At 58.4% G+C, this 57671-nt stretch carries 53 protein-coding genes and 1 riboswitch (2 of these 54 cut by a window edge); of the genes, 19 read left to right on the top strand and 34 right to left on the bottom strand.

The features are described from left to right. Both F4036_09545 and F4036_09550 read left to right on the top strand, forming a co-directional pair. On the top strand, nucleotides 1–334 hold the end of the coding sequence (locus tag F4036_09545; GenBank protein ID MYK37983.1) for a M28 family peptidase. 1379 nt of this gene lie to the left of the window's left edge; 334 of the gene's 1713 nt are visible here — the last part of the coding sequence; its start codon lies off the left edge, out of view; its stop codon occupies nucleotides 332–334. 283 nt (nucleotides 335–617) lie between these two features. Beyond that, nucleotides 618–2918 (top strand): TonB-dependent receptor, encoded by a 2301-nt coding sequence (locus F4036_09550; protein ID MYK37984.1) that lies wholly within the window; start codon nucleotides 618–620, stop codon nucleotides 2916–2918. Between the two features lie 114 nt (nucleotides 2919–3032). On the opposite strand, the gene F4036_09555 is transcribed toward F4036_09550, so the two are convergent. Continuing rightward, nucleotides 3033–4652 (bottom strand): AMP-binding protein, encoded by a 1620-nt coding sequence (locus F4036_09555; protein ID MYK37985.1) that lies wholly within the window; start codon nucleotides 4650–4652, stop codon nucleotides 3033–3035. A 333-nt stretch (nucleotides 4653–4985) separates the two neighbouring features. Here F4036_09555 and F4036_09560 point away from each other — a divergent pair, with 333 nt between their 5' ends. Next, entirely contained in the window at nucleotides 4986–5645 is a 660-nt protein-coding gene (locus F4036_09560) for an RraA family protein (protein ID MYK37986.1), read from the top strand. 106 nt (nucleotides 5646–5751) lie between these two features. Here the strand turns inward: F4036_09560 and F4036_09565 are convergent, their stop codons facing one another. From F4036_09565 to F4036_09600, 8 genes are all read right to left on the bottom strand, one after another. Then, entirely contained in the window at nucleotides 5752–6408 is a 657-nt protein-coding gene (locus tag F4036_09565; protein ID MYK37987.1) for an RraA family protein, read from the bottom strand. A 50-nt stretch (nucleotides 6409–6458) separates the two neighbouring features. Beyond that, a complete protein-coding gene (locus tag F4036_09570) occupies nucleotides 6459–6935 on the bottom strand; it encodes a hypothetical protein (GenBank protein ID MYK37988.1) in 477 nt (158 codons plus the stop codon). Nucleotides 6936–6961: 26 nt separating this feature from the next. Further along, nucleotides 6962–7453, bottom strand: a complete 492-nt coding sequence (locus F4036_09575; protein ID MYK37989.1) for a hypothetical protein — start codon at nucleotides 7451–7453, stop codon at nucleotides 6962–6964. 32 nt (nucleotides 7454–7485) lie between these two features. Next, nucleotides 7486–8079 (bottom strand): hypothetical protein, encoded by a 594-nt coding sequence (locus tag F4036_09580; protein ID MYK37990.1) that lies wholly within the window; start codon nucleotides 8077–8079, stop codon nucleotides 7486–7488. Nucleotides 8080–8100: 21 nt separating this feature from the next. Then, nucleotides 8101–8793 (bottom strand): HupE/UreJ family protein, encoded by a 693-nt coding sequence (locus tag F4036_09585; protein ID MYK37991.1) that lies wholly within the window; start codon nucleotides 8791–8793, stop codon nucleotides 8101–8103. An 89-nt stretch (nucleotides 8794–8882) separates the two neighbouring features. Continuing rightward, on the bottom strand, nucleotides 8883–9200 hold the full coding sequence (locus tag F4036_09590) for a 2Fe-2S iron-sulfur cluster binding domain-containing protein (protein ID MYK37992.1): 318 nt from the start codon (nucleotides 9198–9200) through the stop codon (nucleotides 8883–8885). Continuing rightward, complete coding sequence (locus F4036_09595) at nucleotides 9158–9598, bottom strand: c-type cytochrome (protein MYK37993.1); 441 nt, start codon at nucleotides 9596–9598, stop codon at nucleotides 9158–9160. The genes F4036_09590 and F4036_09595 overlap by 43 nt, the downstream gene beginning before the upstream one ends. Next, nucleotides 9599–11392 carry a hypothetical protein gene (locus F4036_09600; protein ID MYK37994.1) on the bottom strand — a complete coding sequence of 598 codons (1794 nt, stop codon included), beginning with the start codon at nucleotides 11390–11392 and terminating at the stop codon, nucleotides 9599–9601. Between the two features lie 178 nt (nucleotides 11393–11570). Between F4036_09600 and F4036_09605 the strand changes: the two genes are divergently transcribed. Together F4036_09605 and F4036_09610 are read left to right on the top strand one after the other, a co-directional pair. Beyond that, a complete protein-coding gene (locus F4036_09605; protein ID MYK37995.1) occupies nucleotides 11571–13256 on the top strand; it encodes an amidohydrolase in 1686 nt (561 codons plus the stop codon). Between the two features lie 149 nt (nucleotides 13257–13405). Then, nucleotides 13406–13873 carry a hypothetical protein gene (locus tag F4036_09610; GenBank protein ID MYK37996.1) on the top strand — a complete coding sequence of 156 codons (468 nt, stop codon included), beginning with the start codon at nucleotides 13406–13408 and terminating at the stop codon, nucleotides 13871–13873. A gap of 116 nt (nucleotides 13874–13989) precedes the next feature. Here F4036_09610 and F4036_09615 read toward each other — a convergent pair whose 3' ends face one another. From F4036_09615 to F4036_09635, 5 genes are all read right to left on the bottom strand, one after another. Further along, the gene (locus F4036_09615; GenBank protein MYK37997.1) at nucleotides 13990–15069 is read right to left on the bottom strand and encodes an alpha/beta hydrolase; all 1080 of its coding nucleotides are present in this window, start codon (nucleotides 15067–15069) and stop codon (nucleotides 13990–13992) included. Between the two features lie 29 nt (nucleotides 15070–15098). Next, a complete protein-coding gene (locus F4036_09620; protein ID MYK37998.1) occupies nucleotides 15099–16106 on the bottom strand; it encodes a protocatechuate 3,4-dioxygenase in 1008 nt (335 codons plus the stop codon). Between the two features lie 9 nt (nucleotides 16107–16115). Further along, a complete protein-coding gene (locus tag F4036_09625) occupies nucleotides 16116–17150 on the bottom strand; it encodes an amidohydrolase (protein ID MYK37999.1) in 1035 nt (344 codons plus the stop codon). A gap of 54 nt (nucleotides 17151–17204) precedes the next feature. Beyond that, nucleotides 17205–17690: a DUF2165 domain-containing protein gene (locus tag F4036_09630; GenBank protein ID MYK38000.1), complete on the bottom strand. Its 486-nt coding sequence runs from the start codon at nucleotides 17688–17690 to the stop codon at nucleotides 17205–17207. A 68-nt stretch (nucleotides 17691–17758) separates the two neighbouring features. After that, nucleotides 17759–19612 carry an FAD-dependent oxidoreductase gene (locus F4036_09635; GenBank protein ID MYK38001.1) on the bottom strand — a complete coding sequence of 618 codons (1854 nt, stop codon included), beginning with the start codon at nucleotides 19610–19612 and terminating at the stop codon, nucleotides 17759–17761. Between the two features lie 30 nt (nucleotides 19613–19642). Here F4036_09635 and F4036_09640 point away from each other — a divergent pair, with 30 nt between their 5' ends. From F4036_09640 to F4036_09650, 3 genes are all read left to right on the top strand, one after another. Further along, nucleotides 19643–20374, top strand: a complete 732-nt coding sequence (locus tag F4036_09640) for a hypothetical protein (GenBank protein MYK38002.1) — start codon at nucleotides 19643–19645, stop codon at nucleotides 20372–20374. Between the two features lie 99 nt (nucleotides 20375–20473). Beyond that, nucleotides 20474–21181 (top strand): hypothetical protein, encoded by a 708-nt coding sequence (locus F4036_09645; GenBank protein ID MYK38003.1) that lies wholly within the window; start codon nucleotides 20474–20476, stop codon nucleotides 21179–21181. Between the two features lie 39 nt (nucleotides 21182–21220). Next, complete coding sequence (locus F4036_09650; GenBank protein MYK38004.1) at nucleotides 21221–22528, top strand: M20/M25/M40 family metallo-hydrolase; 1308 nt, start codon at nucleotides 21221–21223, stop codon at nucleotides 22526–22528. A gap of 86 nt (nucleotides 22529–22614) precedes the next feature. Here the strand turns inward: F4036_09650 and F4036_09655 are convergent, their stop codons facing one another. From F4036_09655 to F4036_09675, 5 genes are all read right to left on the bottom strand, one after another. Continuing rightward, complete coding sequence (locus F4036_09655) at nucleotides 22615–22842, bottom strand: DUF2798 domain-containing protein (GenBank protein ID MYK38005.1); 228 nt, start codon at nucleotides 22840–22842, stop codon at nucleotides 22615–22617. A gap of 16 nt (nucleotides 22843–22858) precedes the next feature. After that, complete coding sequence (locus F4036_09660) at nucleotides 22859–23785, bottom strand: hypothetical protein (GenBank protein MYK38006.1); 927 nt, start codon at nucleotides 23783–23785, stop codon at nucleotides 22859–22861. A gap of 94 nt (nucleotides 23786–23879) precedes the next feature. After that, the gene (locus F4036_09665) at nucleotides 23880–25787 is read right to left on the bottom strand and encodes a TRAP transporter fused permease subunit (protein MYK38007.1); all 1908 of its coding nucleotides are present in this window, start codon (nucleotides 25785–25787) and stop codon (nucleotides 23880–23882) included. Between the two features lie 82 nt (nucleotides 25788–25869). Further along, complete coding sequence (locus tag F4036_09670) at nucleotides 25870–26838, bottom strand: TAXI family TRAP transporter solute-binding subunit (protein MYK38008.1); 969 nt, start codon at nucleotides 26836–26838, stop codon at nucleotides 25870–25872. Between the two features lie 26 nt (nucleotides 26839–26864). Then, the gene (locus F4036_09675) at nucleotides 26865–28115 is read right to left on the bottom strand and encodes an aromatic ring-hydroxylating dioxygenase subunit alpha (GenBank protein MYK38009.1); all 1251 of its coding nucleotides are present in this window, start codon (nucleotides 28113–28115) and stop codon (nucleotides 26865–26867) included. Nucleotides 28116–28322: 207 nt separating this feature from the next. On the opposite strand from F4036_09675, the gene F4036_09680 reads away from it, so the two are divergent. After that, complete coding sequence (locus tag F4036_09680; GenBank protein MYK38010.1) at nucleotides 28323–29957, top strand: arylsulfatase; 1635 nt, start codon at nucleotides 28323–28325, stop codon at nucleotides 29955–29957. Between the two features lie 31 nt (nucleotides 29958–29988). Here the strand turns inward: F4036_09680 and F4036_09685 are convergent, their stop codons facing one another. From F4036_09685 to F4036_09695, 3 genes are all read right to left on the bottom strand, one after another. Next, nucleotides 29989–30399, bottom strand: coding sequence for a hypothetical protein (locus tag F4036_09685; protein MYK38011.1), 411 nt, complete (start codon nucleotides 30397–30399; stop codon nucleotides 29989–29991). An 18-nt stretch (nucleotides 30400–30417) separates the two neighbouring features. Further along, nucleotides 30418–31728, bottom strand: a complete 1311-nt coding sequence (locus F4036_09690) for an MFS transporter (protein MYK38012.1) — start codon at nucleotides 31726–31728, stop codon at nucleotides 30418–30420. Between the two features lie 121 nt (nucleotides 31729–31849). Beyond that, entirely contained in the window at nucleotides 31850–32320 is a 471-nt protein-coding gene (locus tag F4036_09695; GenBank protein MYK38013.1) for a MarR family transcriptional regulator, read from the bottom strand. A gap of 227 nt (nucleotides 32321–32547) precedes the next feature. Between F4036_09695 and F4036_09700 the strand changes: the two genes are divergently transcribed. The 3 genes from F4036_09700 (at nucleotide 32548) to F4036_09710 (ending at nucleotide 37289) form a co-directional block, all read left to right on the top strand. Further along, nucleotides 32548–34023, top strand: a complete 1476-nt coding sequence (locus F4036_09700; protein MYK38014.1) for an NADH:flavin oxidoreductase — start codon at nucleotides 32548–32550, stop codon at nucleotides 34021–34023. Between the two features lie 84 nt (nucleotides 34024–34107). Further along, a complete protein-coding gene (locus F4036_09705) occupies nucleotides 34108–36504 on the top strand; it encodes a bifunctional salicylyl-CoA 5-hydroxylase/oxidoreductase (GenBank protein MYK38015.1) in 2397 nt (798 codons plus the stop codon). Between the two features lie 29 nt (nucleotides 36505–36533). After that, nucleotides 36534–37289 carry an SDR family oxidoreductase gene (locus F4036_09710; GenBank protein ID MYK38016.1) on the top strand — a complete coding sequence of 252 codons (756 nt, stop codon included), beginning with the start codon at nucleotides 36534–36536 and terminating at the stop codon, nucleotides 37287–37289. A gap of 85 nt (nucleotides 37290–37374) precedes the next feature. Here F4036_09710 and F4036_09715 read toward each other — a convergent pair whose 3' ends face one another. Next, nucleotides 37375–37566 (bottom strand): hypothetical protein, encoded by a 192-nt coding sequence (locus tag F4036_09715; protein MYK38017.1) that lies wholly within the window; start codon nucleotides 37564–37566, stop codon nucleotides 37375–37377. Between the two features lie 102 nt (nucleotides 37567–37668). Between F4036_09715 and F4036_09720 the strand changes: the two genes are divergently transcribed. Further along, nucleotides 37669–37947: an Lrp/AsnC family transcriptional regulator gene (locus F4036_09720; GenBank protein ID MYK38018.1), complete on the top strand. Its 279-nt coding sequence runs from the start codon at nucleotides 37669–37671 to the stop codon at nucleotides 37945–37947. A 92-nt stretch (nucleotides 37948–38039) separates the two neighbouring features. Here F4036_09720 and F4036_09725 read toward each other — a convergent pair whose 3' ends face one another. Both F4036_09725 and F4036_09730 read right to left on the bottom strand, forming a co-directional pair. Beyond that, the gene (locus F4036_09725; GenBank protein ID MYK38019.1) at nucleotides 38040–38585 is read right to left on the bottom strand and encodes a cob(I)yrinic acid a,c-diamide adenosyltransferase; all 546 of its coding nucleotides are present in this window, start codon (nucleotides 38583–38585) and stop codon (nucleotides 38040–38042) included. Between the two features lie 5 nt (nucleotides 38586–38590). Then, entirely contained in the window at nucleotides 38591–40609 is a 2019-nt protein-coding gene (locus F4036_09730) for a TonB-dependent receptor (protein MYK38020.1), read from the bottom strand. Between the two features lie 70 nt (nucleotides 40610–40679). Continuing rightward, nucleotides 40680–40906, bottom strand: a riboswitch (cobalamin riboswitch). Nucleotides 40907–40960: 54 nt separating this feature from the next. On the opposite strand from F4036_09730, the gene F4036_09735 reads away from it, so the two are divergent. Continuing rightward, on the top strand, nucleotides 40961–41863 hold the full coding sequence (locus F4036_09735) for a lipid A biosynthesis acyltransferase (protein ID MYK38021.1): 903 nt from the start codon (nucleotides 40961–40963) through the stop codon (nucleotides 41861–41863). An 83-nt stretch (nucleotides 41864–41946) separates the two neighbouring features. Here F4036_09735 and F4036_09740 read toward each other — a convergent pair whose 3' ends face one another. Then, nucleotides 41947–42696 carry a 3-deoxy-D-manno-octulosonic acid kinase gene (locus F4036_09740; GenBank protein MYK38022.1) on the bottom strand — a complete coding sequence of 250 codons (750 nt, stop codon included), beginning with the start codon at nucleotides 42694–42696 and terminating at the stop codon, nucleotides 41947–41949. Here F4036_09740 and F4036_09745 point away from each other — a divergent pair. After that, nucleotides 42614–43693 carry a glycosyltransferase family 9 protein gene (locus F4036_09745; GenBank protein MYK38023.1) on the top strand — a complete coding sequence of 360 codons (1080 nt, stop codon included), beginning with the start codon at nucleotides 42614–42616 and terminating at the stop codon, nucleotides 43691–43693. The genes F4036_09740 and F4036_09745 overlap by 83 nt on opposite strands. Here the strand turns inward: F4036_09745 and F4036_09750 are convergent. The 4 genes from F4036_09750 to F4036_09765 all read right to left on the bottom strand — a co-directional run bounded on the left by F4036_09750 (nucleotide 43684) and on the right by F4036_09765 (nucleotide 48918). After that, on the bottom strand, nucleotides 43684–43905 hold the full coding sequence (locus tag F4036_09750; GenBank protein MYK38024.1) for a zinc-finger domain-containing protein: 222 nt from the start codon (nucleotides 43903–43905) through the stop codon (nucleotides 43684–43686). The genes F4036_09745 and F4036_09750 overlap by 10 nt on opposite strands. 18 nt (nucleotides 43906–43923) lie before the next feature. Then, nucleotides 43924–46833 carry a bifunctional [glutamate--ammonia ligase]-adenylyl-L-tyrosine phosphorylase/[glutamate--ammonia-ligase] adenylyltransferase gene (gene glnE / locus F4036_09755; GenBank protein MYK38025.1) on the bottom strand — a complete coding sequence of 970 codons (2910 nt, stop codon included), beginning with the start codon at nucleotides 46831–46833 and terminating at the stop codon, nucleotides 43924–43926. 109 nt (nucleotides 46834–46942) lie between these two features. After that, a complete protein-coding gene (groL, locus tag F4036_09760) occupies nucleotides 46943–48574 on the bottom strand; it encodes a chaperonin GroEL (protein ID MYK38026.1) in 1632 nt (543 codons plus the stop codon). A gap of 53 nt (nucleotides 48575–48627) precedes the next feature. Beyond that, nucleotides 48628–48918, bottom strand: coding sequence for a co-chaperone GroES (locus F4036_09765; GenBank protein MYK38027.1), 291 nt, complete (start codon nucleotides 48916–48918; stop codon nucleotides 48628–48630). Between the two features lie 367 nt (nucleotides 48919–49285). Between F4036_09765 and F4036_09770 the strand changes: the two genes are divergently transcribed. Then, nucleotides 49286–51733 (top strand): TonB-dependent receptor plug domain-containing protein, encoded by a 2448-nt coding sequence (locus tag F4036_09770; GenBank protein MYK38028.1) that lies wholly within the window; start codon nucleotides 49286–49288, stop codon nucleotides 51731–51733. Between the two features lie 62 nt (nucleotides 51734–51795). On the opposite strand, the gene F4036_09775 is transcribed toward F4036_09770, so the two are convergent. Genes F4036_09775 through F4036_09790 form a run of 4 tightly spaced genes read right to left on the bottom strand, consistent with a single transcriptional unit; the run spans nucleotide 51796 to nucleotide 56444 of the window. Then, on the bottom strand, nucleotides 51796–52464 hold the full coding sequence (locus F4036_09775) for a DUF2799 domain-containing protein (GenBank protein MYK38029.1): 669 nt from the start codon (nucleotides 52462–52464) through the stop codon (nucleotides 51796–51798). A 2-nt stretch (nucleotides 52465–52466) separates the two neighbouring features. Next, nucleotides 52467–53663 carry a hypothetical protein gene (locus F4036_09780; GenBank protein MYK38030.1) on the bottom strand — a complete coding sequence of 399 codons (1197 nt, stop codon included), beginning with the start codon at nucleotides 53661–53663 and terminating at the stop codon, nucleotides 52467–52469. Continuing rightward, complete coding sequence (locus F4036_09785; GenBank protein MYK38031.1) at nucleotides 53612–54973, bottom strand: hypothetical protein; 1362 nt, start codon at nucleotides 54971–54973, stop codon at nucleotides 53612–53614. Before F4036_09785 ends, F4036_09780 begins: the two co-directional genes overlap by 52 nt. Continuing rightward, entirely contained in the window at nucleotides 54663–56444 is a 1782-nt protein-coding gene (locus tag F4036_09790; GenBank protein ID MYK38032.1) for an alpha/beta hydrolase, read from the bottom strand. Before F4036_09790 ends, F4036_09785 begins: the two co-directional genes overlap by 311 nt. A 144-nt stretch (nucleotides 56445–56588) precedes the next feature. Between F4036_09790 and aroQ the strand changes: the two genes are divergently transcribed. The 3 genes in view from aroQ to accC are tightly spaced (at most 33 nt apart) and all read left to right on the top strand, a layout consistent with a single transcriptional unit that may run on beyond the window. Next, nucleotides 56589–57032, top strand: coding sequence for a type II 3-dehydroquinate dehydratase (gene aroQ, locus F4036_09795; protein ID MYK38033.1), 444 nt, complete (start codon nucleotides 56589–56591; stop codon nucleotides 57030–57032). Nucleotides 57033–57042: 10 nt separating this feature from the next. Further along, entirely contained in the window at nucleotides 57043–57495 is a 453-nt protein-coding gene (locus F4036_09800; GenBank protein MYK38034.1) for an acetyl-CoA carboxylase biotin carboxyl carrier protein, read from the top strand. A gap of 33 nt (nucleotides 57496–57528) precedes the next feature. Continuing rightward, nucleotides 57529–57671 carry the 5' end (the start) of an acetyl-CoA carboxylase biotin carboxylase subunit gene (gene accC / locus F4036_09805; protein ID MYK38035.1) on the top strand. It continues 1228 nt past the right edge of the window, so 143 of the gene's 1371 nt are visible here — the first part of the coding sequence; it begins with the start codon at nucleotides 57529–57531; its stop codon lies beyond the right edge, outside the window.

The following is a 57671-nucleotide window of genomic DNA, read 5'->3' on the forward strand; positions in this document are numbered from 1 at the left end:
CTACCGGTCGGATCAATTCAGCTTTGCGAAGATCGGCGTTCCCGGCATCTACCTGGACGGCGGCGTCGAGATCATCGACAAGCCGGACGGTTGGGGCCGGATGCGGATCAACGCCTACATCACCCGGGACTACCATCAACCCAGCGATGAACTGGCCGATGACTGGGTGTTTGACGGAATGGTCGCGGACACGCGCTTCGGATTGCTGACCACCTACCTGATCGCCCAGGCGGACGATATGCAGTCCTGGAACCCGGGAGACGAATTCGCCGCCGCGCGCGCACAAGCGCTGGCGGAGCTTGAATCGCTTCAGTCATCCGGATTCGCTCCCTGACCAGTCGGGACAGCCGCCGCCAGCCTGCTTGTTGGCGGCGCGCGAATCGACAATCACCTTATCGCAGGGTGAGGTGATCGTCTTGTTCATGATGTCCGCCTACGAGTTTCCGGCCAGTCGCTCGGCGCGCACAAGAACGTGTGTCCGCTGGCCTGAACCCGTCCAGATACTTGAATTATTTTACTTTATGCTTAAACTATATCGAATTGCCGTGATGAACTCGGTGAGAAGCAACCCGAAATCAGCCGCGCTTCCAAGAGAGCGTGAACAAGGGGGTTAGGAAATGAATACGCAGGCACTGGGAATTTGGGCTTGTTTGGCCTTTGCCGGGGGTACTCTAGTAACGACCGGCGACAACGAGGCTTTGGCACAAGAAGGTGCCATGGGAATCGAAGAGATCACCGTGACGGCCCGGCGGCGCGAAGAGAGCCTCATGGAAACACCGGTGTCTATTACTGCGTTTACCGGTGATGCGCTGAAAGCGCAGAACATTGATCAGCTTGATCAGATTGCTCAGGCAACACCTGGTCTGGTGTTCGACAGGACTACCGGCGTCAACAGCCACAGTTCGCGAATCCTCATCCGCGGCGTAGGGCAAGTCGAATGGGCGCCCACGAAGCAAACCGGCGTCGGTCTCTATGTCGACGGCGTGTATGTGGCCCAGAACGCGGGATCGTTGATCGATATGGCAGATATCGAAAGTGTTGAGGTGCTTCGGGGTCCACAGGGCACCCTGTTCGGTCGCAACACTATCGGTGGCGCGATACAAGTCAACACTATCAAGCCAAGCGATGAGTTCGACGGTGACGTGGAGCTTCTCGTAGGCCGGTTTGATCGTATGCGGGTGAAGGGTTCGGTCAACATTCCGTTCTCCGACACGTTCTACGGAAGAATTTCTGGTCTGTTCGATGAAAGGGAAGGCTACATTGACACCCCCAACATCCCCGATGACGACGGCTTGGGCGCCAATGACGTCAACGCGGCCCGTATCGCACTGCGCTGGCTTCCCAGCGACGAGCTGACGATCGACTTTGCCGCGGACTTCACCAATCAGCAGTCCAACGGTGCGCCCCGGGTTTTGGGATCAACGGTCAACAACAGCACGTTTCCAAGACCAACCAATGCTGCCGATTGGAACTTGAACGTTGCGCCGCTCCTCGGGGGGCCGCTGTTCGAGGATAGTGCTTACCTTGGGCCGGAAACCTACACCTCGCTGGCTGGGACCTTGAGCGAAGTCGACTCAGATATTATGGGCTTCAATCTGACGATTCAGTGGGATTTCGGCAATAACATCTCATTGAAGTCCATCTCGAGTTATCGTGACGTTGATATCCAGGCGTTTGGCGACCAGGACCAAAGTCCGGGGTTTGCTTTCCAAAGCGCCGACAACAACGTCGGTGATGTGCTCAGCCAGGAGTTCCAGCTTTCCGGCACCGCGTTGGACGATCGCATCAATTGGGTTGCCGGTTTCTACTATTACACTGAGGAGAATCTGAACCAGAACATTGTTGAGTTCCCCTCGTTTCACCTGCTCTCGGGATCGAAGATTGACAACAAGAGCCAGGCGGTTTTCGGCCAGTTCACTTATGATGCTACGGATAGGCTGAGCATTACCTTGGGTGGCCGCTACACCGACGAAGATCTCAACTCGATCGCCGACGATGAAACCTCGTTCCTCACCGCCTGGTTCTGCCCCGGCGGTCCTCCGCCGGTGTGCTTCCCTCAAGGTCCGGGATTCGTGGGCTACGTGCCCGTACCTGCGCCACCCGCTCCTGGCTCGCAGCGCATCATACCCAACGACACGGTGTTCTCCTCCGACCAGGAGAAGTTCGAGCCCTACTTGAACCTCGCCTATGATTTCACCGATAACCTGATGGGCTACGTCTCCTACTCCGAAGGCTTCAAGGGTGGCGGCTTTACCCAGCGCATTCCGCCGGGTGGGACGATTGCGGCTTTCGAGCCGGAATTTGCCTCGGTTTACGAGGTGGGCGCCAAGTGGTCTACCGACCGGATTGCTCTGTCGGGCTCATGGTTCTATAACGACTACACGGACCTGCAGGTGCTGACCGTTCGGCAGCTGGGCGGAACCACGGAAAACGCGGCCGACGCCGTGATCCAGGGTGGTGAGTTGGAGCTATTGGCGGGGGTCACAGATCGTTTCACGATCACGCTTGGCCTGTCGCTTCTGGATGGCGAGTACAAGAACGTGGATCCGGCCGTAGCTTTTTCCGAAAGCAACTTCATCCCTTTCCTTACCGACTGGCAGGTGAATGCATCGGCGAGCTATGTGTTTCCGCTCTCGACCGGTGATCTGGTTGGACGGCTGGATTACTTCCGCACCGCTGACTACTTCTCCGACGCGGACAATTTGCCCGAGTTTCATTTCGACGACTACGGCCTGTTGAATGTCAGCCTTACCTACATTCACGCCTCGGAAAAATGGGAACTGGCTCTTCAAGCCCGGAATGTTCTGGACGAGTACTACAAGACCAGTGGCAGCCAAACGTTTCTACGAAACGGTTGGACGCAGCATGTGGTGGGTCCGCCCGCCCAGTGGTCCTTGAGGTTTGGATACAATTTCTGATCTGGCGTAGAGCCAGATGCACGCATGAATTGGGGCGCCTTAGGCGCCCCATTTTTTTGCGTACGATCAGTTCAAACGGTTACGCGTTTTCGGCCGTCACGGCCTCAGCGCAATCTACGCGTCCGCAGCCGCCATTTCTCTCAGTTTGAATCGCTGAACTTTTCCAGTCTTGGTTTTCGGTAGCGCGGTCACGAACTCGATCGCTCGCGGGTACTTGTAGGGCGCAATGGACTGCTTGACGTAGTTCTGCAGCTCCTCGACGAGTTCGTCGCTGGCTTTCGCTTCTGCCGTTAGCACAATGTAAGCCTTGACACAATTTCCCCGGTCCGGATCGGGAGCAGCGACCGCAGCGCACTCCGCAACCGCGTTGTGGCTTAGCAGAGTCCCTTCGACTTCGGGGCCTGAAATGTTGTAGCCGGCTGAGAGAATCACATCGTCCCCGCGGGCCTGGAACCAGTAATACCCGTCCTCATCCAGATGATAGACATCGCCCGTTACGTTCCAACCATCCACGACGTACTCTTTTTGCCGCGCGTCGTTGAGGTACCGGCATCCCGTTGGGCCTTTGACGGCAAGTCGCCCGGTTGCACCCCTCGGTAGGGGGTTGTTCTGATCGTCGAGAATGCAGGCCTGATAGCCTGGCAACGGCTTTCCGGTGGCCCCTGGACGGATGTCCTCGCCGCGAGCACCGATAAACATGTGAATCATTTCCGTAGCGCCTATGCCATCGATAATACGAATGCCGGTCGCTTCGAACCAACCATCGGAGGTCGGTTTGGGCAGCATTTCCCCCGCCGAGACGCATTGTCTCAGGCTCGACAGATCATGCTTTCCCAGGTGTTGCAGCAAAACGCGATACATGGTGGGCGCCGTAAAGAGGCCGGTGGCTCGGTACTGCTGAATGCCCGCCAACAGGGCGTCCGGCGTCGGCTGTTCGATCAGCACCGTTGCGGCTCGAAAGTGCAGCGGAAATACCAAAGAGACACCTAGCCCGAAGGTAAACCCCAGCGGCGGGCTGCCCACATAGATGTCGTCCGCTTGGGTTTGACACAAGTGCCGGGATACGACATCAGACATTGCGAGAACGTCGCGATGAAAATGCATCGTAGCCTTCGGCTGCCCGGTGGTGCCTGAGGTGAACGCCAATAAAGCGACGTCATCTCGTGCGGTTGGAATATTGTCAAAGCTCGCTGGCTTTTTCGCTGCCTCCGCGCCCAGGTTCCCACCGTCTCCAAACGTCATGATGTTCTGAAAGTGACCGGCAGACGCCGCGGCGTCGCTCAGTTCGTCAATCAACCTGGCGTCGCAAAGTACGTGATCGATCTGCGCAATCCCTGCAATCGTGGCCAGTTCCTTGGCCCGCAACATCGACATGGTGGTCACCGCAATACCGCCCGCCTTCATGACCGCGAACCAGCACGCCGCAAGCATTGGATTGTTGGCGGATCGCAGGAGCACCCTGTTGCCGGGCACTACGCCGAGCTCATCGACGAGCACGTGGGCGATCCGGTTACTCTCCTGGAGCAGCTGTGCGTAAGACCAGTTGCCGCTCTCGCTGTATATCGCAACCCGGTCTCCGTGCCCTTCGTCGATGGCATCATCGAGCAATACTTGCGCGCAATTCAGTTGTTCAGGATATTGCAGCTCCGGAAGATCAAAATGAAACTCCGGCCACTGGTCCACGGGCGGGAGACTGTCCCGGGCGAAGGTGTCTTTATGGGCGGTATAGCTCATTCTCAACTACTCCCCGGTCTTGAATCTCACATCTCGCGCCGAGATTCGGGTATCACTTATATTAGTGCCGGACCAGTTTAGTTCTTGTCCATAAAATTGCAATTTGAGGACGGGGGGCGAGAGAACACGACTGTACAATATCTCGTAACAAGCGTACGGACGGGCAAATTATTGTTTCGGCGGGCCCGGATATCGACTGAGCAGCCGTTACCGCCTCCCCATGCTCCCCATTTCGACTCCGCAGATGTCTTTTCAATCGCACGGACATGGGCACCCCCGGTTCCCCCACCGGTTGGCGACAACGCAGCCAAGAAGCGACCATTCAGCTAAACGATGACTGACGAAAACGTAAATCGAGCCCTAAAACTCGACGTGGCATCCTTGAGTGATGCAATGGACAAGTTGCGCATCCTTGGCCAGTGCCTGGGAATCAAACCGCGAGATCACAGTTTCGTCATGGCCGGTCGTGCATTCACGCTGAACTATGACCCGATCGACGAATCTGACCCGGGCACGGTTGGCGACTTTATCGACGACATACCGCCGGGCGCCGTTTGTGTGATCGACAATGACGGCCGAGAGGATATGACCGTATGGGGCGACATCATGACCATGGTTGCCCACACCAAGGGAATCGCCGGGACGGTGATTGATGGGCCCTGCCGCGACGTGCATCTTTGTCTCGATCTCGGATACCCGATTTACTCCCGCAGTTTCTCGATGCGAACAGGCAAGGACAGAGTACAAATCCGTGATACCAACGTCCCCATTCGTATCGGCGGCGCTGTTGTCAAGCCCGGTGATATCGTCGTCGGCGGCGCCGACGGTGTGGTCGCATTACCGCAGGATCGTGAAGACGAGATTCTCTCGCTGGCGGAGGAAATCGAGCGCGTTGAAGAGCGCATCCGAGAGGCGGTACGTAGCGGCAAAACGCTTCGAGAAGCACGTAAAGAGCACGCCTATCATTCTTTGCAAACACCGACTGACGAATAGCTAAGCGATCCGTTCGTTCCAGATCCACTCTGCCGAAAGCGTCGATCAGATATCAGACTCCGAATCGACATAGCGCATCCCGCGTTGCGCGAGCCCTTAGAATGTCCTACTGCGTGCCGAGCATCTTCTCGTAATCAAGACCCATAACTTCTGTAATCGGCAGTCCCTTCTTCAGCTCTGCAACCATCAGTTTTTCCTTCCTGGCAATCTTTTCTGCCGTACCAATAACCTCTTCTGCCCTTGCCGCCGGTATGAACGCGACGCCGCTCGAGTCGGCAATCACATAGTCGCCCGGGTCCACATCGACCCCAACGATATCTATCTTCGTATTGAAAGAGGTTTCGTAGACGCGCCCTCGCGCGGTAACGGCAATCGCCTTGCGCCCGTAGATCGGAAAGTCGAGCTCAATGGCCTCATCGATATCCCGTGCAGCCCCGTCAATGACTACACCATCGATAGCCTTCAACTTGGCACCCGTCGACAGCACACCGCCCCAACCCGCACAATCGTCGCGGGACTGATGGGCTACGACGATGACGTCGCCGGGGCCGGCAGACTCTACGGCGTTGGTTCCGAGGTGGCGCTTCGATCCACCATCCGGGGGCTTGGAATCGAGCCTGACGGTCACTGCCCGGCCTGCCACGAGCCGACGCGCTGAAAGCGGCAGCAGCCCTTCAACAGCAGGTTTCAGGCCCAGCGCGTCAAGCGCGTCGGATACCGCACAACAGTCTAGCGATCTTAGTCTTTCGGTCAGGCTTTCCACATGAGCCTCAGCATTCGCAAGTACTGTAACGACTGGATTGTATCTACTGGTTAGCCGGTGCCGACGTAAGGAATGAGGCGGCCCAATAGGAGAACACCTGCCCAGGTTCCGATCGAGGCATACGCCACGGCTTTGGCTAGTGCCGGCGGGTCATCGTATATGTCCCACGTATGCATCACTGGGTAGATCTTCCACTTGTAGATGAGTGCATTGATGCCGGCGAGGACAACGAGCAACATCTTGATCTGAAACCCGATATTTATCGAGTAGCGCGTCGGGTCGCCGCAGAAAAAGAGGACGCCCGTCACAAGGTTGAGACCGAACCCGATTAGCACGAGTGGCAGCAGTTTGTGAACTGCACCCGGATTCAATGAGCGAAAGTGGCCGGCCATTCGCAGGTCAATAACGAGCAGCGACCCCAGCAAGAACGAAAGCCCGATGAAGTGGATAATCTCCATCAGCGGCCATAGCCATACAGTGCTTTCAATCCACAGGTTGAGGGGCGTCCCAACTATTGATTCGGCCATTGATTCCAGGAATGACACCTCCACGACTAAAACCCTGCGGCTGAACCTGAACCTAGGTAGGCAATGAGACGACCGTTAATGATCGCCAGCGCCCACAGCGACAGCGATACCGCGGCAATTCTCTTGGTCGATTGTGAGATCGCGGCATCGCTCCCTGCATCCGCAAGCTCGTCGCGAAGCCGGCGCTGAACTACAGTAGCCACGAAAAGACCAGCGGCGATGCAACTGATCTTGAGCAGAAACGGAATGCTCGTCACGAACATGGTGGCCTGAGAGATAAAGAGAAATACTCCAGATACGGCATTTACCGCGAACCCAATCCAGGCGAATTTGCTGAGTGGAAGAAAAGACCCCGGCGTCAATCCCGAAAAATACCCCAGAAGGCGCAGATCACGCGTTGCGAAAATTCCGACCAAAATCGCCAATCCGATCACGTGCAGGCTTAGCCACATCGGGTAGGCCCACAACGACTCGCCAACCCAGACCGCCACCGGGGTGTTCTCGAGCCATTCGAACATCCTATGCGCCCAGTCCTTGTCCTTAATTTCGGCTAGTACGAGTCTTCCACCTCGATCCTGATGATCTCCTTGAAGAAGCCGGCAACTCGGAGCGTAATCGTCGTCGGACCGTCTTCCAGGTTCAGCCAATACCAACCGTGCTCGCCCGAGAAGGCGGCAACAATCATTCCCGATTGGTCACGCCCTTCCCTCTCTTCGTAGCGCACGAAAAAGTCATCGCCGAAGTCCTCGTCGTGACCATGGAAGTCGGTGTACACCTGGCCGCCATTCGTAGTCCAGTCGAATACGATCGAAGCACCCTGCTCCAGGATCGCCTTGTATTCCACCTCGCCATCAACCGGAAGCTCGATGGTGACGGTCTCCGTTTTCCAAGCCTCGTCTTGGCCGACAAAGTTTTCACTTGTGGCAGAAGGTTGCGCTCTTCCGAATTCGTCCATCTCTACTTCGAGGTCGCCGGGGGCGATGAAGCGAAACCTGGGTGCACCACCCGTCGATCCCAGGCTCACGCTCTCCGTATTGCCTGCTGCGGGCGATTCGGCGGTATTTTTATCTACGAAGCTTGTTCCGATTAGCGTCCCTGCACCAAGAGCGGCGAGAGTAATCAGGACGATGGTCGCTTTTTTCACTTAGTTTCTCCTCAATCCGAATCAACCGCTCAAGTATTGAGCGAGTTGGTAGGTCATTAGCGCAAATCCGGCCACTACTAAGCCTCCATTCACGATGACCCTTGCGTATCTATTGTTGTGATCCCAGGCAAACAAACGCAGCAATAGGACGATCACGAGCAGAGCGGCGAACTGCCCCAGTTCCACACCCACATTAAAGGCAACGAGGTTACCGACCAGTCCGTCCGGACGTAGACCAAGGTCCTGTAGTTTTGTAGCCAACCCCAAGCCGTGGAACAAACCGAAAACAAATACAGCTACGTGCTCGTCAGGCGCTTCTCCAAACAGATTCTTGAAGCCCCCAAGATTGTCAAACCCCTTGTACGCAACCGACAATCCAATAATCGCGTCAACAAGATACGGATTGACATGCAGCCCGAGCAGCACACCACCGATTAAAGTGATGCTGTGTCCTAGCGCGAACAGGGTGACGAAGATCGCGATTTCACGGATGCGGCGTAGGTAGAAGACGACGCCAACGAGAAACAACAAGTGGTCATATCCGGTGACCATGTGCTTGGCGCCAAGCCAGAGATACAGCGTGGGCTGCAGGCCCAGCCTGCCGACAATTAGTGCCCTGTCCACGTCGGAAACGTCGTGCGCGATCGCCCGACCCGCGAATAGCGCCAGCGCTACCGCTACGAACACGAGCAACGGCAAGACCAGCTGAACGATCGATCGGGAAGATTCGTAAGAGATCTTCCTGCTACATGGTTGCGCCTCGATCACCGACACTTGTTGCAATGCCTCCAGGAGCTAGGCGTTCATTCCTCTGGAGCGACTATCAAGGTTAGGCCATCGAACTCGTCCGTATAAGGGATCTGACAGGTAAGGCGCGATCGCTCACTATCGAAGTTGTCGAGCCCTTCCAACAGCCAGGCTTCATCTTCTCCCCGAGCGGCAAGTTTACCGAGCCACTCAGGTTCAATGAAGCAATGGCAGGTGGCGCACAAGGCTAATCCGCCACAAACCCCTTCTACGCTGTTATCCAGATCACGAAGGATTTCCATGACGGATACGCCTTCCTGGCCATCCACCTCTACAGAGTTTCCTTCTCTATCAGTGACGAAGATCTTTCCCATGTCAGTTCAGCTCTTTTTTTGGCGTGCTCTTTGGCTCGAAGGGGCTCCAGGCTCAAAATCCACTCCGTCATTGCTCGTGCCTCGTCTTCCGTAACGTGGTCGTTCGGTACCATAGGCGCCATCCCCCAGTTTCCGCCGCCGCCGGAAATGATCTTTTCAATGAGCACCTCGAGCATGACTTCCTTGCGTGCAGAATGAAGGGCGGCAATTGCCGTGTACGGTGGCCCCAGCAGCACCACATCCATAGAGTGACACGCGTGGCAACCTTTCTCCCGCAACAACGGTAGCTCTTCGGTCCCCTCAGAGTGACCAGGGCCTGCAACGAGGATCAAACTTACGCAGGAAGCAGCAACAACGCGAAGTCTCTTTCCGAGTGGGGGTCTTTGTTCTCTCATCACCTAGTCCTCCACTCTGGATAGTTGCTGTTTCTTGTCATAGGCGCCGTCACCCGGGTCGATAATGAAGGCCATTCGTCGCCCATAGGCCATGATTGGAACGTTGCCGTAGGAGGACACGAGCACACCGGTGTCCGGATCCACCTGCAGCATTCTCAAATAGGCACGCTGTCGCGGAAGTGGCAACACCCCAAATTCCTTCGTGCTGGGATCGAAACGATAAATTACGTCGGCGTTGGAGGTGGCAATCCACACTACTTGTCGCACAGGGTCCCAGGTCACCGCATAGGGCGCGCTGCCGCGATCCGGCAGATCGTAGATACCGATCTGCTTTCTTGCCTGGGTGTCGTACTCCACCAGCTGACCACCGCCGAACATCGGCACATACAGGATGTCTTCTTCGCTAATCGTCAATCGGCGGGGGCCTGCGTTCATGGACGGCATTACCACCAACTCTTCAAATTCCAGAGTCTCCGTATTGAAGGAGCCGAACGCGCCGATACCGAGCTGGCTGTACCAGACATGCTTGCGGTCAGATTCCATCAGTGCGCCGTAGAGCTGGGCTCGAGCACTTGGCCGTCCGGGTATTTCCGGCGCGATATAGTTTCCGACTGCGCCGGTCTCCGGATGAAAATAGCCGACCGCATTGGCGGCAATATTGGAGTACCAAAGCCGCCCCTCAGTGTCAGTAAGCGCCTCGTGCTTGGGATCGAAGGTGACATCGTGGATACCGACGCCGCGGACTTTCTCGTCTCGTACGGGCCAGACCCGCCACTCTTCATTCTCGGGATCGACGAGCTGGGCCACGATTCCATTAAATAGTCCCGTGACCCACAGACTGCCGTCCGAGCCCTTGTTCAGAGTGTGCGGCCCCACGGGAACGTCGGACGGAACGGTGAAGACGCGCTGCTCGCCCGTAAATCTGTTGACTCTAATCAAGTCGTCGGAGTTGACGTCGGCAATCCAGAGGTCTGAGCCCATGAGCACCGCTTCGCGAATCGCATTCGGATCGGGCACTTCGTACTCGCTGATCACCGTATCCGGAGTGACGATCAGCGGCGCACCCCAATCGTAGTCCTCCACATAGTCCATGCGGCCAGGAAAAAGTTCGGTGATTTTCTTTGCCAGCGGCTCAACGGGAAACTGCCAGTACGACGCCTGGACGTCCACCTTGCGCTTCGGATTTCCTCGTGCGAACTCCTCTACATAGAGGTAGTTCATATACTTCACTGACATGCTCCAGCTCTGCTCCAGAGCGGGGCCAGAGTTTCCGTGCATGTCATGGATGGCATTCGCGAAATCGCGAATCTCTGGCGCCGGGAATTGATGACAGCTGACGCAATTCTGAACTATCACAGCCACATCTTCAGGGTCCTGGACCGAATCCAGCCACGCGGATGAGGGAGCAACCGCGGCTTGATTAGCTACACGCCGCATAACGATGGTGAGGTTGGCGATCTCATCGCTGCCGTTGAACGACGAGGCGGTACGCAGCTGCTCGAACCCGAGCGTGCGAACCGTGACGGGCAGCTTCTCGCTCGACGCATTGGCAAATGCCCGCGGAAACGAGAAGCGTCCCCTCTCATCCGTAAAGACGGTGACGGCAGTGGCACCGTGTGCGCCCGGGCCCCAGTCGAGTGTGACTTGCGCTTGACCCACGGGTCGACCGTTGATGTCCAGCACACTCCCCTCTACCGATACCGTCGCCTGAGCAGCGCCAGCCAAGCCCAGTGCCAGCGCAGCTGTTGCCAACGAGCGGCGAAAAAACACATGATTGGGCAACGAAATCGATCCCATGTACCGTCTCCGTGTTTCGTTAATTCGGTAGCTTACGTCGGCTACCGAGTATACACTTATTTTAAGTACAAAATATATTACTTGAAGTATAAACCAAATGGTAAGATCATCGCGTCTAGGCTGGCGCCGAAGATTTTCCTTGATTCGTCAGGCCATCCACCTTCGCGCAGGAGCGATTATGAAACGCCCCATCATCGGCCTTGCAGTTGCGTCAATGCTCGCTATGGCTGCACAAGGGCGCAGCGATCCCCCATCCGCTGCCCGCCCGCCCGACACGATTCTGTACAACGGCAACGTCATTACGGTGGATCAGGCGTTCTCCTACGCACAGGCCGTTGCCATCACCGACGGTCGATTCACTGCCGTTGGTTCCAACTCCGGCGTCCGTACACTCGCAGGACCGCAGACCCAGCAGATCGACCTCAGCGGGCGCACGGTAGTCCCAGGACTGATGGAAAATCATTTCCACGTCGCCGGCGGAGGACCCGGCGTCGATCTCTCCGAGACTCGAACGCTCGCCGAAGCGCTTGCGGCAATTCGCAAGCGGGTGGAATCCTCTCCGCCTGGCGCAGTGGTGATTACCAACGCCGATTGGCACGAAGCGCAGCTCCGTGAGCAGCGCCTGCCGCTGCGCAATGATCTCGATACGGTTGCTCCTGACAATCCCGTTGTGGTGGTGCGAGGGGGGCACCAGTATGTCCTGAATAGTGCCGCACTGGAGCGTTGGGGAATCGATGAGTCCACGGCTGAACGGCCGGGTGGACAAATCGGCCGTTATGCGGACGGATCCCTAAACGGGGAACTCATCGACAAAGCCAAAGACTTGGTTACGCTACCCCCGCGGCCACAACGCAGCCTAGAGCAACAGATCAAGGCGCAGATAGCGGAGTACCAGGAGTTACATGCCGCCGGCCTCACCAGTGTGCGCCACGCCAGCGGCCTAATCGACCAATACCGCGCTATTCAGGAGATGCAGCGGCGCGGTGACCTAACCATGCGCGTTACGTACCTACTCCGATTCAGGAGTCCCATGGCCATTGGCCAAGCGATTGAGGCAGCCGGCGTCAAACCCGATGAGGGCGACGAATGGGTCAAGCTCGGTGGCATTAAGCTCAGCGTGGACGGTGGGTTTGAAGGCGGATGGATGCGCGAGCCCTATGTGGAGCCCTGGGGAAGGAATGGAACTTACTATGGTGTCAACACCATGCTGCCCGAGGTCTTTACCGCAACAGTATTGAAGCTCAATGAGCTCGGCTGGCGAGTCTCTACGCACGCCATTGGCGATGCCGCCATCGACCTGGTGCTCGACGGATACGAGGCGGCCAACGCACAGGCTCCAATTACTGGGAAGCGCTGGGTTATCGAGCACGGCTTCATACCCGCGGGGGATCATTTCCCACGAATTCGAGCGCTGGGCTTGGTAGTGTCGGCGCAGCATCACCTGTATCTGGCGGGTCCGAGCTTGGAGAAGTACTGGGGTCGAGAACGCGCCAATCGGACCACGCCCATCAGAACGTACTTGGACGAAGGCATCCCGGTTTCCGGCGGTACGGATGCCCCGGTGGTTCCCTACCCACCTTTGGCAGTCATCTATCATTTCGTCACCCGCGACACGATCAGCGGTGGTGTCTATGGGGAAGATCAACGGGTATCGCGGGAAGAGGCGCTGCGTCTGGTCACGATCAACAACGCCTACTTGACCTTTGAGGAAGACCTGAAGGGCTCTATCGAGCCAGGGAAGCTTGCCGATCTCGTCGTGCTTTCCGATGACATCATGACTGTCCCCGAGGAACAGATCGACGATTTGACTGTACTCATGACCATGGTCGGCGGCAGCGTTGTGCACGAGCACCCAGACTTGTGACTACGTCGACGCCGCCGGCAAGGAAGCATTTGTTTTAAGCATAAACTATTTGCAACAATCCGAGCGCAGCGGTTAGAATTTTTGCGTTGGCGCATCCTGAACGGCACCAGAACCGGTACCGAAACCTACTGATAACGGGGAGAGAAAGAATGAGGACGATGATTCTAGTGTTGATGACAGCTTTGGCATCGACCGTTGCAGCGGACGATAGCGTCAAGGGTGCGAGAGCAACGCTCGACAACTACTTTGATGCGTTCAACAGCGGTGATCTTCAGCGCGTAGCCAATGAGATTTACTCCACGCCCTTGCACCAAGGCTTGGGAACAGAGCACAACGTTCTGGCAACGCCGGAAGACGCGCTCCAACAGCTCACCGGCTTCCACAAGGGAATCAGCGCTCAAGGTTGGGTGGAGTTTCGATTCGAGAACGTAGAATCCTGCGTGCTCACCGAAGACCTGGTCCTGCTCGATACGCAATACGCCAGTGTTTTCAAGAAGGGCCCCGAGTCCTTCGAAACAATGACGACGATGCTATACGTGCTGCAGCGGAGCGAAGGCTCCTGGAAAATCATCTCTTACTATCGTCATGACGGCGACACACGGCCAACTTGCGGTTAGCAATGATCTGCTCTTCGGTGAATCGCTTGCGCTTCATCTGAGGACCTCCCTCGGTTCAGGATAATGGGAAAATCCTCAGCCCGAATGGTCCGGTTTATGGGGGGAAGATCAGAAGGTTAGTGACTGCCCATGCGGTCCAATCCCTTCTCCGCCAGGTATCCGGACAGCAAGTCAGCGATCTTCTCGTTGTTGAGATCGGAGAAAGGAAAGTGGGTGTTGCCCGTGACTCCGATATCGGGAAGATACAAAAGCTCGGCTGTTCCGCCATGCGCATTCACTGTGTCTACAAACAGCTTGGCGGTAATGAAGATCTGCCGCCACGCCTCCAGTGGGGCGCTGGAGGCGGGGTCAGTTCCCTGTGGGATATTGTCGCCAAAAATGATTTGGATCGGGATTGTTGTGAGCTTCTTGAACTCCGCAAGCGGTACTTCAATTGGGGGGACCACTGCCGGAGGCGGGGCCTCTCCTTCAGGGAATACGTATTGCACCCCCTCGTAGTTCACGATGCCCTTCACCTTGTCGCTCTCAAGCCGGGTGAGCCAACCTCGTCCGCCGGAAGCTGAATGCGTAATGAGAGTTGCCTCACCAATTCTCTCAAGCAACTCTGCAACAACCGTCGCATCTCTATTCGGGTCTTCCGTGCGCATATCGTCCGGCGTCATCTGGCGGTAGTACTGATTGAGCGACTCTTTGTCCTGAGGAAACTGAACACCGGGGAAGTAGTCTGGCCACTCGCCCAGGCGGTAGAGGTTGAAGAAGAATTGATCCTGAGTCATGGGCGGAATCGTTACCATTTCGGTGCTCGTTCCGGCTCGGCCACGCCGCGGCTGATCGATAATGTAGGTAGAAAAGCCGCGACGCACAAAGATGTTCTTGAAGCCATCCCGTCCGTCAGCTGTGGATTCCCACGTCTTGCCAGACTGCCCCCCACCATGCCACATCACGAGCGGGTACTCTCGAGCCCGAATGGGAATCTGGTATTGAACGTAGGCATGATCTCCATGGAGCGTTTGCCCTCCTGGGGGCGCGGGGAATCCCGTGGGCTGGAACTCGCCAGGAGTCTCGATAACGGTTCCTCCGACCGCGAAGCTGCCCTGATCTTCCAGAATGATTGGCTGCTTCTGGCCGCTATCGGAAGCCGACGATAGGGGTGCGCCCAGAACAGCGACTGTTAACAGGGTCCCGACAAGGGTCACGCGACGGTTTTTCCTAGTGCAAATCAGGCTTACTCCCAAACCGTGAAAGCCATCGCGTTACCGGTCCCCGCAAGCGACCGATAGCAAGGCACATAGTCGATAAGGCTCATCGTTAGTCCTGCATCTCCCGCAGCCGCGGCCACCGGAATCCAATTCTTCACTTCCGAGGTCCCCGATTGATAAAACGTCTCCGGCCATTGCAGGAGATCCTCCCGACTATTGTTTTCCATCGCTTCCAAAATCGCGCGATCGAACTTTTCATCAACCACGAAGTGCGAGAGCCCCCCGGAGGCAATGATCGCGACCCGTGAATCGCTTTCCCAACTCTCGATAGCGCGCCGTAACGCGAGTCCAAATTCATAGACACGTTGCGCTGTAGGCGTATTGGGCGGATAGAACGTATTGACAAAAACCGGGACGTTCGGAATCACGTTCTTTTGCATGATCTTCTGATAAACGTAGCCAAACGCGTGCGGGACTCCGCTCATCCAATCACACGACTGGGGCATCGTCGACAGTTCAGTTACATCGAACCCGTCAATCATCATTCGCGCGATAATGTGCTGGCCGAGATCGGCCTGACCCGACCACTGCGCGCGTTCACTGCCCCAGTAGCCCGGAGCCGCCTTCGGAATCCCGGGCGGCATCTTGGCTAGCTGTTCAGGACTTGCAGGTATGTTCACGATCTCCTCGCCGGAGTAGACAGCAAGACAAGGCATGTTCTCTTTCGTAAAGGCCTCCATTTGATCGTTACCAACGATGACTGCCACGTCGGGCTGCACCCTATTGAATGTCTCCACCAAGCGATCAACGGCTCTGTGGCAAGCCTGAAGCCTCTCGTTCTGCACGTCCAGGGTGATCTGCTCGGCGAGGCCCTCGTCGCGCCTGAGTTTCACCAATTCGCCGAAAGAATGGGAAGCCCCCTGATATGAGTGAGTTTGAGTCTTGTCGAACTCTACCCTCTCATTCCAGTACTCCGGCTCCATCAGCATCATGGGCCCATGAGACGTGCCTATTCCCAGGACAATCTTAGCCATCGCTTTCTCCTAGCTAAACTTTGCGGTCAATTTAGCTGGATCCAGCTTGAACAGTTTGACCGTGTTCTTATACAGAACGTCCTCTTTCTCTTGCTCTGTGAGCCAATCAATGTCCTTAACGTATCTAGCGACATCATCCATGTTGTGCCCGAAATCCGGATGCTTTGTCGACCCTACTCCAGGGCACTCAGCGCCAAATAAACTCTGCTCGGGACCGATCACCTTAAGCAAGAATTCAACAGCTTCGGGTGTGTAGAGAACCGTATCGAAGTAGAGCTTCTTGATTCGCTCAGAAAACCACTCTGATCGCGGCCCGTACATTGAAGGCGCACTGAATCGACCTAACTGAAAGGGAATCGCACCGCCGCCATGAGACACTATTATCTTGAGATCAGGGAAGTCGACAAAAACATCGGAGTGAAGCAAACCGTATACCGCTGTGGTTTCTTCGTTAATGAATCTTAAGCTGTACGGCTCCCGCTCCGATTTGGACCCGGTGCCGTGAATATGGGCGGGAACGTCCAGTTCACAGAGTTTTTCATATAACGGGTACCAGTACCTATCCCCTAACGCCGGCGGTTCGACACCCGAATTCTCGTACGGATCCGGATTTAGCAAACAACCTTTGAAACCCAGTTCATTGACAGCTCTTTCAAGCTCGGCAATTGCCATGTCCAACGGCTCACCTGCCGCCTGGGGTAGACCTGCTACGCCTATGAACCGATCGTACATCTGGGTTTGACGATAAATCATGTTGTTGTTTTCTTCGACAAACCACTGCACCAACTTCGATGGTTTTTCACTGTGCATCATCTGAAAAGGTCGGGGAGATAGCAACTGCATATCGGTCTTCACCAAGTCGATATAGTCCATGTGGCTATGATCTGACTTGTGGAACTTTTCCTTCTCGACTGATTCTCTGATCTCATCATCAGTGACCGACACTCCCCCCCGACCATGCGCCCCTCGATGCGAAGTTATCAGCGCTTTATAGGCCCATAGTTCCGCGGGCGCGCTTACATGTGCGTGGCAGTCAATAATCATTGTTTTTCTCTCATTCGATTGATCTCAAAAGGGGGGTGATGAGGTCATTTCGCGCTATTCAGATTCCGGGAGAGCAAGAAATATCGTAATCAGTCCGAAAGATCCAGCGAGCCTGAAGGCAAAGGCGGCGGCTCCTTCCAAGCTCGGGCTGTAGTACATGAAATAGCCCCCTTCGGCAATAACCGTAAAACTGAGTATCAGAAGCCCGAAGGTTAGGCCACAACCCGCGACGGCCCACCGTTTCGCCCTTGCGAACTCCTCTTTGGATGCGTTGACATGCTTCAACATTATCGCGCCGCCAACGCATCCACCAAGCGCCGCGACGATCTTCCCCAGAATGATGAGCAACACTCCGGCCCATACAACGACTGGATTTGTTGTCTGCCACGGCTGACGCAATGGCTCTGGTACTTGCGCCATGCTGGCCACATTCTCTACTGATCCATAAATGGCGGGAATCTCCAGGAAGTTGCTTATTGCTCCGGCCACGCCAAAGAGACCGATAGAGAACACAAGGAATATTTTTACGTAGCGAACCATCACTCCTCCCAGAAGGCTCGATCAATCTCCATGCTCGCTCACGAAATGGCCCGAAGAAATCAGGCGCATCACCTGGCGGCATTGGTGCCGAATATTCTGCCGTTTACGAGAACATCTAGTATGGCATTTCCCCCTAGACGGTTTGTTCCGTGAATGACGCCGGTAATCTCGCCTACCGCGTAGAGTCCTTCAAGTGGCGTGCCGTCGGCTTTCAAAACCTGGCCTTCCAAATTGATGTTTACGCCGCCCATAGTGTGATGGGCAGCCGGTGCTCTCTCCTGAGCATAGAAGGGTGGGTTTTCGAGAGGCGCGGTATAAACCACACGCCCAAATTCATCTGGAGTTTGGGCGAGTGCGTGTGCATTGTAGTTCTCGACGGTCTCTGTCAAAGCCCTCGCAGGCACACCAATCATTTCCGCCAACGCCTCCAAGGTGTCTGCGACATAGGGCACCGGCCTGAAAGTTGGTAGCTCGTCCTTTTCTATAGCACCCGTTACGTCAGAGGACGAGACAACGAATATAGATCCACCAGTCTGTTCCAATATCGCTGCAGCCATCCGATCCCTACGTCCGTCCTCCCTGGTAAAACGTTGCCCTTCCCTGTTTACAAAAACGGAAAGGGTAGTTCCAGGAAGGTAGCCGCCGGTATACCCGGAAACAGGGTCAACAATGTGAGCAAGCTGGATCTGCCCCATGTTGACCAGAGTCGCTCCGGCATCACGCGCCATAAAGAGACCGTCGCCGGTGATAGTGGCTAGGTTGGTAGTTATCAAGGTGGGGCCGAGGTCAGACCACTGCCCGCCTTCGCCGTATTGTTGGCGTAGCTCTACATTGCCGGCGAAACCGCCCGTTGCAAGGATGACGTTCTTATTGGCGTATAACGTCACTTTGTTGCCGTTTTTACCCAGAGCATTGACGCCTACGACTCGATCGCCATCCATAATCAGGCTCTTGCCTGTGGTCTCCAGTAAAACGGTGGCGTCCTTGTCTTCAAGGAAGTTTTCGAAAGCTAGTAGATAGGCGGATCCTCTTGCTCGAACAGGCCGATGGGCTCTCGCATACATGGCGCCGGGACCTGACGTCACCCCATCATGAAATTCGACGCCCATGTTCTCCAGCCACTTGACGGTGTCGTAGCTGAATTCTGTCATCTGTCTAATATGGGGTATCGAGCCTAACTTATCTCCGCCATTCCAGGTTTGCAGCGCATGCCATGCGGGACTGTCAAACATCGTGTGATCTGTTTGCAGGTAAGCCTCATACTCTGCCCTGACTTCATCCTGCAGGGCTTTATGCTCAGCGCTAACTGGCGTTTCGCTCAAAGCATCGGTAATCAAAGACTCCACCCCAATTTGACGCTCGTCGAAGTGATAGTGCGTTTTCTCTTCAGGGGTAGAAGAATTGAATGCCCCACCGGATATTGCAGTATGACCGCCTGTAGAGCCGCCTTTCTCGACTACTATGACGCTGGCGCCGGCCTCGACTGCCGCCACTGCTGCCGACATACCTGAACCACCACCGCCTACTATGACGACATCTGTTGTCATCTCCAGATCTTCTGGAGTGGGTTTCTCTATAGGTGTGGCAAGCGCTGCGGCATCGCTGACCCAGCCTGCCTCAAACTGCTGCCCCTCGCCGCTGGCAGTGAGGGACAACGCCAGTACCGACGCTAGGGTCAATTGAGGTAGAAGTTGCTTCACAGTCGTCCTTTTCATAACTCGGTGAATGCAAGCAAGGCTGTCTTTCACAGGCTGCAGTCCCCGCGAAGAATGCTTGGAATCCCGCCGCGCTTTTGACTCACCTGCGGAATCTTGTCGGGACTCACCGCAATATCTGGGAGCCCAACTCCACTTGGGTGACCACCTGCAGGACCGTTGTTTACGTTTCTCCCACCTTCCAAGCGCCCTGGAGGAATTATACATCAAATTACTTTATACTTAAAATGAATCTGGATGGTGGACGAGATGTTCAAGACCCTTGGGCTCAAATGGGTGTTGGTGCCGACAACCCTAGTGTGCCTGGCCATCGGTATGGGCTCTCCCAGATCAGTCGCAGCGGAGGAAAGCGACGGCGAACCGGTGGTCATGACCCTGTGGTGGGTTATTTTCAACTACCCGGAAAACTGCTCGGATGGCTCATGTGGCGCAAACGACCTCGCAGATGAGCCGGGGCTCGCGGATGATAAGAAAGTCAAAGCTTCAGTGGTGTACGGCACTGGCCAGGTGACCGATGAGGAAGGAAAGGTGATGCTGGTCTCTTCCCTCTACCCCACAGACGCTGACCTTGGTGATTCCGGGCCGGCACCCTTCAGTGACGGGCTACTGAAGCCGTTCGGTAAAGGGCTACTGAACGTTACGGGTGCCAATATCCATCTGGTAATGCGCAGCCATGGACCGGTCATCGATGAGTATTTGGATAAGCAGCTCACAACCGTGGTCGACCCCGGCTGCCAGGCTAAAGGGGGACCCAACGAGTGCAGATACATCTACGGCGCTGTCCACCCTCCAGGCCAGGAGAGGGCCGATGTCATTGTCTTCGGCAAGCCTGGCCAGGTGATCGAGGGGGCCTCATCCACTATGTTCTGGGAGGACAACGGCCTTAAGGCCATAGTGCGCACGATTGTTGATTTAGAAGGCAGGGCCGACAATCAGAGTACCTCCCAACAACCGAACAGATACGAATGAGTGACCAACCCTGTGCGCCGCGTAATCCGCGTTGGCCTGGAGCGAGTCCATCAGTCGGGTAAGTGGGCTGCGTCACGATATGAAACTGGAGAAGCGTCTATGACCGTAGCGGCAATGACCAGATTGAGATTGAGACGAATAGTCGCACTTGCGATCCTCCTTATTACTCCGACCCTGCAAGCTCAAGATGGAAGCCCGGAATACGTCGACCTGAGGTTCGTCACCGTCGCGAGTGATCAGCAAACTGAATGGGCGCCTCTACTTCGTAAAAGACGCGATGTCGTCCAAGAGCAGGGAATGGCATTCTTTCATGTGTTTCAACGATTGCGAGGTCCATTGGGTGTCTATCTTATTGTGACTCCGCATACCCCGGTGGGCACCCCAGCGAGCGAACGGGCCAACACCTATTGGCTTGAAGACCTTCAGAAAACGGTTGCCAGCCAGTCTCTCATTACAGCCATAAACTACACGGGTCCGCCAACGAACAGCTGGTCGCATCCAGCCGAGCCGTTCATGCTTGCTCGGCGATTCACCGCTGCTGCGGACCAAAGCAATAGTTATGGCCAGTGGTTGGCGGGCGAGCTATCCCCGGCGTACAGGGATGCCGGCGTAGACGACGCCCGAACACTTCGAGCCGTGGTGGGCTGGGGCCCAGGGACCTGGATTCACCTCACTTTCATGGACAGCTGGCCAGGCAAGAGGCTAGGCCTGGACCAAAGCATGCTTAACAGGGGCGCTGCAATGGTTGTGGGCGAGGAATACTACCTGTATTCGTTTCGCGAAGATCTGAGCTACACGGCAGACTGACTCAACACCAGCCAGACTTCCGAACTCTCGGTAAAGACAATGTATCAATGTCCACGCGCCCCCCGAAGAGTGGCTTCTTGGATTGCTTTGCTGGCCGCGTTCTCAGTTGGCTCGGCGGTCGCGCAATCTCCTGACACTACTATCGAGTCAATCGTTTCGTCAGATAAGTTTGAAGAGGCGGTAGCCTACCTTCGTGCGGACCATGAACGCTTTGTAGAAGACATTATCTACATCAATGAAATCCCGGCGCCCTCATTCGGCGAGGGTCCGCGCGCCAAGGCATACCGCGATCTGCTCCAGTCCCATGGGCTTGAGGACGTAAGAATTGGTGCGGAAGGTAACGCGATGGGTGTCCGTCGCGGTTCTGGCAACGGTTCCGTGGTTGCTGTCCTCGCGCACCTGGACTCTTTTTTCCCGAAAGGCACTGCTGCAAAGGTCAGACGAGAAGGCAACAAGCTGTTTGCTCCGGGCGTCGGTGACCCTGCGCGTGGTTTGGCCGTGATTTTGACAATCATCCGCGCTCTCGACCATGCGGACATCGATACGGAGAGCGATATTCTGTTTGTTGGGAATGTTGGAGAGGAGGGCTTGGGGAATCTGAGAGGCTCGAAGCATCTGCTGCTGAAGGGGTCCTACCGCGACAAGATCAAACAGTTTGTCACGATCTGTGGGCCGGCGGGCGCTCCCGGACAATGGCCGATTACCAACGCTGGTATTGGGCAACTTAGATACCGAGTCGCCTTTAAGGGACAGGGTGGCCACAGCTTCAGGCATTTTGGTCGCGCGAATCCGGCTAACGCCATGGCAGAAGCGATCTCCCGCGTTGCGGCCATCCCCGTTCCCGGCAGCCCGAAGACCACCCACAACGTCGGCATCGTATCCGGCGGTAGCTCCGCGACTTCGATTCCCGTCGAAGTGACCATGGACGTGGACATGCGCTCCGAGTCCGGCGAGGAGCTAGCTCGACTCAATAGAGCGTTCCTGGCGGCGCTCGACGAAGCTGTAGCGGCCGAAAACGCAAGGGCGTCCCAAACGGAATCCTCGGTCGAGGTAAATACGGAGCTGGTAGTTGATCGTCCCGCCGGATCTACGGCGACCAGCTCGCGCATTTATCAAATCGCAGCAGCCTCCGCGGAGGCGTTTGGGCTCGAACCCGTAGCCAGAACCGCGCCTTCCGATGCAAATGTGCCGATGAGTTTGGGCATTCCGGCAATTGCGATTGGCCCAGGTCACGTATACAGCGGGCGATCGCTTGAGGCATGGACGGACGTTGATCCAGAACTAACGCTCGAGGCGAACGGCATTGTGCTGGCAACAGTGCTTGGGCTGGCGGGCGTTTCCAATTAGAAGACACTGATCTCTAGCTTCAGCACTTAATGGCTGCGCAGCGCCGCCTGATTGGGTCAGTCGGGCTGCGCGCACTCTGTGGAGCTTTAGGCCGCTACGGTTAGATGCTTTGTCAGTAATCGCTGAATTAGAGGGATCGAGATAGAGGCAACAGGAAAGGCGACGAGAAAACCGAGCCCGGCGCTCTTGATCCAAACGACCATAAAGTCCTCAACAAAACCGACATTCAGGATCACTAGCACAAAAGACATGGCAGTTGACATGACCACGCTGACTGAAAAGCCAAAGATAATGCCGTAGACCTTCTGACTCACTGTCCTCACTAACGCACTACTCCTGCTTTAGCGACTCCGTGAAGCGCGAAGCACTTTCAGTGTCGCATCCGTACGGGTGCATCGGCGTATCGTCGGAAATGCGGCCGAAGTCTCGGTATCCCTGGTACGGCTCTGAAAGGTAAACGGGGTCTTCGACCGTATACTCAACTCGAAGCGTCTGACCATCGTCCCGCGAGATATAGCGCTCCGTAACGCGCTTCTGGTCACTGGCAGGAATGTCGCTTCCCTTAATGGCCGCAATACCAAGCCCCCACAGCGATGCAGGATACTCGCTGCTTTCAACCACAAGCACGTCCCCATCGGTCCGGCCACGGACGGACCCGAATGCCCCCGTCGGCTCCGCCTGCTGCGCCTCTGAGCCCAGCGGAACCTTGCGGACCACCTGGTAGATCTCATGATAGAGAATCACTTCATCGTCGTTTATGCGAATATCAAACAGAAAGTTGGGCACATGTAGAATCGTCGGCAGGTTGACAGGCTCACAGGTGTTCGCTGGAGAGCGTGCATCGTCATAGTTGTCTCTCGCTTCCTGGCCCGCGGCGCTCAACGACATCGGGAACCTTTCGCCAAAACCCAAACCTTCCCAGCGACCCGCCAATCTCTGTACGCCCTGAATGTGGGCGTCCAGCTCAGCCGCTTCGTCAACTTCCCGGCGCTCACCCAGGACCGTGCCGTCCGCCTTCCTGTATGTGAGCCCGAACACCACGCGCTTTTCGGGGTCCCGGCTAGGCTCGGCCCGCACGTCAACGATGTCGCCGCGCGCAAAAGTCGTCCGGTCGAGCCCTTGCCGTTTCAGCGTCGGCACCGCGCTGCCCTCAACCAACCATCGCTCAGTCGAACCATCTTCGGCCGTTACCTCAAGAATGAGGGCGGCGTGGGGGCTTCGAAACCGCCATTGCACGACCTTGCCAGTAATCGCCACCGTTCTGCTCGTATCGTAGTGAGCGGTCTTTGAATGGTGGGCAGACGCAGCCGAGGCCAGCGCCAGGAGAACGACACAAGAAAGAAGCGATGGGTTACGCATAGCTGCGCTCCTTAGATCTTGATCTAAGATAAGAATAAACACACACAAATGACGCCAGCACGAAGCCCGCCATATTCACATAGGGTGCGGAAGGAACCAGTGAGTATGGAAGCAGCAGCGCTAGACCGCTACACAGCAAGAGCGCGCTCAGAGCAGTAGAAATCGAACCAAAGCAGTATTTGGCTAACGCGAGGCAAACTACCCAGACGCCAAGAATTGCCGACAGAAATACCAGCACTACATTACCAATGTCGCCCTCAAACAGCAGCTCCGGTGAGTAAACGAATAAGAATGGAATCACGAATGCGACCCAGCCTAACTTGCAAGCGGCCAACGATGTTTGAATCGGCTTGGCGTCGGCTATCGAAGCGGCAGTAAACGCTGCAACGGCGAGCGGCGGAGTGATCATAGACATACAGCCGCAGTATAGAACGAAGAAGTGTGCGGCTTTGGGTGATACCCCTGCGTTGATGAGAGCAGGAACCGCGAGTGCAGCCAGAAGCAGATATATCCCGGTCGTCGGCATTCCCATTCCCAGGACGATGCAAACCACTCCGGTCATAAGAAGAAGTAGAAACGTACTGTTGTCACCAAGCTGTAGCAGAGAGAAAGTGATCCCAAATCCCAAACCGCTTCCTTCGACAACGCCGAGAATAATTCCTGCCATTGCACCGATCATTATGATGTCGGCACTTGCCACACCAGCTCTGCCCAAAGTTCGGCCGATGTCTGCCAAGCGAACCCTGCTTCCCTTGTAACCCCGGACAAGTCCAACTATTGACACTGCTACGCAAGCGGCAAGCGCCGCCTCCTCAGCGCGTCGATTCAACATAAAAAGCCACAGCAGCAAGACAACGAACGGAAGAATAAAATGCCACCCCTGTCGGAAGACCTCTCCAGCGGGCAACAGTTCGCTCGATTCCAGCCCCAGAATTTTTGACTTTGCTGCTTCCAGATCGATCTGGACGAAAATTGCCAGATAGCACAATACCGCGGGGATGATCGCTGCCAGAAACACGTCCTGATAGGGCACCTCGAGGAACTCCGCCATCAGGAATCCAGCCGCCCCCATCACCGGTGGTGCAAACTGCCCCCCAGTAGAAACCACGGCCTCGATTCCACCTGCCATCGCCGGTCTGAACCCGGATCTCTTCATTAGCGGAATCGTAATGACGCCGGTGGCCGCCACATTCGCCACCGCGCTTCCTGAAATACTGCCGAATATACCGGAAGCAGCTGCGGCAGTCTTCGCAGATCCGCCGCGAAACCTGCCCATGACCGCGTTCGCAATGTCGGTAAACCACTGGGAGCCCCCAGTGACGGACAATAGTTGGCCCATCAGTATGAAAATCACGACAATCTTCACTACCACCGTAAGCGCCATGCCCGGAATGCCCACGCTGTCCAAAGCAAGAAATCCCAAGAGGCTGGATAGGTCTTTGGATTTGCCCGCCAGCGGGCCTGGGACCCAGTGCGCGACTAGTCCGTAGACCACAAAGACCAAGGTAAGGCTAAACAGCAGGGTTCCTGCGGATCGTCTTAGAGCCTCTAATGCGAGGGGGATCAGTACGGCTCCGATCACCGTTGTTTCAGTCGGCAGGTAAAAAAAGTCTGTGGAAATTACCGGGTACCTGATCGCCGCATACACGCAAACGATCACCGAGCACAGCGCAGCCGACAGGTCATACCAGCGAAGAGAGTGCGCCCTTTGACCGCGCGCAGAGATTTTCGTGAAAACCAACCACAGGCTCACCCCGAGAACGACTATCAGTAGCTGCTCGGGAAAAACGACGAGGCCGACACGACCAAATAGGTCGAAGGCAAGTGCGACGGCGGTGAGCACAATCACCACACCGGCAAACCGGTCGACCTTAGATTGTGTTTCGCTCTTCATGACCATCTTGAGTGGCGCGAGCCCTCCGACCCAATTGGTTGCGCTTCATTGACGAAAGGTTCGGGGGCCTGCGCGAAGCCGATCCCGGTCAGTTAATTCGGACTAGCGGCAGCCCTGCTTCTTTGAAGTAACTCAGCGCACCAGGGTGATAAGGGACGACCTGAGGCCTGGAGATTCCCTCCGCATCGTAGAGCCGCATCAACGGGCCTACCGATCGAAACTCGTCTGAATTTTGGTGCAGAGCCTTCACAACACGGTAGACCGTGTCATCGAGAACATCCGCTCCGGACCACAAGCCGTAGTCATAAGCCAGGGTTGCGAATTGCTTCGCGGCACCGTCCAGATTCGGGTTTGGGCCAATGGTGACGAAGTACGCGCCGGGCAAGGTGTCTCTCAGCTTTACCAAACTCTCCGCGCTATTGTCCATGGACAGATAGCGCAGCTCTTCGCCCAGGGTTGCCCGAATCTCCTTCACCACCCCAGAACCGACAACGACCATTACTCCGTCTATTCTGCCCTCCTTGAACAGCTCCCAATGGCTCCGCATGGTCGTGGACGGAACGGGAACAACGTCTTCGTAAGTCAATCCTCCATTGGCGAGGAACGCCCTGTGCACCCCCGATGCCAGCGGTTGACCGGGAAAGCCTGCAGCAACCCTGCGCCCCTTGAGATCCGCAAAGCTTCTGATATCGGAACTCTCCTTTACAAGAAAACCTCCGCGAAAGGGCATCAAACTTGCCACCAACCGCATATTGGGCTTTGGCCTGTCATTCGGGGTGAACTTTCCCTGCATCAAAAGTGCGAATTGCGACAGGTTGCCAACTCCGAACTCAACTTCTCCGATATCCATGAGTGGCGCGTATCGGGTGCCGCTGGAAAAGGCCTGCGTTCTCATTCGCATGTCTGTGTGTCTGGAGACAATGGAAGCGATAGTGGAACCTATTGCGGGATTTGCTCCGCCCTTGGTTATTCCAATGCCCAGTACCTGTGCCTCAGCTCCTGCGACAGCAAGAAGGGCGATGAGTAATGAAGCAGTGCCTGATCTAGGAAGAGACATTCGCTAACCTCGGCGGCCCATCGAAGTTAGTCAACCTGCATCATCGGGACTATCTTTTCCTTCCATTCCTCTGCCGCAGAAAAAGTCGATTCGGCTGGCCGTAGGTCCCAATACTCTGGCTGGAGCCCGGGCGGCTCTTCGCCGCGCTCGACTGCGTCAGTGGCAGCCAAGAGTAAACGCCGAGCGATAGAAATTGCCTTGTCGGCTGGGCCCAGGTGCTCCTTGGTTCGATCGACGATCGGCCCCATACTCTCCTGAACGGCTCTGTCCTGTTGGTTGATCCCTTTGATCCCGGTGAACGTGTCGGTTCTCTGTACGTTGCGATTAATCAGCCAGTCGTTGTGTGCTCTGCGAATCGATAAGAAGTTGTTTTCAGCGTCAATGTGCTCAGGATCGTTGCCCCCTCCGCCATCGACAGCTTCCGCTTCGCTTCCTATCGGTCCCTCATAGCTGCGGTAAAAGTTCCACACCATGCAGTGATGGTCGTCAACCGGCACCCAGAAATGCCCGTGCACATGGTCCTTACCCGGGCCAGGCGGTCTCAATTGTGTAAACGGCATGATGAAGTGGTAAGCCCTTACGTAAAGATCATTACCCTCCTGCTGCCTGATTCCGAAATATCGGTAGCCATAGGACGTTTTATCAAGCTCGAGCTTCGGTGCGCTCTTGATGGCAGGAGAGTCAACAGGAATACCTTCCTCGGATGGGTTCTTCTTGAGAGCCCGATGCAAGATCGAGAAATGGGAGGTGTCAATCCCACCCTCCAGAGCCTGTAACCAATTGGACTCTTGAAGCACCTTACTCACGTAACGCCGTTCCTCCGGCGCTTGGGTCCACTCAAACTTTGGCTCGGCGGGCACAAGCTCTGGGGGGCCCATGTAGGTCCAGATGATTCCTCCAAATTCGACGGTGAGGTAAGACGTTGTGCGAATCTTATGCGCGAACGATCTGGGTTCGTTCATTTGGTCTATGCACTGACCCTTCACATCGAACTTCCAGCCGTGATAAACGCAGCGTAGCCCGTTGCCCTCATTTCGGCCAAGCCACAATGAGGCGCGCCGATGCGGGCAGTATTCGTCAATCAGGCCGATGTCACCGTTCGTCGCCCGAAAGGCCACCAGATCTTCCCCAAGCAGCCTGACTCTCACGGGGGGACCATCGGGTTCCGGCAGCTCAGTAGAAAGCAGCGCCGGCATCCAGTACCGACGCATCAGATTACCCATGGGTGTTTCTGGGCCCACCCGCGTTAGCCGTTCATTTTCTTCGCGTGTAAGCATGTTTCTACCCCTCAACTGCCTCAGTGACAGCCTCCCAGAAGCACCCGCTGGAAGTCTAGTTTAGTTGCAATAATAGCATTTATTTTATACTTTAACTATTCTTTCAGTCTTGAAGCTCGGCGCGGCCGAAAGTGGCGGAATAGTCTCCGGATTCGCGAGGACTTAGACTAACGAGTGTTGACCATAGCGGTCATATCAGGAGCGTACGTGCGTAAGCCACCCAACGGATTAGTCCTGCTGGTAGCTATTGCCTTGAGCGGCTGCAGCGACCGGAACGAGGGGCCGCACGCATCCAGCGCGGTTGAACGGCCAAACATACTATTGATCGTGGCGGATGACCTCGGCTATGCGGACTTGGGTGTCCACGGGAGCGCTATCCAGACCCCTAACATTGACGGGCTCGCGGCCGTGGGTAGGTTGTTCACCCATTTTCATACAGCGCCAACTTGCGCGCCAACGCGGGCAATGTTATTGAGCGGCAACAATAATCACGTTGCCGGTATGGCTCGCCAGAATGCGCGAAGCCTGGCCGGGCACTCGGTGCCGGGGTATGAAGGAAGTCTGTCAGACCGCATCGCCCCATTGCCCCGGTTGTTGCGCGATGCTGGTTATCACACTTACACCGTCGGCAAATGGGATTTGGGGTTGACCGCTGATACGAGCCCGCACAGTGCTGGGTTTACACGCTCATTCAGTATGCTCGAAAGTGCGGGCTCTCACTTTGACGATGTCGGGTATCTCGAGGGCGGCTCCACCTATTGGGAGGACTCGGATTTCTCTGAATACCCGGTCGGTCGTTACTCGACAGAAGTCTATACGGACCGATTGATCGAGTTTATTGACTCGAACAAGGACGACGGAAACCCGTTCTTTGCCTATGCGGCCTTCACTTCGCCCCATTGGCCTCTGCAGGTACCCGACGAGTACCTGGATTCATATGCGGGTCGCTACGACGATGGCTACGATGCCCTGCGCGCAACGAACTTTGCAGCCCTAAAAGCGGCCGGCATTATTCCGCTGGAGTCGTCACTGCCACCGCGCAACGAAGCGGTTACGCCTTGGGAAAATCTCAGTTCTGACGAGCAACGCCACGAGTCACGCAAGATGGAACTGTATGCGGCTATGGTAGACAACCTCGACGATCACATCGGTCGACTGCTGAGCTATCTTAAGGAGCAAGGGCTTTACGAGAATACGTTGATTGTATTCATGTCAGATAATGGCGCTGCCGCTGAAGACTTCTACGATTTCGGCCCGTCTACTGAGTACCTCCGGGCAAACTTCAATAACGACTATGAAACGATGGGAACAGCTGTCTCGTTTGTTTCATACGGCGTGCCTTGGGCAGAAGCTGGCTCCGCACCGTTCATGCGGCATAAGGGTTCTACGCGCCAAGGTGGGATCGTTGCGCCTATGATCATCGCGGGGACTGGCGTTTCCAATGTTGGCACCGTGAATTCCGCCTACGTAACGGTGATGGATCTTGCCCCGACGTTTCTCGAGTTCGCGAAAGCGAACTATCCGGACGATGGCACTGTACAGTCAATGCTTGGCAAAAGCATTGCCAGACTGCTTGCCGGAGAAACAGACACCGTCCACTCGAAGGAATACGTAACGTCCCTGTATCACTTCGGTCGCGCCTACTTGCGGCAGGGTGATTGGAAGATCTCGAATCTGGGGCCGCCGTTCCAAGAGGCTGATTTCGAGCTTTTCAACATAGCGTCGGACCCGGGTGAGACTAACAACCTCGCTAAATCACACCCAGCCAAGTACGAGGAGCTGGTCGGACTCTGGAAAGTGAAGCGCAGAGATCTGGGGATCGTGCTGCCGCAGGATCTGTGAACAGCTGCTGTTTTCCGGGTGGTCGCAGCTCCTAGGTCGCCAGCATCGGCTTGTAGCGATCGGAATAACTGTAGATCAGGAAGCCATTGACGGCCAAGACGAACAGGCCGGGGGGGACATTGTCCAGCAGAAATACCGTCCACAAGAACATGTGCGCTGTGTAAGGCAAGAACATAATGACGCCGAGAGCTGCGGTCCTCGGTATCAATATCAAGATGGCGCAGCTTATCTTGAAGATGGCCATAAACTGGAACAGATAGTTCGTCTCTTGAATGGCGCGGAAAAACGTTACCGCTTCCGCAGGCGCATCGTTGGGCAAATTGTTGGCCATGCCCAGGAGCATCAGGGTGCCGGAGACCAGGCCATACAGCGCCAGAACAATGCGCAGCGCAATCGTCGTCTTCCTGAATTTGGGTTCGTTGGTCACCTGAGTAGAATTCATTTTGATCTCCGCGCCTGGCTAGGACGCTTCATACTTAATGGCTCGCTGCGCCGCAAAGCAAACCAGCATCGGCAAACCGAAGATCATGAACATGATTGACGGTTGGATGCCCGTATCGAGAAGTACCCCCGCGAGGATCGGAGCAAGCACTGCACCAATGCGGCCCACCCCAATAGCGATACCAATACCGGTTGCGCGCAGCTGCACGTCGAATATCTCCGGAGCCACCGCGTAGAGCCCGATTATTGACCCGAACAAAAAGAACCCGAGGCCAAGCGCGATGACGAAGGCGGTCACTAGTTCGCCGCTGAACAATCCGAACAAAGCCATGAAGATCGCCGTAGCAACCATGTAAAATCCGACGCCTCGCTTCAGTCCAAGTCGACCGGCATAGAACCCAAGAACCAATGCCCCGATCGCGCCGCCGATGTTGAGCAGGACTGAGCCAGAGATGGCCGCGCTCATGGCGTAGCCCGCGTCGGACAAGAGCTTCGGCGTCCAGCTCATCGTGTAGTAGAAGCTGAACATGACCAGGAAGAAAGACAGTGAGATCAGAACAGTTTTGGTCAGGTTTTCACCGGTAACTAGCTGTCTGTAGTTGCTGGCAAACCCGCCGCCGTCAGTTACCGTCGCCTCAACCGGGGGCAACGTTGTAGCGGGTTCGAGTTTCAGCTTGCCAAAGATGCTATTGATACGCTCCAAAGCGTTTTTTCTTCGGCTCGATGCCAGGAAGTCTATTGACTCAGGCAGCACAAAAATGACCACTGGCAGCATCGCCAGCGAGATCAACCCGCCCAACAAAAAAGTCTCGCGCCAACCAAAGTTGGCAATTAGGTAAACGGATAGCAACCCGCCAATCGTAGCGCCCACCGGATTACCGGTTTGCAGTATGGTTACGGCGAGACTGCGGCGTTTTCGGGAAGAAAACTCAGACACCAGCGTATTCAGGCTAGCAATCATGCCTCCGACGCCAATGCCGGTGATGAATCTAAAGACCGCAAGTGCATCTTGTGATGGCGACCAGTAGGAAGCGAGCATGCCGAATGTGATAAGGGTAAGAGACAGGATCACGATCGGCTTTCGCCCCACCTTGTCCGCAATTGGTCCCACAAAGAAGGCGCCGACCCCCATACCGAATAGCCCCGCGCTCAACAGGAGCCCGATCTCGCTGTTCGACAATCCCCATTCCGCTGCCACTGCCGGGGCGGTAAAAGACATCACGAGTATGTCAAAGCCATCAAGCATATTCAGGAAGGTACAGATCCCAATCGTCAGGATCTGAAACCCTGTCATCTCGCGGGTTTCTATTCGCTCTTGTAACGCCGCCATATTCTTATTCCCGTTATAGCTGGTCAGATCGCCAATATTCTCTTCTGCTGCCGCTCACGCTTTTTTGTCGAGTAGTCTTGAGATCCGCGGTCATGCGCGAAACCAGCCGCTCGCGGTCGTGCTACTTAGGATCAGCCGCAGCAGCAGAAGCGGACTGCCGCGCCTTCAGAAGTAGAGACTGCAGGCGCGACATCTCTTTCTCGTTGAGGCCGCCAAAGAGTTCCCCCAGCCAGCGTTCATGGTGCTTCGCCATCTTGTTGAATTGTCTACGACCCTCTTTGCTGAGCTGAATGTAGAGGACACGACGATCGTGCTTAGCTCGATTTCGCTCCACCAGACCACTCTTCTCGAGCCGGTCGATCACGCCCGTAACGTTGGCGTTGGAAACCATGAGCTCACGCGAAAGCTCTGACATCGCCAGCGGGCGGTCGGCACGTTCCAGTTCCGACAGGACGTCGAACTGAGGCAGCGTTCTTGAAAAGTAGGACCTGAATCGGGAGCGCAGGTTCTGCTCGACGACAATTTCGCATGAAAGGATGCGCAGCCAGGTTCTGACCGCCTCCTTATCTTTGCTATTTGCTGTATTGGACATGGGATTAGGACGTCTCGGCACCTGAAATGCCGGATAGCTTGCCACGCAACGCCCTATAGAGCAAAGAATATTTAATCTTTAATAGTTTAAGTATATAATAAACCAACAAGTCTATCAGTCCCCACTCGCCATGCGAACATGGTTTATTCGCCCCGACCGTCTCGGCGATCGGATTCAGAGCGTGGCCGTTCCTTGCGAGATGCGTGAAGCTCTGGAGGAGTTAGTGGATGTGGCGGCCTAAAGAGCGCATCAAGTATCAGCCGCAACAGGGCACGTCGCCTACGCGGGAAGAGGCGGCGTCTTCCATGCTGTTCAGCCCAGTCGATGCGGGCCCCTTGCAGTTAGCGCAGCGGACTTGGGTCCCGGCCATGGTTCCGTGGCGTGCATCGGACGACGGTTTTGTGACGCAGGATATCCTCGATTGGTATGAGCGTTATGCCCGCGGCAAGCCAGGGGCGATTGTCGTCGAGGCGACGGGAATTCGTGATATTCCAAGCGGGCCATTGCTGCGCATTGGGGACGATCGGTTCATACCAGGTTTACAGGAGCTTACCGACACCGTCAGGCAAGCAAGCGCCGGCGAGACAAAGGTCTTGATTCAGCTCATTGACTTCCTCCGCATAAACCGTCGTGCGCCTGCGGAAAAGTACTTCGAACGCTTCTTACAGGTTACGGATAGGCACCGCGCTTACTTCTACAATCAGTTGAGTGATGATGAAATTCGTTTGAAATTGCGCGAGTTGACGGACGATGCCCTTGTGGAAGTTCTCACAGATCGTGAATACGAGGCCTACGCGTTCGGTTACCGGGAGCGCGTCACAGACACTCACCTGCAGCACATAAGAGAACTGCCGGATGTGCTGCCCGGACTGTTTGCGGCGGCAGCCGAGCGGGCCAAGAAGGCTGGCTTCGACGGCGTCGAGCTCCACTATGCCCACGCCTACACGATGGCCTCATTCCTTTCCGCACTGAATACGCGCGACGACGGCTTTGGTGGTGAGCCTGAGGATCGAGTCAGGCTGCCACTAAACGTATACAACGAGGTGCGAGACAGGGTCGGGGACGGCTTCGCAGTGGGATGCCGGTTTCTGACCCGCGAGTGTATCGACGGCGGGAATCAGCCCGACGACGCGGCGTTCTTTGGGGTTGCGTTCGCGCGCGCCGGCATGGATTTCCTCTCTCTGTCGCGTGGGGGCAAGTTCGAAGACGCGAAGCAGCCAAAGGTCGGCGCGGCTGCGTATCCGTATACCGGCCGAAGCGGGTACGAGTGTATGCCTCAGTACATCTCCGATGAACGCGGGCCGTTCGGCCGTAACGTTCCAGCTACCGCCAAAGTCCGGGACGCTGTTCGGGCCGCGGGCTATGAGACACCAGTTGTTTTGGCGGGTGGAATTCATGGATTCGAGCAGGCGGAGGGCCTTCTACAGAGTGGTCAGGCCGATATCATTGCTTCAGCACGCCAATCGATTGCGGATCCGGATTGGTTTCTGAAAATGCGGCTCGGACACGGTGAAGATATTCGGCTTTGTATCTACTCAAACTACTGCGAAGCGCTCGATACGCGTCACAAGCAGGTGACTTGTGAACTGTGGGACCGCGAGGACAAGAATGCCCCAGGCGTGAAGCTGTCGAATGACGGCAAACGGCGCCTTCTGCCGCCCGAGTGGAAGGCGCCGCTATCCAATAATTTAAATAGGAACTAGGGTACTTCTGATGCGCCCATCGGCTCCTTTCCGCTTACCCGCCAAAGTTTGGCGCGGACAAGCGTAACCAAACTGGAAAACGGAATGGCTAACGGACTCAAGATCGTTTGCCTCGGTGGAGGACCAGCTTCGCTTTATTTTTCGCTTCTGATGAAAAAGGCGAACCCCGCGCACGACATAACAGTTATCGAAAGGGGTGATCGTGATTCAACCTGGGGGTTCGGCGTCGTCTTCTCCGACGAAACTCTCAAGGGCTTTATGGAGGCTGACGCGCCAACCTACAAACGAATCGTCGAGCAATTCTCCTATTGGGATGGAATCGATACGAAGATACACGGCAGGACGATCAACTCTCAGGGCCATGGTTTCTGTGGCATGTCCCGCCTCAAGCTTCTAAACATCTTTCACGATCGCTGTGACGAACTCGGGGTGAAGCTCGACTTCGGCAGAGACATTACCGATCTCGACCAGCTCCACATGGAGGATCATGACCTGGTCGTCGCAGGAGACGGTCTGACGTCGATGATTCGTGATGCCCACCAAGATGATTTCGGCACGTCCATAGACTGGCGCCAGAACAAGTTCTGCTGGCTAGCGACGACAAAGCCCGTTGACGATTTCGAGTTCATATTCAGGAAGAACCACCACGGCTGGTGGTGGGCGCATGTCTATCGGTACGAGGAAGGCACAACGACTTGGATCGTCGAGACGAGCGAGAAGACTTGGCGTGACGCAGGCATGGAAGATGCGAGCGAGGAAGACACCAAGGCCTATTGTGAGAAATTGTTTGAAGAGGATCGCGACGGCCATCCGATGATCAGCAATCGCTCTATCTGGCGGACCTTCCCGGTCGTGCGCAACGAGCGGCTGTATCACAAGAACATTGTGCTTATGGGCGACGCGGTCAGATCTGCGCACTTTAGCATCGGCTCGGGCACCAAGCTCGCGATGGAGGACGCAATCACTTTGGCGGGGTATTTCCAAGAGACGGGCGACGACGTATCCAAAGCGCTTGAGAAGTACCAGGACGTGCGCAAGGACGAGGCGGATCGGCTTCAGCGCACAGCCGTAGTATCGCTGAGCTGGTTCGAACGTATCGATCGGTATGCGGAGGTGCAGGAGCCCGAGCAGTTTACGTTCAACATGATATGTCGCTCCAAGCGAATCACGTATGAAAACCTCCGGCTTCGCGACCCAGCCTACGTCGCTGGCGTTGACAAGTGGTTTGCAAACCATGTCAGGGCCACGACAGGCTTTGAAGATATCGATACGGAAACTCCCGTCGTCCCCGTGTTCCAACCGTTCAAGATCGGTCGCATGCGCGTGGAGAATCGTTTTCAGCTCTCCGCCATGTGCCAGTACTGTGCGGTCGATGGCGTCCCGGCCGACTGGCACCTGGTGCACTATGGTCAACGGGCGATCGGCGGTGCGGGACTGCTAAATACCGAAATGATCTGCGTGTCGGAAGACGCGCGCATTACTCCGGGATGCGCCGGAATATGGTCCGACGAACAGACTGAAGCGTGGGAACGAATCGTTTGTTTCGTGCATGCCAATAGTAAGGCCAAGATTTGTGCCCAGATCGGTCACGCAGGGCGCAAGGGCGCGACCTGCGTGCCATGGGACGGCGGAATCGATGAGCCGCTGGAGGAAGGCGCATGGCCAATCATCGCTCCGTCGCCCTTGCCCTATCTGGGCCACAGCGCTATTCCCAGGGAGATGACGACTGCTGACATGGACTCCGTCGTCGCTGATTTCGTTCACGCGGTCGGCAACGCAGATCATGCCGGGTTCGACATGATCGAGGTTCACCTCGCCCACGGTTACCTGCTGTCGGGTTTCATCAGCCCGGTAACGAACAAGCGAATTGACGAATACGGCGGCGACATTGAGGCGCGGATGAGATTTCCGCTCCGCGTCGTTGCTGCTGCCAGAGACGCGTGGCCGGAGGATAGGCCCCTATCCGTGCGAATCTCGGCAACGGATTGGGTTGACAATGGCCTGACAGAGAAAGATCTGCTGAGCGCTGCTCGCATGCTCAAGAAAGCTGGAGTAGACATTATCAACGTATCGACCGGGCAGGTGACCAAAGACGAGGAGCCAATTTTCGGTCGCATGTTCCAGGCGCCGTTTGCGGATCAGATTCGTAACGAGGTAGGCATTCCGACGATTGTTGCTGGTAACGTCTCGACAGCCGATCAGGCGAATACGCTTATTGCCGCAGGGCGTACGGACATCGTGGCCTTTGGCCGCCAGATAATGAATCAGCCCCATTTCGTACTGATGGCTGCAGCGCACTATGGAAATAGGAGCCAATATTGGCCGCCTCAGTATCAGAGCGGCCAGTTCCTCGCTGGTGCACTCGCGGAAAAGGAAAACGAGGAGATGCTCGAACTACGAACTGCTGCTAAACCCCCAAATCCAAGCGAGGCGCTTGCCATAGCCGTCGGGCGGGGTGAGGTGCTGCAAGGCGGCGCATAGGCGGGTCGCTCGAAGGTAGAGTCAAGATCATGAGCTGGTACGAGGGCAAACACGCAGTTATCACAGGCGGTGGCTGCGGTATCGGGTTGGCGGTCGCCCGCGTGCTCGTGGACAAGGGCGCAAAAGCGACGATCACCGGACGCAACGCCGAACGGCTTGAGAAGGCCGCGAGCGAACTTGGTGCCTCATACCAGGTCGCGGACGTAACGGACCGCGACGCTGTGCGCGGCGCGGTTGCTGCGGCCGTGGAAGAGAGTGGCGCGGTCGATATTCTCATCAACAACGCAGGCGTTGCCGAAGCGGCGCCCTTCGCTCGGGCGAGCGACGATCACTGGGATCAGACCCTGGCCATCAACCTGACCGGTGTCTATAACTGCACGAAGTCTGTTGTCGAGGGCATGCTCCAGCGTGGCTCAGGCCGCATCGTCAATGTCGCGAGCACGGCGGGACAAGTAGGCTATGCTTACGTTTCCGCCTACTGTGCGGCCAAGCACGGCGTCATCGGGCTTACGCGCGCGCTGGCACTCGAGTACGCACGCAAAGGCATCACCGTCAACGCCGTCTGCCCCGGTTACACCGACACCGATATTGTGCAGCGATCGCTCGATAAGATCGTTGAGACGACGGGGCGCACACGGGAAGAGGCGCTTGCCGAACTGGTCAAATCCAATCCCCAGGGTCGGCTTATCCGACCCGATGAAGTAGCAGATGCGGTTGTTTGGCTTTGCCGGCAGGAATCTATGAACGGCCAGGCGATATCCGTTGCCGGTGGTGAAGTAATGTGAGACGACAATGACTGACATCAATCCTGAACACTTCCTCTGGGAGCTCGACGATAGCTATGTGATAAACGGAGAGAAGACCTGGATATCAAACGGCGGCACCAACAGATGCCGGTCGCAGAACACATACAACTGCACGGATCAGACCCAGCTGGCGGTCGACACTCGACAATAGCGTTATGCCGCCATTGCCGGTGATGTCGCTACCGCTGAAATCGGCTTCGACCTTGCGGCGTTTAACGGATGGAAATTGCAGCGAAGTACGGTACCATTCTGTCACGGTGCTTGGTCCCTTAAGGCTTGTGGAAAACCCTTATTTCCGTGGACTTTCCGCCGTTTCTCTATCCCCTACTCATGAAATATCCGGGTTAGGAGTACGATGATGGTGACAGCGATTGTCCTAATTAAGTCGGAACGAGACCAGATTTCATCTCTGGCTAAGGGGCTCATTGAGGTGAAAGGGGTCGCTGAAGTCTATTCAGTGGCCGGCAGATACGATCTCGTTGTAGTGGTCAAGGTACAGCAAATGGACGAGCTCGCCGAATGCATCAGTGACGATATGCGAAAGCAGCGAGGAATCGTCGAAACGGAGACCCTGATCGCGTTCAGAGCGTTCTCTGACCAAGAGCTGGCTATCGGATATGACTTGGGTCTGGACTAAGCTGAAGTCTGCTCCAATCCGCTAGTACGCCCCTGAGCCCGCCTAACGCCGGAGGTGGGCGAGATGCTGCTCAAGGCGCTGGAAGCCGGCTACTAGCGGCGGCGTCCGGTCCCGCGCCACTCGGTCTCGCTTTCGGCGAGGCGCCGGGCCAGGACGAACAGCAGGTCGGACAGGCGGTTCAGGTACTTCAGCGACTCGGGATTCAGCCCCCCTTCCTCGTCCTGCAGGGCCCAAAGCGAGCGCTCCGTGCGCCGGCACACGGCGCGGGCGAAGTGGCAGGCGGACGCGGTCGGTCCGCCGCCGGGCAGGATGAATTCCTTCAGCGGGGGCAGTTCGCGGTTGTGTTCGTCGATCGCGTCCTCCAGCGAGCGCACGTGTTCCGGCGACGTGGACTTCAGCTCGTCCACGCACAGCTCCGCGCCGGTGTCGAACAGGCGTTGCTGTACGTCGCGCAGCAGCTCAGGGATATCGCCCGGCTGAAGTTCGGCCAGTAACAGGCCCAGCGCCGCGTTCAGCTCGTCGAGGTCGCCGAAAGCGGCGATGCGCGGATGATGCTTGCGGTAACGGCGCTTCGCGTCGATGCCCGTTTCGCCGGCATCGCCGGTTCGCGTGTAGATTTTCGAAAGACGGTGTCCCACGTCGCTTATTTCCGGTCTGCTTCCTCGAAGAACGAGAACTGCACGCCCAAGTGTATGCTGCGGCCGGGTCCACGGAAACCATAGACCTCCTCGAAGCGGGTGTCGCCGAGGTTCTCCGCGCGGATGTGCCAGCGCACGCGGGAGTTGGCCTGCCAGGTCGCGGTCAGGCTCGCGAGCAGGAACGAATCCAGCGACACCCGGCGCGAGGGATTGGGCCACGGCGGGTAGAAGATGTCCGGTTGTTCGCCGGTATACGCCAGGTGCAGATTGATGCCGATCGCCGGGTCGGCAATCTCGTAATGTGCGTTCAGACTGCCGGAATGTCGCGGCCGGCGGAGCTCCTGAATCATCGTGTCGCCGGGAGCCGGTTCCCGCGAGCGAAGCCAGGTGTACGCGCCGGCGAGCGTCAGCCGGGGCAGGATACTCGCTTGCCCCTGTAATTCGATGCCGCTTCGGCGGCTGGTGCCGGGCCGGTTGCCGGCCGTGAAACCGCCGGAAGCCGGGTCGAACACGAAGCCGTTGATCTCGTCCTCCAGCCGTTCGCTGAACCAGGTGATGCTGCCGGTCAGCGTCCCGGCCCTGCTGCCGTAGCGAGCGCCCAGTTCCCATCCGCGCGAGGATTCCGGAAGCAGGTCGGGATTGCCGATGAAATTGGTGAAATAACCGAAGCGTTCGATGAACGTGGGGTTCTTGACGCCGATTCCGTACGCTGCGTGCAGGCCGACGCCCAGGCCCAGGTGCTTGAGCGCGCTGACGCGCCAGGAAAAGGCATCGTCGTAGTCGCTGTTGCGGTCGTAGCGCAATGCCGCCGCCGCCGCCCAGTCGCCCCTCGCGTCCAGGCGGAATTCCGCCAATGCGTCGGTTGACTGCGTGCTCAGGTCGCGGTTGGGATCGCCGAAGAAAGAGGCTTCTGCGCGCTGCAGATAGTCCTCGCGCTCATGTCCCAGCCCGATCGTGAGGGAAGGCGATACGCCCGCGTCCTCGTTGCGCCGCGGGAAAAGAAATGTGGATTGATAGCTGAGATTCAGCTTGTCTCCGCTGGTTTCGCCGATCTCGGATCCGGAAGCGAAGTTGCGGTTTTCCGATCCGGTATGCGTAAGGCTTGCACGGTGCGTCCAGCGCCCGCCGGATGTGGTCGCCAGGCCCTGCAGGCCCGCCACGGTATGGATCCGCTTCGTGGAACTGTCCGAGTCCGCCGGAACGCCCGTAAGGAACGAGGTCGCGTCGAACTGGCTTTCGGATTGGGATCGGCGCGCGATGAGGCGCAGCGAGATTTGGTCGGTAGGGTTAAACCGGGCGACCACGTGGCCGGTGTTGTTCCGGTAGCCGTCGTCCTCGTCGCCGGTGCGGGAAATGTTCTGTCCGTCGCTGCTCAGGTGGTCCAGCGAAACGCCGACCCCCCAGCCATCGCCACCGGCTGATCCGCTCAAGGCTCCGCTGCGCGTATTGAACTGCCCGGCCTCGACGGAGGTCGTGAGCGATCGCCCGAATGCCTCGGGGGCGCTGATCAGGTTGATTGCTCCGGCCACCGCGTCGCTGCCCCAAAGCGCGCTCAAGGGACCTCGAACGATTTCGATACGGCGCAGGTTTGCGGCCAGGAAATGCGAGAAATCGAGTTCTCCGCCCAGGGCCGGATCGGCGATCTCGATTCCGTCCAACAGGACCAGCGTGTGATTGGCTTCGGCGCCGCGCATGCGGACCTGCGAAAAAGTTCCCAGCACGCCGCTGCGGCTCACGGCCACTCCGGGAGTTCCACGCAGCAGTTCCTCCACGGTCAGCGCCTGACGCCGGTCGAGATACTCCTCGTCCAGCACCGTGAACGATGCCCCGGCCTGTTCCGAAGCAATCGGAATGCGCGATGCCGTGACCACAATGGTCTCCGGTGCATCGTCTCCGGATTCCTCCGGTGCGCCCTGTGGCTGGGCGTGCGCATATGCGGCAATAAGCAGCAGAAATAATGGGAATATCGGCAGTTGGCGTACCGCCGCGGATTTGATGCAGACCATGGGAACCTCCCGTTCCATTTCTTGCCCAAGGCAGGAACGGGTGTCGGGCCGAAGGGATATCCCTTACGCCGCTCGCGCCCGCCGCGCTGCCAACGTGGTTCGCTCGGGCCGGTCTCCGGGCTTTCGAGCGGATTACAGATGGTCCTGCAATCCACGCCGCTCGCCTTCCTGCCCTGAGACAGTGGCTGCCTTCACGCGTATTACGCTGGCGTGAGCGGCGTTTGACTCGATTACCGTTGCGGGGGCAGCGCCGGAATTGCACCGGCTTCCCGTTCACCCGACGAATCGCCCCGCACTATACCACCGTCGTTCCGGGGGCCGCCTGCGCGCCGGGCTGTATAGAATGCGCCCGCATAGAGCGGGCACACCGTGGCGCTTCCCCTGAACAATCCCTCCAACTGGCCGGCACTGCTGGTTCTGGCGCTGATACGCATGACGGCAGCCTTGCCCCACCGCCTGCGCCTTGCCATTGGCCGCGTGGCAGGCCGTCTGGCCATGCGGTTCATGAGGAATCGCCGGGCTATTGCACTGCGCAATCTTCAGTTGTGCTTTCCCGAGTGGTCGGATGCGCGGAGGAAGGCGGTGCTCAGGGCGCATTTCGAGTCGTTGGGAATGGGACTGGTGGAACTGGCCATGGCCGCCTGGTGTTCCGACCAACAGGTACGCGAACTGGTCGAGGTGAAGGGCGACGAGCATCTTGGCCACGCGCTCCGCGAGGGCCGGGGCGTCATCGCGATGAGCGGGCATTTCCCGGCGTTGGAATTCACCGCCCGGGCGCTGAACTTTCCGCCTTCGGGACTGGTGGCTGTCTACCGGCCGGGCGGCAACGCCGTATTCGCTTACCTGGTCAATCGCGCCCGGTTGAGGACCGCTTCCGACACGCTTTCCAAATACGACGTGCGCGGCATGGTAAAGGCGTTGCGTTCCGGGGCGGTGCTCTGGTACGCGGGCGACCAGATGACGGACGCCAAATCCGCCGAACTGGCGCCGTTCTTCGGAGAACCCGCGATGACCGGAACTGCGCTCGGCCGGTTGGCGCGGATCAGTGGCGCGCCCGTCGTGCCCTGGTTTACCCGCCGACTGCACGACGGCAGATACCAGGTGGAAATGTTCCCCGCTCTTGAAGGCCTGTCCGGAGATTCTCCGCAGGAAGAAGCGGAGCGCGTCAATGCGCTGGTCGAGCGGGAGGTGCGCAAGGCGCCCGAGCAGTACTATTGGATACACCGGCGCTTCAAGCGCCGCCCGGCGCCGCTGCCCGATCCCTACGAGTGATCCGGGAGAGAGGGCGTCCCGCCCTCGCGGGAGGTCGGGACGCTGCGAGGGTCATGCCCTCGCTCCCAGGAGATATTCCGCCTTCAAGTGCCCGCGAGGGTGCGGTCGTGGCGTTCGCACAAGAATTGAAAAGCCCGATGGTCGTAGAGCCCGAGTTTTTCCAGCGATCGCTTGAGCCGCCGCAGCCGGGCATTGGGCCAGCCCCCGGGCGAGCGGCGGCGCGCCCGATCAAAATCGACCAGCCAGACGCCACCGTCCGGGCCGATCAGGATGTTGTTTGCGTTCAGGTCGGCGTGACAGATTCCGGCGCGATGAAAGCGCGCCGCGATGGCGCCCACGCGCCCCATGATCTCCAGCGCATCTTTCCGCTCGCGCAACGCGCGGGACAGCGACCGCGCCCCTTCGATCCACTCGGTGATCAGGTTGGCCGAGTAGGTGATGCCGCGCCGCCTGAAATGCGCGGCGATCGGCCGCGGCACCGGCAGCCCGGCTTCGTGCATGCTGGCCAGCAACCGAAATTCCGCGAACGAGCGAACGCGCCGCGTTCCCAGGAAAAGATATCGGTCCCTGCTGAACAATGCGGCCTTGCCGCCCCGCAGGTAGTGACGCAGAAACCACTTCCCGTCCTCGCCGATTCGTCCGCCGGCGCCGCGTCCGCCGGAAACGGCCGTCCACTGCTGTCGTTGGTGCCAAAAGCCATGCTCGAACCACTCGGGCGTCACCGTTCCGGCGACTTGCGCTTCGTGTAGGATGCGATCCTTCCCCGCTGTCCGTATTTCTTCAAGCATGTCGAGCCCGCCGCGCAGCCTGTGCGTGATCCGCTTGTCCGCCATCGGGGATTGCTGTCACGCGCTGCCTGTCGTGCAGGCCATCCGAAGCGCCTGGCCGGAGACCCGCATTACCTGGATTATCGGGCAAGTCGAGCATTCCCTGCTGGAGGGGCTTGCCGGGGTGGACTTTCTGGTGCTGGACAAGCGGTCCGGGAGCCGCGGAATGCGCGAGCTGAGGAAGAAATTGAAGGCGCGCCGGTTCGACCTGGTGCTGCAGATGCAGGATTCGTTGCGGGCCAGCCGGGTTGCGCTGATGACCGGCTGCCGGCGGCGCGTCGGATTCGACCGGCGCCGGGCGCGGGACTTCCAGTGGCTGTTCACTACCGAACGGATCGCCCATCGGCCCCGGCAACACGTGATGGAAGCGCTGTTCGGGTTTGCCGAACACCTCGGGATCGAGCGACCGGCGGCGCCGCGCTGGGACTTTCCCTTGAGCGCCGAAGACCTGCAGGCGGCTGCAGAAATGGCGCCCGACCGTCCCTTCTGCGTCATGAGTCCGCTGAGCAGCCAGCGCCGCGGCGCGTTTCGGAACTGGCCGGCGGAGCGCTACGCGAGCGTGGCCAGGCATGTCGTGGACCAGCTCGGCGGCGAGGTCCTGCTGACGGGATCGGGGAGTCCGATGGAGCGGGACTACGCCGCGGTGATCGCCGCTCACCCGGGCGTCACCGACCTGAACGGACGCACGACGCTCAAGCAGCTCGCGGCGCTGATCGGACTTGCAAGGCTGGTCGTCTGCCCGGATTCCGGGCCCGCGCACATCGGCGCGGCATTGGGAACGCGCGTGGTGGGCCTGTATGCGGGTTCCAATCCGGACCGCTCGGGCCCCTGGGGAAACCGGGAATACACCGTGAACCGCTACCCGCAGGCTGTGCGCATGTCGCTGGACAAGGGAGTCGATGAGGTGCGCTTCGGCCGCCGCCTGCACGCCGCCGAAGCGATGAACGAAATCGCCGTGGGCAGCGTGATCGAAATGGTTGAGCGCGCCTGGGTTCAGCCCTGATCGCCGGGATCCGCCTGGGCCAGCGAGAAAACGGCCCCGCAGTAGGGGCAAGTGGCGTCGGTCCCGGGCTCAAGCGGCAGGTAAACCCGCGGATGAGAGTTCCAGCGAACGGTCCAGGGGAGCGGGCAGGATACCGGCAGGTCCTTCTCGGACACGGTATATCGCCGCTCCATGTTGGAAGTCACTCTCTGTCCGCTACTTTGTTGGGCCATAACGAGAGTATATTTCGGTTACTCGCCCAGATAGCGTCGCCACAGGCCGGAAACCGTTTCCGCACGCTCGGCGACTTCGCCGGCGGGAGTATGAGGCGGCCGTTCGGCCAACGCGCGATGGTGCAGGATCTCGCGGTACTCGAGATAGCATCGCGTAAGGACATCGGCGTCTTCCCGGGGCAGCACCTCGTGCCGCGCCAGAGCTTCCAGCTGGCGCACGTTGTCCGGCCAGGCGACCAGGTCGGGATGTTCGTGGGCGTGGTTCAGCACGAGGTATTGCACGATGAACTCGATGTCCTGCAATCCGCCGCGGGCATGCTTGATATCGAAGCGTCCCTTGCCCACAACGGGTGCTTCGCCCAGCATCCGCCGGCGCATTTCGATGACCTGGTCGCGCAGATCCTCGTGCCGCACCGACTCGCGCAGAACGCTCACGCGCAGCTCCTCGAACGCTTCGCGCACATGGGCGGCGCCGGCGATGGCCCGGCTCCTGAGCAGTGCCTGGTGCTCCCAGGTCCAGGCGGACTCGCGTTGGTATTTGTCGAGGGCCTGAAGCGAGGACACGAGCATTCCGGAGCGGCCGCTCGGACGCAAGCGCGTGTCCACTTCGTACATTCTTCCGGTGATGCTCCGCGTCGTGAGCACCGAAATCACCCTGCGCGCGACCCGGAAAAAGAAGTCCGAATTGGCGATGCTCGTGAGGCCATCGGTCACCTGGTCCTCGCCCTGCGCGTCGTAGACGAACACCAGGTCCAGGTCCGAGCCGTAGCCCATCTCCAGGCCGGCCAGCTTGCCGTAGGCGATGACTGCAAAACCGGCCGGCTTTCGCTCGCCGTCGACCGTGTAGCCGGGCGATCCGTGCTGCTCCGCGAGTTCTTCCCAGACGTGCTCCAGCGACCGGTCGATCACGAGTTCGGCGATTCCGGTAAGAAGGTCGCTCACCCGCATCAGCGGGAGGCCGCCCGCCAGGTCCAGCACCCCCACCCGAAAGGCGGCCGCCTGCTTGAACTCGCTGATCGCCGCCAGCCGCAGTTCTTCCGATTCGTTGGCGGTCCTGACCAGCCGGAAGTCCAGTTCCTCTTCAAGCTGTTCGAGATCCATTACCTGCTGCGTAATGCGGGCGTCGAGCAACTCGTCCACCAGCGCCGGGACCGTGCACAGTTGTTTGGCGAGCGTCTCGCCCAGGCCGCAGACATGCACGAGGCGGTCGCGGGCCGGTCCGTTTTCATACAACAGCGCCAGGTACGCGGAGCGCCTGGCGATGGCGGCGATAACCTTGAGCGTGCGGGCCAGCGTCAGGCCCGGTTCAGGCTCCTTGGCAGCGGCTTCGATCAGCCGCGGAATAAGCATGTCCAGCCGCTTCCTTCCGGTCTGGTCCAGTCGCGCGTAATCGGAGGCCTGGTGGACCGTCTGCATGGAATCCAGCGCAACCTGAGGATCCGCAAAACCGTAGGCTTTCAGCACTTCGTCGGCGTTTTCGGCATCTCCCGTCCACACGGCGGCCAGGTCCCCCGGCGGGCCGCTCTCGGCCTCCGGCAGGTCGTCCGGGCGAAACACGATGGTCGAGAAATGCCTGGCTACCGTCTCGCGGTGGGAATCGGTCTTCTCCGCCAGGCTTTCCCAATCCGAATGACCCATGGCGTAGGCCAGGCGGGCCCGGCCCTCGTCGTCGTCCGGCAATTCCTGAGTCTGCCGGTCGTCCATCCCCTGCAGCCGGTTCTCAAGCTGCCGCAGGAAGCAATAGGACCGGTCGAGTTCGCCGGACGTGCCGGGGCCCAGGAAGCCCCGCTCGCCCAGGCGCGCAAGCATTCCGCGCAGACTGCGGCCGCGCAGGTCGGGGTTGGCGCCGCCCCGCACCAGTTGCATCGATTGCGTGATGAACTCGATTTCACGGATTCCGCCCCGGCCCAGCTTGATGTCGTTGGCCTTGTCCTTGCGCAGCGCCTCCCGTTCGATCTTGCCCTTCATGTCGCGCAGGGACTCGAACACGCTGTAATCCAGGTAGCGACGGTAGACGAAAGGCCGCATGATTTCCTCGTAGAGCGCCTCGCTCATCCCGCAGGGATTGATCACGCGCGCCTTGACCCACGCGTAGCGCTCCCAGTCGCGGGCCGAGCGGGCAAGGTAGCTCTCCAGCGACGAGGTCTTGATTACCAGCGGTCCGCTGTTGCCGAAGGGACGAAGCCGGGTATCGACCCGGTACGCGAAGGAGTCCACCGTGCGCTGGTTGAGCGCCCGGATCAATTGCTGGCAGACCAGAGTGTGGAAACGCAGTGCGTCGATCGGGACGGATCCATTCGTTCGTCCGTCCTCGGAATAGACGAAGATGAGGTCGATGTCGGAAGAAAAATTGAGTTCGCCGCCACCGAGCTTGCCCATGCCGATAACGGCCATCTCGCTGGGCCCGTCCTCCGCCGTGAGCGGCAGGCCGTGCCGTTCCGCCACGTTGGCCCGCGCGAATTCCAGGGCGGCAAGGATGCAGGCCTCGGCGAGTTCGGACAGTTCCTCCAGGCTCTCTTCCAGGCTGCCGAGCCCGTTCACATCGCGCCACAGGATCCGGCACATCTCGCGGTGCCGAAACCAGCGGAGTTCGCGCATGAACGAGGACTCCTGACGGCACTCGACCAGCGCTTCGCCGGCCAGTCGGCCCAGTTCGCCCGCCTCCAGCGGCCGGCCGATCCGGTCGCCGGACAGCAGGTGGTCGAGGATCCCGGGCCTGCGGGAAAAGCTGCGAGCCGCGAACGGCGAACAGGCCAATACCCTTGTGAGCGGCGCGAGAAGTTCACTCTGCTCGAGCCTGGGCGCCAGCGCCTCGTCTTCCCGCAACACGGCGAGCGTCTTGTCGGCGCTTTCGCGCAAAAGATCGGGGACTGGAAGCTTGTCGGCGTTCACATCGGTTGGCGGCTGGTAATCGGAGGCGGCAAAGATTACATCACGTGGAAAGCAAAAAGCCCTGCCTTTCGTTGGAAAGGCAGGGCTTCGTGCGTCATGGCTTCAGCCGCCGCCGGGCTGCGGCGGCGGCGTCCACCGGGAGGAACTACATCATGCCGTCCATGCCGCCCGGAGCGGGCATGGGGGAGGGTTCGTCCTTCTTCGGCTTTTCGGTGACCATGGCTTCGGTCGTGAGCAACAGCCCCGCTACCGAGGCGGCGTTTTGCAACGCCAGCCGGGTGACTTTGGTGGGGTCGATGATGCCTCGGCCCACGAGTTGGCCGTATTCGCCGAGCGCGGCGTCGTAGCCGTAATCGCCTTCGCCGGATGCCACGTCGTTCAGTACCACGGAGGCGTCGGCGCCGGCGTTGGCGACGATCTGCCGCAGCGGCTCTTCAAGCGCGCGGCGCATGATCTTGATGCCGACGTCCTGGTCGTCGTTGTCGCCTTCCAGGCCGTCCAGCGCTGACTGACCGCGCAGCAGCGCCACGCCGCCGCCCGGAACGATTCCTTCCTCGACCGCTGCGCGCGTGGCGTGCAGGGCGTCTTCCACCCTTGCCTTCTTTTCCTTCATCTCGATCTCGGTGGCCGCGCCGACCTTGACCACGGCCACGCCGCCGGACAGTTTGGCGACGCGCTCCTGCAGTTTTTCCTTGTCGTAATCGGAGGTCGATTCCTCGATCTCGCGCTGGATCTGCACGACCCGCGCCTGGATCTGCTCGCTCGAGCCGGCGCCGTCGATGATCGTGGAGTGCTCCTTCGTGACCTGGACCTTTTTGGCGGTTCCCAGGTCGGTCAGCGAAGCTTTCTCAAGCGAAAGACCGACTTCCTCGGAGATCACCTGGCCGTTGGTGAGAATCGCCATGTCGGCCAGCATCGCCTTGCGGCGGTCGCCGAAGCCGGGCGCCTTGACCGCGGCCACCTTCACGATGCCGCGGATGTTGTTCACCACCAGCGTGGCCAGCGCTTCGCCTTCCACGTCCTCGGCCACGATCAAAAGCGGCTTGCCGGACTTGGCGACGGCCTCCAGCACGGGCAGGAGATCGCGGATATTGGAGACCTTCTTGTCGTGCAGGAGGATGTAGGGCGACTCCAGTTCCACGCTCTGCGAGTTGGCGTCGTTGATGAAGTACGGAGACAGATAACCGCGGTCGAACTGCATGCCTTCCACGACGTCCAGTTCGTTGTCCAGTCCGGAACCCTCTTCCACGGTGATCACGCCTTCCTTGCCGACCTTGTCCATCGCGTCGGCGATGATCCGGCCGATAGCTTCATCGGAGTTCGCGGAAATCGTTCCCACCTGCGCGATCGCAGTGTCTTCCTGGCAAGGCTTGGAAATGCCCTCCAAGCTGTCGATCACCGAGGCGCTGGCCTTGTCGATTCCGCGCTTGATGTCCATGGGATTGAACCCTGCGGCGACCGCCTTGAGGCCTTCGGTAAGGATCGACTGGGCGAGCACCGTGGCCGTCGTGGTTCCGTCGCCGGCCACGTCGGAGGTATGCGAAGCGACCTCCTTGACCATCTGTGCGCCCATGTTCTCGAACTTGTCCTCAAGCTCGATTTCCTTGGCCACCGACACACCGTCCTTGGTCATGGTGGGAGCGCCGAAACTCTTGTCGAGAATCACGTTGCGGCCCTTGGGCCCCAGCGTAACCTTGACGGCGTTTGCCAGCGTGTTGACGCCGGCCATCATCTTCTGCCGGGCGCCGTCGCTGAATTTCACATCTTTTGCAGCCATTGCTGTATTCCTCTGATTGGGTGTGAATTAAGAAAGGTGAAAGGTGAAGACGGCTAGTCTTCGATGACGGCCATGACGTCGTCTTCCTTCATGACCAGCAGTTCCTCGCCGTCCACCTTGACTTCGGTGCCGCTGTACTTTCCGAAGAGCACCTTGTCGCCGGCCTTCAGTTCCAGGGGCAGGACCTCGCCGTTCTCGAGCACCTTGCCCTTGCCGGCGGCTATGACCTCGCCCCGGATCGGCTTTTCGGTTGCCGAGTCGGGAATCACGATCCCGCCGGGGGACTTCCGTTCCTCCTCGGTACGGCGAATCAGCACCCTGTCTTGCAGCGGTCGAATTTTCATGTTGCGTTCTCCTCGTGGGAAATGCCGATAGCCGCGCCCCCTCGGCGCGGCGATTTCTGATCAAACGGCCCTCTAATCGAGAGGGCGGGTAAATGATAGGGACGGATGTTGCGATTTCAAGTGCCAAATGCGAAGTAATAGGCACACAAGGCCGTATTTGTCGGTAAATCGATGACCGAACCGGCCCTTTTTCGTTTTCCCGGCCCTTTTTCGCCAACATTCCGCCCCTATTCGCAGGGTGGCGCAACTGAATCAGCGAGCGGCATCCCGTTGGCGAGTGCCTGAACCGGCAACCGAATGTGTTTACGCGACACGCGCGCGGAGGGTATATGATGAGCGGCGGACCGGTTGATCACGGGGGGACGTGATGACTTTTACCCAAACGCGAGTCGGACTCCTGGCGGCATTCGTGCTGGCGAGTCCAGTTATCCCTGGAACAGTAAGCGCTCAGGAAGGCGCGATCGCCCTCGAAGAGATCGTCGTGACGGCGCGCAGGGTGGAGGAGCGGCTGCAGGACGTGCCGCTTGCAATTACCGCCTTCAGCGCCGGCGAAATCCAGGCGGCGGGCATCGAGAATCTCAACGACGTGGCGGACCTGACGCCCGGCATGACCTTCTCGAACCTGATCGGCGAGTTTCTGCCGGTACCGGTGATTCGCAGTATTGCGCCCACGGCGGTTCAGGACCGTGAGAACAACGCCGCGATCTTCGTTGACGGCGTATATGTCTCCGGGCGCCAGGGACTGAATTTCAGTCAGCTCGACCTCGAACGCATCGAGGTTGTCAAGGGTCCTCAGGCGGCAATGTACGGCCGCAACAGCTTTAGCGGAGCGGTCAATTTTGTCACCGCGCGGCCGACGGACGAGTTCCAGGGCAAGGCGGAGCTTACTCTAGGCGACCGGGGCCGGATCGTCGCGTCCGGCGCGATCAGCGGTCCGCTCGTGGAAGACAAGCTGCGCGCCCGCGTTGCGATCATCATGAACCAGTGGGACGGTTCCTACGAAAACCAGGTTCCCGACGGTCCGGACATCGGCGGGTTCGATTACCAGACCCTGCAGGGCAGTCTCTACTGGACGCCGACGGAGCGGTTCGAAGCGGGACTGTCCTACTACACGTCCAAGGACCAGGTCGACGTGTCGGCCCAGACTTCGTTGACGGCGACCTGCGAGAACGTCGCGGCCCGTGGCCAGCGGCTGGCGAATTTCTGCGGTGAACTGCCGGGCGTGGGCAAGAATGACCTGTACGTTCTCGCTGGCGCCAACGGAGAAGAGCGCGACGTGGACCATGCCTACCTTACGCTGAAGCTGGACAGCGAGCTCGGCGAGTTCACGGCCCTGTCCGGGTACTCCAAGGTCGAGCAGACATTCCTCTACGACGGTTCCCGCGGCAATCCGAGCACAACCTTCGCGTACCAGTCGTCCATCTCGCCGTTTCCCCGCGCCTTCGTTCTCGGTTCCTTCGAGGCCCAACTGCTTCAGCTCGGCGCACCCGATTCAACCGAGGAGTTCAGCCAGGAAATTCGTTTCACCAGCCCCGACGACCGGCCCTTGCGGTATTCGGTCGGCGCCTACTACTACACCGTAGACACGGAGGACAGCAACAGCGGCGTGGCCGCGCGGAGTCCGCTGCCGTTCATATTCGCGAATTTGTGCCCCTGCATCCAGTTCTTCCCGGGCGTGGGGTTCGCGCCACAGGTGTTTCCCGGGACTTCCGTGGGAGACCTGGTTTTCCGCAGCTGGTTTACCAATCCCGCCGGCGACACCACTGGCCTGGTCGAACAGGTGCTGGAAACGGATGCCTGGTCAGTGTTCGGTTCCGTTGACGCCAACTTCTCCGACCGTCTGAAGGGACGGGTGGAATTGCGCTGGACGGACGAGGAAAAGCACAGCCAGGATTTCGAATCCGGTTCGGACCTGATGAATTCCTGGGACTTCATCTCGTGGCGGGCAACGCTGGACTACAAGCCCAGCGAGAACACGATGTACTACGCGTCGATTGCAGGCGCGGCCAAGAGCGGCGCCTTCGATTTCGATACGGAGGAAAACATCAACGGAGTGAACGTGTCCCTCGTGAGTTTGATCGAACCGGAAGAGAACACCTCTTACGAGCTTGGCTTCAAGGGCACCTATCTCGGTGGCCGCATGAGCACGGACATTGCAGTCTTTTTCATCGATTGGACCGAGATCGTGATACCGCAGTACTACAGCGTCGGACCGGACGGCGTGCCGCTCACGTCCGTCCTTGCGCTGGATACGAATGCCGGAGACGCTTCGGTGCTCGGGCTGGAAGCGTCATTCGGTATGGCGCTAACCGACAATCTGACTGGCAACCTGGGCTTCTCGGTGACTGATCCCGAGTTCGACGATGCCCAGATCTCGTCGTTCGCCGAGTTTCCCAGCTATGCGCCGGACGGCGACGTGAGCGGCAACGAGTTGCTGCGCCAGTCCTCGGTTCAGGGCAACCTTACGCTGAATTACCGGCGCGCAATTCGCGCCGACATGGATTGGTACCTGCGCACCGACGTCCTTTATACGGGCAAGCAATGGGTCGGCGCGGCCAACCAGGCGGAAGTCCCCGCGCATACCTATGTCAACCTCAAGATAGGAATCGACGCCGAGCGCTACACGGTGGAACTGTGGTCGGACAATCTGCTGGATGACGACAAGCCGGTGGCCGCATTCCGCGACGTCTGGTTCGCGAATGCGCTGCCCGGCGGCGGGGCCGAGGGAGGCTTCAACGCCTTCTTCCCGTGGCGGTTGACGGTTTCGCATCCGCGCCGCCGCCAGGTGGGCGCGACGCTGCGCGTCAGGTTCTAGCAAGGCTGCATCCGCGCCGGTTCGGTTTCCGGCCGGCGCGGACCTGCCGTGGCGACCGCTATCTAGAGGATTTCTTCAAGCCGAAATTCCTCCGGATAGCCCAGGCTGTTTGCTCGTTCGATCGCGCGCAGGTATTCCGCCGCCGCCGCGGCCCGCAGGACTCGCAGCGATTCGAGTTGCCTGTCAAGAGTCCTGATTTCCGCGACTCTGTCCGAGATGTTTCCTGCTGGCTTCTCTTCCGTTGTGTCGCTCTCGTCGTCCGGGGACTCAAGCTTCCTGATCTCATCCTCCAGGGAGTCGATCCTGGCTTTTACCGAGTCCATTTGCCCGCGGACGGAGCGGATGTTTTCGATGGCGTCATACACGGATTGCCCGGCGCGGTAGCCGGCCAGGAACGCCGGTTCCGAACTCGCCGGACACACGCGCTCGTAGCCGCCCCCGTATCTTCCCTCCCAGTAGCCGCTGTCCTGCGTGCAATAGACGGTCAGGCCCGCCTCGCGGCCTGCCATGTATTCGTCGCGGTCCGGCGCAATTCCGTATCTGACGCAGGCGTCGTAGTGCCTGGCCAGTTGCGTCTGGCGCTTGCCTTCCAGTCCGTCGTTGCGTCCGACCTCGCGCCAGTCCGCGTTGATGCACTCCGACTCCGACATCGTCGCGCAGCCGCCGGCGATCGACACCGCCAGCAGCAGACAGCAGAAACGCCAGCCATCTCCGACGTTCGTCTCTGTCATCCTTACCAATTCGCCTTGTCCGCGAAATACGCTCTGGTGTCGGCCCACGATTCAGGAAGATATTTCAGAAACCAACCAGGAGAGAATCGTGGCTTGAATTGGCGAAACACGGGCTCGTAAAGTTCCCACTGCGGGCTCGGAACACGGTGTTCATCGCGAAATGCCTTGATCGGAATCGTAGCCCGGATATCGCCCTGCGCCGGTCCAGCCACGGCAATCGGCTCGCCCGACGGATCGATGATCGCGCTGCCACCGGTCCCCACGCCACCGGGATAATAGCGATGATCCGGGTACGCGCTGCTGTTTGCATAACCCGTATAGACGCGGTAACTCCGTGACATTGCCTGTGCATCTGCCATAGGAACGCTGCCGGTTGCAAAACGAAGGAACAATTCCGCGCCTTTCATCGCCATTGTCATGAACAATAACGGATCGTACTGAACGCCGGTCAAACAAATATTGCCGATGTCGGTGCGCGCAACCGGAACGACCTCGTCCCAACCGTACATCTCCACATAGCGCTCCAGACATTCATAGACTGTCGAAGTGAACAGCCCCAGGCCCCCAAGCGTCCCTCGAGCCTTCCAATGTCGGGCGACGACGGTGCCGTCGGGTCCGATCAAAACGCCCAACAGCAAGACGTGGTCCGGCCAGTCTTCGTCCTTCGCGTAGGTTCCAAAGCTGATGTAGCAGTTCATTTCCCTGGCTTTCCTGCCCAGCGCCTCGGTCTCTGCACCCGGAATCTCGGCTGCTACGCGCAGCATCTGCTTTCGATCCCATTCACCGAAGCCGTGCAACGGCATCTCATGAAAGCTGATCAGATCGGGCGTGCCCCCGAAGAACGTCGATGAACGATCCAACAGGGACAGCATCCGCTCAAGATTTTCCTTTCGGCCTTGCCCGGGATTTGCCGGATCGATTGCGATGTCCGGCGACTGGATGATCCTGTAGTCGATCGAATCGGACCGCAGTTCCCGGCGCCGATAATTCGGGTCGAATTGAATCGCATCGCCCTCCGCTTCCTCACTGCTCGCCGCAGCCAGCAGCGAGGCGCTCGCCAGCGGCAACGACGCTGCGATCCCAAAGGACGACTTGATTAACCGGCGTCTCGATGGGTCCTTTGTCATTTCATTTTTGACCACTTTATTCATCTCCGTGGCTGGCCCGGAAACGACCAGGGATCCTCGGGTATCTGACATTCCGCGAAAATTGAATCATCCTCAAATTTCAAGTTGCCCGAAGTCAGCGCCCGGGAGACCGCGCCGTCATCATCCAGCACTTCAAACGCGAGCACATTGTCCCCCGATTCGGGCGCCGGGCGCAGTCGAAGTCGCAGGTCGCCGACGCCCGCCTCTCCCCCCTGGTCATGGATTCGGATGCTCGCGTCGGTGCCTTCAACATTCACCGCACAGTGATAGACGCTAACGCGTGTCTTTGGACTGGGTATGTCGCTGCCGAAAAGCCAGGCGCCCTCCAGATCATGCGCACGCGTCGCGGTTGAGAACACCGTTGGAGACAAGATCAAATCGTCCGCCAGCATCATCCTGGTTTCGGTGTTCGGGAAGTTCATGACGCAGTCGCCCGGCTTCTGGTAGCCGACAAAATGATCTCCGTTCCGTTGCCAGAAAATCTCGCATCCCTCCGGCAACGTTGTCATGTTCTCGGGCGTGTAACCTGCAAGCCGACCCGGTTCGTATTGTGAATCCACGACGTTCGGTCCGTCGGCCGGGGGGAACGACCAGATCCTGGTAACGACTTCATCGCGACCGGCGTCCGCGTAACTTTCGTAAATTCGCTGTCGGAACACTGCTGCAGCGTTGTCGCCGGCGCCGAAATACTGCTGAACGTACACAACGTGCTCCCCAAACGCGGGCAGATTCAGCCGTCGATAAACGTAGTGCACCCGCGCTTCGGGCGTTGTGCCGTCCTCAGCATTCCCCGTCCCACGTTCGAAATTGTCGAATTCACCGTTGAGCAGTTCGGAAAAGTACTGCAGGTCTTCGTCCAGACTGGTGGCGCCCGGAGGGGCAACATTCGATCCGCCGGGCGCGCCGCAGCCCGAAAGCCAAACGGCAAATGGCACCGTCAAGGCCATATTCATCAATGCACGCGCAACGCTCATGGATGTACCCTCCGTCTGAATGTGCACAAGCCGGTTCGAGGCAAATGTGGCGTCCGGAGCAACTGTTGGAGGTTGCTCAAAAGCCCTGTAATTCAACCCACGATATGACGTCGGCGGCGGTCCGGTCCTCCCAGCCCTGCAAAGAATGCGGTGCGCCGTCGTCGTAGTAACGATACTCCGAGTCTCCGGCAGCCGCATCGAACCGCTTGAGGTAGTCGAGCGGCACCAGCGCATCCTCGGAACCCGCAATCGACAGAACCGGTATTTGCAGCTTGCCGACCTCGTCCGTGTGGATCGTCCTGGCGTGGGGTCCCCAATAGCTGAGAAACGCGTCGGCGTACTGGAAGAACGGAAATCGGTCCCTGAGTTCAGGAGGCAGGAGATCATTGCTGATCATGAGCTTGCGGTCCTCTGCAACGGCCGTGTTCGCGTGCTGAACGAGATCCTCGTAGGCCTCCTGCCCAATCCAGCCAATCAAGGCATCAGCCATGTTTCGCGTCGGCGCCAGGTAGACGACACCCTTGATTGTCGGGTCGTCCCGGTCGTTGAGGTAGGTTGTCCACCAGATGCCGCCGGCGCTATGTCCTTCCGCGACTATCGAGGAGTACCCTCGGCTGGAGGCGAAGTCAGACCAGGCGCCCAGGTCTTCGACAATGGTGTCCAGGCTCTGACTCGTAATGCCGCGCCGACCGCTCACCCGCACACGCATTGCGATTGCCGAATATCCTGCCTGTGCCAGACGGACGCCAAGCCAGTGGTTCGAGCTCCACAACGCATCGCCGCTCCAGCCGTGCAGCAGCAGGAAAATCGGCTTTGAGACGTCTTCGCCGCTCGCCGGCGCATAAAGCACCCCGGACATTTTTCGCCCCGACGCGGTTTCCGCATCGACGAGATCGGTCGATACGGCGGGTTTCGGCCCGTAGCCGATGTCCTCAACCCAGGCGAGCGTATCGGCTATGACCTGGGTCCGATTCTCCGGAAACGCATGAGTCACGTTCTCATAAAGAATCGTGTCGACGCGTGAACTTTCGGTTGCCGCGGCCTTCAACTCCTTGAGATATTCAGGATAGACGAAAACGTCCTTGTCACCCGCCAACAAGAGGATCGGCTGCTGAATTTGCGTGATCAGTCGAGTGTTGTACGTATTCGCATCCGGTCCCCACCAATCCAGGAAAGTCTCGGCCGTATGAGAGTACGCGACTTTGACGCCGCTTGGCCAAGGCGGCGATTCGGGTTCGAAATGCGTCACGATCCGGTGGCCCGGTTCGCCGCGATCGATCCATCCCTGCGCCTCCTCGATCAGCGCCGCGTACGCATTCCGTCCCATGCCTCCGCGCATCCATTCCGGCATGTCTCTGGTGGGTGCGAATTGAATCATCGCCTTTACCCGCGAGTCGCCGCTTTCGGTCATGTATCTGGCAATGCGAACGCCACCGAGGCTGTGTCCCGTCAGCAACACGTCATCGATCCCGTAATCATCGAGGAAGTCGACCGCGGCCTTGATGTCCGCCACCGCCGTTTCCATCTTCGCGTTCGGATACCAGCGTGAATGGTTCGACAACACCGAGACGTTCGCGTATCCGGCCTTGGCCGCACCCTCCGCAAAAAACCTGGGTGCGCCTTGATGGCTTATCGGGTGGCCGCCCGGTCCACCATGGTGGTGTACGAAGCCTGCCGTGTACGGGTTCACTCCATCAGTTGGAATCGTCAGAACCGCCGGGACTTCGCGTCCATCGTCCGTGTTGAGCGTGATGATCTGCCGCTTGAAGCCTGGCGGTGCCGAAGCATCCGCAGCCTCGATCGCTGCGGCCAACCACAGCCCTGCAATCGCGACCAGGATGACCTGAAATCTGTTCATCGCCTGCCGTCCCCTTATGTTGAAGGAAGATTACGCATAGTCGTATAGTACTCGGCATAATTCAGGCTGAGCATGTTTGCAGAGACGTTGCATAGCGTTGCAATTGCGTCTAACATGCCATCTTCTCCAGCCAAATAGCATTCTATGGCGTCTATTCTTCTACTTAACGGACCCAACCTGAACCTCCTGGGGCAGCGCGAGCCCGAGGTGTACGGACGCGACACGCTGGCCGATATCGAGCAGCGCTGCCGCGACGAGGCTGAACGGCTGGGCCACCAACTTGCCTGCCGCCAGAGCAACAGCGAGGGCGGGATGGTGGACTGGCTGCAGCAGCACGCACCAGGCGCGCAATATCTGATCATCAATCCGGGCGCCTACGGCCACACAAGCATCGCGCTGCGCGACGCACTGCTGGGACTGGCGCTGCCGTTCGTGGAAGTGCATCTGTCGAACGTGCACGCCCGCGAGGAGTTTCGCCGCTCGTCCATGCTCACGGACATCGCCGTCGGCTGCATCAGCGGCCTCGGGGCGCAGGGTTACCTGCTCGCGATTCAGTTCGTCGCCGAGCAACTGCGGGACAGTCCGTAAGGGGGTTCGGATGGACCTGAGGAAAATCAAGACGCTGATTCAACTCCTGCAGGAGTCGGAACTGGCGGAGATCGAAATAAAGGACGGCGAGGAGTCGGTCCGTCTCAGCCGCGCCAGCACGGTCACGGCCGTTCCCGCAGCTCCCGCCGTGACCGTGGCGGCTGCACCGCCAACCGCTCCGGAGCCGGCGCCAGCGGCGGAGCCGGCCCCACCGGCGCAGCCGGAAGGGGAGCAGGTGACATCGCCGATGGTCGGCACGTTCTATTCGGCGCCGTCCCCCACCTCGCCGGCGTTCGTCAAGGTGGGCGACCGGGTCAACGCCGGCGACGTGCTGTGCGTGATCGAGGCCATGAAGACGATGAACCACATCGAGAGCGAGTACTCGGGCGAAGTGGCCGCCGTCCTGGTGGAAAACTCGGAGCCGGTGGAGTTCGGCCAGCCCCTTTTCGTTATCCGGACCTAGTGTCGTATTTCGCCACCCGTTCGGCGGTTCTCAATGTTTGAGAAGGTCCTCATAGCGAACCGCGGCGAGATCGCGCTGCGCATACTGCGAGCCTGCCACGAACTCGGCGTCCGGGTCGTGGCCGTGCATTCCAGCGCCGATACCGAACTCAAGCACGTCCGGCTGGCCGACGAGTC

This window comes from Gammaproteobacteria bacterium (assembly GCA_009845905.1).
Classification (GTDB): Bacteria; Pseudomonadota; Gammaproteobacteria; order Steroidobacterales; family Foliamicaceae; genus Foliamicus.

What these genes read in the sequence shown, in the direction of transcription:
- F4036_09550 (MYK37984.1), top strand. Translation starts at nt 618, where the DNA reads ATGAATACGCAGGCACTGGGAATTTGGGCTTGTTTGGCCTTTGCCGGG.
- F4036_09555 (MYK37985.1), bottom strand. Translation starts at nt 4,652, where the DNA reads ATGAGCTATACCGCCCATAAAGACACCTTCGCCCGGGACAGTCTCCCG.
- F4036_09560 (MYK37986.1), top strand. Translation starts at nt 4,986, where the DNA reads ATGACTGACGAAAACGTAAATCGAGCCCTAAAACTCGACGTGGCATCC.
- F4036_09570 (MYK37988.1), bottom strand. Translation starts at nt 6,935, where the DNA reads ATGGCCGAATCAATAGTTGGGACGCCCCTCAACCTGTGGATTGAAAGC.
- F4036_09575 (MYK37989.1), bottom strand. Translation starts at nt 7,453, where the DNA reads ATGTTCGAATGGCTCGAGAACACCCCGGTGGCGGTCTGGGTTGGCGAG.
- F4036_09590 (MYK37992.1), bottom strand. Translation starts at nt 9,200, where the DNA reads ATGGGAAAGATCTTCGTCACTGATAGAGAAGGAAACTCTGTAGAGGTG.
- F4036_09600 (MYK37994.1), bottom strand. Translation starts at nt 11,392, where the DNA reads ATGGGATCGATTTCGTTGCCCAATCATGTGTTTTTTCGCCGCTCGTTG.
- F4036_09605 (MYK37995.1), top strand. Translation starts at nt 11,571, where the DNA reads ATGAAACGCCCCATCATCGGCCTTGCAGTTGCGTCAATGCTCGCTATG.
- F4036_09610 (MYK37996.1), top strand. Translation starts at nt 13,406, where the DNA reads ATGAGGACGATGATTCTAGTGTTGATGACAGCTTTGGCATCGACCGTT.
- F4036_09620 (MYK37998.1), bottom strand. Translation starts at nt 16,106, where the DNA reads ATGGCTAAGATTGTCCTGGGAATAGGCACGTCTCATGGGCCCATGATG.
- F4036_09625 (MYK37999.1), bottom strand. Translation starts at nt 17,150, where the DNA reads ATGATTATTGACTGCCACGCACATGTAAGCGCGCCCGCGGAACTATGG.
- F4036_09630 (MYK38000.1), bottom strand. Translation starts at nt 17,690, where the DNA reads ATGGTTCGCTACGTAAAAATATTCCTTGTGTTCTCTATCGGTCTCTTT.
- F4036_09635 (MYK38001.1), bottom strand. Translation starts at nt 19,612, where the DNA reads ATGTATAATTCCTCCAGGGCGCTTGGAAGGTGGGAGAAACGTAAACAA.
- F4036_09640 (MYK38002.1), top strand. Translation starts at nt 19,643, where the DNA reads ATGGTGGACGAGATGTTCAAGACCCTTGGGCTCAAATGGGTGTTGGTG.
- F4036_09645 (MYK38003.1), top strand. Translation starts at nt 20,474, where the DNA reads ATGACCGTAGCGGCAATGACCAGATTGAGATTGAGACGAATAGTCGCA.
- F4036_09650 (MYK38004.1), top strand. Translation starts at nt 21,221, where the DNA reads ATGTATCAATGTCCACGCGCCCCCCGAAGAGTGGCTTCTTGGATTGCT.
- F4036_09665 (MYK38007.1), bottom strand. Translation starts at nt 25,787, where the DNA reads ATGGTCATGAAGAGCGAAACACAATCTAAGGTCGACCGGTTTGCCGGT.
- F4036_09670 (MYK38008.1), bottom strand. Translation starts at nt 26,838, where the DNA reads ATGTCTCTTCCTAGATCAGGCACTGCTTCATTACTCATCGCCCTTCTT.
- F4036_09675 (MYK38009.1), bottom strand. Translation starts at nt 28,115, where the DNA reads ATGCTTACACGCGAAGAAAATGAACGGCTAACGCGGGTGGGCCCAGAA.
- F4036_09685 (MYK38011.1), bottom strand. Translation starts at nt 30,399, where the DNA reads ATGAATTCTACTCAGGTGACCAACGAACCCAAATTCAGGAAGACGACG.
- F4036_09690 (MYK38012.1), bottom strand. Translation starts at nt 31,728, where the DNA reads ATGGCGGCGTTACAAGAGCGAATAGAAACCCGCGAGATGACAGGGTTT.
- F4036_09695 (MYK38013.1), bottom strand. Translation starts at nt 32,320, where the DNA reads ATGTCCAATACAGCAAATAGCAAAGATAAGGAGGCGGTCAGAACCTGG.
- F4036_09700 (MYK38014.1), top strand. Translation starts at nt 32,548, where the DNA reads ATGTGGCGGCCTAAAGAGCGCATCAAGTATCAGCCGCAACAGGGCACG.
- F4036_09705 (MYK38015.1), top strand. Translation starts at nt 34,108, where the DNA reads ATGGCTAACGGACTCAAGATCGTTTGCCTCGGTGGAGGACCAGCTTCG.
- F4036_09710 (MYK38016.1), top strand. Translation starts at nt 36,534, where the DNA reads ATGAGCTGGTACGAGGGCAAACACGCAGTTATCACAGGCGGTGGCTGC.
- F4036_09720 (MYK38018.1), top strand. Translation starts at nt 37,669, where the DNA reads ATGGTGACAGCGATTGTCCTAATTAAGTCGGAACGAGACCAGATTTCA.
- F4036_09730 (MYK38020.1), bottom strand. Translation starts at nt 40,609, where the DNA reads ATGGAACGGGAGGTTCCCATGGTCTGCATCAAATCCGCGGCGGTACGC.
- F4036_09745 (MYK38023.1), top strand. Translation starts at nt 42,614, where the DNA reads ATGCGATCCTTCCCCGCTGTCCGTATTTCTTCAAGCATGTCGAGCCCG.
- F4036_09740 (MYK38022.1), bottom strand. Translation starts at nt 42,696, where the DNA reads ATGGCGGACAAGCGGATCACGCACAGGCTGCGCGGCGGGCTCGACATG.
- F4036_09750 (MYK38024.1), bottom strand. Translation starts at nt 43,905, where the DNA reads ATGGCCCAACAAAGTAGCGGACAGAGAGTGACTTCCAACATGGAGCGG.
- groL (MYK38026.1), bottom strand. Translation starts at nt 48,574, where the DNA reads ATGGCTGCAAAAGATGTGAAATTCAGCGACGGCGCCCGGCAGAAGATG.
- F4036_09765 (MYK38027.1), bottom strand. Translation starts at nt 48,918, where the DNA reads ATGAAAATTCGACCGCTGCAAGACAGGGTGCTGATTCGCCGTACCGAG.
- F4036_09770 (MYK38028.1), top strand. Translation starts at nt 49,286, where the DNA reads ATGACTTTTACCCAAACGCGAGTCGGACTCCTGGCGGCATTCGTGCTG.
- F4036_09775 (MYK38029.1), bottom strand. Translation starts at nt 52,464, where the DNA reads ATGACAGAGACGAACGTCGGAGATGGCTGGCGTTTCTGCTGTCTGCTG.
- F4036_09780 (MYK38030.1), bottom strand. Translation starts at nt 53,663, where the DNA reads ATGTCAGATACCCGAGGATCCCTGGTCGTTTCCGGGCCAGCCACGGAG.
- F4036_09785 (MYK38031.1), bottom strand. Translation starts at nt 54,973, where the DNA reads ATGATCTCCTGCCTCCTGAACTCAGGGACCGATTTCCGTTCTTCCAGT.
- F4036_09790 (MYK38032.1), bottom strand. Translation starts at nt 56,444, where the DNA reads ATGAACAGATTTCAGGTCATCCTGGTCGCGATTGCAGGGCTGTGGTTG.
- aroQ (MYK38033.1), top strand. Translation starts at nt 56,589, where the DNA reads ATGGCGTCTATTCTTCTACTTAACGGACCCAACCTGAACCTCCTGGGG.
- F4036_09800 (MYK38034.1), top strand. Translation starts at nt 57,043, where the DNA reads ATGGACCTGAGGAAAATCAAGACGCTGATTCAACTCCTGCAGGAGTCG.